General features: G+C 49.5%; 44 protein-coding genes and 4 tRNA genes (2 of these 48 only partly in view). 27 read left to right on the forward strand and 21 right to left on the reverse strand.

What is annotated here, in order from left to right; translation table 11 throughout:
- The 12 genes from glmS to gldE all read left to right on the forward strand — a co-directional run.
- Nucleotides 1–1,544, forward strand: the 3' portion of a protein-coding gene (gene glmS / locus BLR73_RS01300; protein WP_033150870.1) for a glutamine--fructose-6-phosphate transaminase (isomerizing). The gene continues 301 nt to the left of window position 1, outside the view; 1,544 of the gene's 1,845 nt are visible here — the last part of the coding sequence; its start codon lies off the left edge, out of view; the stop codon is at nt 1,542–1,544.
- A gap of 72 nt (nt 1,545–1,616) precedes the next feature.
- Entirely contained in the window at nt 1,617–2,690 is a 1,074-nt protein-coding gene (carA, locus tag BLR73_RS01305) for a glutamine-hydrolyzing carbamoyl-phosphate synthase small subunit (RefSeq protein WP_033150869.1), read from the forward strand.
- Nucleotides 2,687–5,914, forward strand: coding sequence for a carbamoyl-phosphate synthase (glutamine-hydrolyzing) large subunit (gene carB / locus BLR73_RS01310; RefSeq protein ID WP_091858138.1), 3,228 nt, complete (start codon nt 2,687–2,689; stop codon nt 5,912–5,914). The genes carA and carB overlap by 4 nt, the downstream gene beginning before the upstream one ends.
- A gap of 123 nt (nt 5,915–6,037) precedes the next feature.
- The gene (locus BLR73_RS01315; RefSeq protein ID WP_013063382.1) at nt 6,038–7,180 is read left to right on the forward strand and encodes a hybrid sensor histidine kinase/response regulator; all 1,143 of its coding nucleotides are present in this window, start codon (nt 6,038–6,040) and stop codon (nt 7,178–7,180) included.
- Nucleotides 7,180–8,301, forward strand: coding sequence for a carboxynorspermidine decarboxylase (gene nspC / locus BLR73_RS01320; protein ID WP_013065596.1), 1,122 nt, complete (start codon nt 7,180–7,182; stop codon nt 8,299–8,301). The genes BLR73_RS01315 and nspC overlap by 1 nt, the downstream gene beginning before the upstream one ends.
- 133 nt (nt 8,302–8,434) lie before the next feature.
- A tRNA-Gly gene (locus tag BLR73_RS01325) sits at nt 8,435–8,507 on the forward strand.
- A gap of 50 nt (nt 8,508–8,557) precedes the next feature.
- Nucleotides 8,558–8,639: transfer RNA gene (locus BLR73_RS01330), tRNA-Leu, on the forward strand.
- 23 nt (nt 8,640–8,662) lie between these two features.
- Nucleotides 8,663–8,749: transfer RNA gene (locus BLR73_RS01335), tRNA-Leu, on the forward strand.
- A 19-nt stretch (nt 8,750–8,768) separates the two neighbouring features.
- Nucleotides 8,769–8,841, forward strand: a tRNA-Gly gene (locus BLR73_RS01340).
- A gap of 38 nt (nt 8,842–8,879) precedes the next feature.
- Nucleotides 8,880–9,422: a hypothetical protein gene (locus BLR73_RS01345; protein WP_013064992.1), complete on the forward strand. Its 543-nt coding sequence runs from the start codon at nt 8,880–8,882 to the stop codon at nt 9,420–9,422.
- A 24-nt stretch (nt 9,423–9,446) separates the two neighbouring features.
- A complete protein-coding gene (locus tag BLR73_RS01350; RefSeq protein WP_013063962.1) occupies nt 9,447–9,809 on the forward strand; it encodes a single-stranded DNA-binding protein in 363 nt (120 codons plus the stop codon).
- Entirely contained in the window at nt 9,781–11,097 is a 1,317-nt protein-coding gene (gene gldE / locus BLR73_RS01355) for a gliding motility-associated protein GldE (RefSeq protein ID WP_091858140.1), read from the forward strand. The genes BLR73_RS01350 and gldE overlap by 29 nt, the downstream gene beginning before the upstream one ends.
- Nucleotides 11,098–11,175: 78 nt before the next feature.
- Here gldE and BLR73_RS01360 read toward each other — a convergent pair whose 3' ends face one another.
- Nucleotides 11,176–12,441, reverse strand: coding sequence for a clostripain-related cysteine peptidase (locus BLR73_RS01360; protein WP_176763585.1), 1,266 nt, complete (start codon nt 12,439–12,441; stop codon nt 11,176–11,178).
- A 97-nt stretch (nt 12,442–12,538) separates the two neighbouring features.
- Between BLR73_RS01360 and BLR73_RS01365 the strand changes: the two genes are divergently transcribed.
- On the forward strand, nt 12,539–13,435 hold the full coding sequence (locus BLR73_RS01365; RefSeq protein WP_369793393.1) for a glycoside hydrolase family 25 protein: 897 nt from the start codon (nt 12,539–12,541) through the stop codon (nt 13,433–13,435).
- Here the strand turns inward: BLR73_RS01365 and BLR73_RS01370 are convergent.
- Genes BLR73_RS01370 through BLR73_RS01385 form a run of 4 tightly spaced genes read right to left on the reverse strand, consistent with a single transcriptional unit; the run spans nt 13,400 to nt 18,064 of the window.
- Nucleotides 13,400–14,209 (reverse strand): hypothetical protein, encoded by an 810-nt coding sequence (locus tag BLR73_RS01370; RefSeq protein ID WP_013064227.1) that lies wholly within the window; start codon nt 14,207–14,209, stop codon nt 13,400–13,402. The genes BLR73_RS01365 and BLR73_RS01370 overlap by 36 nt on opposite strands.
- Nucleotides 14,206–15,480, reverse strand: a complete 1,275-nt coding sequence (locus tag BLR73_RS01375; RefSeq protein WP_013063488.1) for a Na+/H+ antiporter NhaC family protein — start codon at nt 15,478–15,480, stop codon at nt 14,206–14,208. Before BLR73_RS01375 ends, BLR73_RS01370 begins: the two co-directional genes overlap by 4 nt.
- On the reverse strand, nt 15,477–16,970 hold the full coding sequence (locus BLR73_RS01380; protein WP_033150864.1) for a UxaA family hydrolase: 1,494 nt from the start codon (nt 16,968–16,970) through the stop codon (nt 15,477–15,479). The genes BLR73_RS01375 and BLR73_RS01380 overlap by 4 nt, the downstream gene beginning before the upstream one ends.
- A gap of 26 nt (nt 16,971–16,996) precedes the next feature.
- Nucleotides 16,997–18,064: a LacI family DNA-binding transcriptional regulator gene (locus BLR73_RS01385; RefSeq protein ID WP_033150863.1), complete on the reverse strand. Its 1,068-nt coding sequence runs from the start codon at nt 18,062–18,064 to the stop codon at nt 16,997–16,999.
- A gap of 200 nt (nt 18,065–18,264) precedes the next feature.
- On the opposite strand from BLR73_RS01385, the gene BLR73_RS01390 reads away from it, so the two are divergent.
- Genes BLR73_RS01390 through BLR73_RS01410 form a run of 5 tightly spaced genes read left to right on the forward strand, consistent with a single transcriptional unit; the run spans nt 18,265 to nt 24,504 of the window.
- The gene (locus BLR73_RS01390) at nt 18,265–19,287 is read left to right on the forward strand and encodes a sugar kinase (protein WP_013065722.1); all 1,023 of its coding nucleotides are present in this window, start codon (nt 18,265–18,267) and stop codon (nt 19,285–19,287) included.
- Nucleotides 19,288–19,317: 30 nt separating this feature from the next.
- Nucleotides 19,318–19,986, forward strand: coding sequence for a bifunctional 4-hydroxy-2-oxoglutarate aldolase/2-dehydro-3-deoxy-phosphogluconate aldolase (locus tag BLR73_RS01395; protein WP_033150862.1), 669 nt, complete (start codon nt 19,318–19,320; stop codon nt 19,984–19,986).
- 60 nt (nt 19,987–20,046) lie between these two features.
- Complete coding sequence (locus BLR73_RS01400) at nt 20,047–23,226, forward strand: ATP-binding protein (protein ID WP_091858146.1); 3,180 nt, start codon at nt 20,047–20,049, stop codon at nt 23,224–23,226.
- Nucleotides 23,208–23,927, forward strand: a complete 720-nt coding sequence (locus tag BLR73_RS01405) for a DUF5932 domain-containing protein (RefSeq protein ID WP_091858149.1) — start codon at nt 23,208–23,210, stop codon at nt 23,925–23,927. Before BLR73_RS01400 ends, BLR73_RS01405 begins: the two co-directional genes overlap by 19 nt.
- Complete coding sequence (locus tag BLR73_RS01410) at nt 23,917–24,504, forward strand: AbgT family transporter (RefSeq protein ID WP_073042441.1); 588 nt, start codon at nt 23,917–23,919, stop codon at nt 24,502–24,504. Before BLR73_RS01405 ends, BLR73_RS01410 begins: the two co-directional genes overlap by 11 nt.
- Before the next feature lie 6 nt (nt 24,505–24,510).
- Here the strand turns inward: BLR73_RS01410 and BLR73_RS01415 are convergent, their stop codons facing one another.
- The 6 genes from BLR73_RS01415 to BLR73_RS01440 all read right to left on the reverse strand — a co-directional run bounded on the left by BLR73_RS01415 (nt 24,511) and on the right by BLR73_RS01440 (nt 34,707).
- Nucleotides 24,511–25,578, reverse strand: coding sequence for a glycoside hydrolase family 43 protein (locus tag BLR73_RS01415; protein ID WP_176763586.1), 1,068 nt, complete (start codon nt 25,576–25,578; stop codon nt 24,511–24,513).
- Between the two features lie 68 nt (nt 25,579–25,646).
- On the reverse strand, nt 25,647–28,073 hold the full coding sequence (feoB, locus tag BLR73_RS01420) for a ferrous iron transport protein B (protein WP_091858156.1): 2,427 nt from the start codon (nt 28,071–28,073) through the stop codon (nt 25,647–25,649).
- 96 nt (nt 28,074–28,169) lie between these two features.
- Nucleotides 28,170–28,871, reverse strand: a complete 702-nt coding sequence (locus BLR73_RS01425; protein ID WP_013064916.1) for an ABC transporter ATP-binding protein — start codon at nt 28,869–28,871, stop codon at nt 28,170–28,172.
- Nucleotides 28,872–28,878: 7 nt separating this feature from the next.
- Nucleotides 28,879–32,271, reverse strand: coding sequence for a preprotein translocase subunit SecA (gene secA, locus BLR73_RS01430; protein ID WP_091858158.1), 3,393 nt, complete (start codon nt 32,269–32,271; stop codon nt 28,879–28,881).
- A 94-nt stretch (nt 32,272–32,365) separates the two neighbouring features.
- Nucleotides 32,366–33,529, reverse strand: coding sequence for an alkaline phosphatase family protein (locus tag BLR73_RS01435; protein ID WP_143010856.1), 1,164 nt, complete (start codon nt 33,527–33,529; stop codon nt 32,366–32,368).
- The gene (locus BLR73_RS01440) at nt 33,526–34,707 is read right to left on the reverse strand and encodes an Lnb N-terminal periplasmic domain-containing protein (RefSeq protein WP_233456435.1); all 1,182 of its coding nucleotides are present in this window, start codon (nt 34,705–34,707) and stop codon (nt 33,526–33,528) included. Before BLR73_RS01440 ends, BLR73_RS01435 begins: the two co-directional genes overlap by 4 nt.
- A 118-nt stretch (nt 34,708–34,825) precedes the next feature.
- Between BLR73_RS01440 and BLR73_RS01445 the strand changes: the two genes are divergently transcribed.
- The 4 genes from BLR73_RS01445 to BLR73_RS01460 all read left to right on the forward strand — a co-directional run bounded on the left by BLR73_RS01445 (nt 34,826) and on the right by BLR73_RS01460 (nt 40,260).
- Nucleotides 34,826–36,112: a hypothetical protein gene (locus BLR73_RS01445; RefSeq protein ID WP_091858163.1), complete on the forward strand. Its 1,287-nt coding sequence runs from the start codon at nt 34,826–34,828 to the stop codon at nt 36,110–36,112.
- Nucleotides 36,113–36,135: 23 nt separating this feature from the next.
- Entirely contained in the window at nt 36,136–36,753 is a 618-nt protein-coding gene (gene lptC / locus BLR73_RS01450; RefSeq protein ID WP_013065676.1) for an LPS export ABC transporter periplasmic protein LptC, read from the forward strand.
- Between the two features lies 1 nt (nt 36,754).
- Nucleotides 36,755–38,032, forward strand: a complete 1,278-nt coding sequence (locus tag BLR73_RS01455; protein ID WP_033150855.1) for a hemolysin family protein — start codon at nt 36,755–36,757, stop codon at nt 38,030–38,032.
- A gap of 92 nt (nt 38,033–38,124) precedes the next feature.
- Nucleotides 38,125–40,260, forward strand: coding sequence for a peptidylprolyl isomerase (locus tag BLR73_RS01460; RefSeq protein WP_033150854.1), 2,136 nt, complete (start codon nt 38,125–38,127; stop codon nt 40,258–40,260).
- Nucleotides 40,261–40,318: 58 nt separating this feature from the next.
- Here the strand turns inward: BLR73_RS01460 and BLR73_RS01465 are convergent, their stop codons facing one another.
- Complete coding sequence (locus BLR73_RS01465; protein ID WP_013063318.1) at nt 40,319–40,957, reverse strand: HU family DNA-binding protein; 639 nt, start codon at nt 40,955–40,957, stop codon at nt 40,319–40,321.
- 169 nt (nt 40,958–41,126) lie between these two features.
- Between BLR73_RS01465 and BLR73_RS01470 the strand changes: the two genes are divergently transcribed.
- Nucleotides 41,127–42,707 carry an Ig-like domain-containing protein gene (locus tag BLR73_RS01470; protein ID WP_091858166.1) on the forward strand — a complete coding sequence of 527 codons (1,581 nt, stop codon included), beginning with the start codon at nt 41,127–41,129 and terminating at the stop codon, nt 42,705–42,707.
- A 255-nt stretch (nt 42,708–42,962) separates the two neighbouring features.
- On the opposite strand, the gene BLR73_RS01475 is transcribed toward BLR73_RS01470, so the two are convergent.
- The 3 genes from BLR73_RS01475 to BLR73_RS01485 form a co-directional block, all read right to left on the reverse strand.
- Complete coding sequence (locus tag BLR73_RS01475) at nt 42,963–44,513, reverse strand: VapE domain-containing protein (protein ID WP_073042432.1); 1,551 nt, start codon at nt 44,511–44,513, stop codon at nt 42,963–42,965.
- 6 nt (nt 44,514–44,519) lie between these two features.
- Nucleotides 44,520–45,122, reverse strand: a complete 603-nt coding sequence (locus tag BLR73_RS01480; protein WP_091858169.1) for a BT4734/BF3469 family protein — start codon at nt 45,120–45,122, stop codon at nt 44,520–44,522.
- A gap of 100 nt (nt 45,123–45,222) precedes the next feature.
- Complete coding sequence (locus BLR73_RS01485) at nt 45,223–45,705, reverse strand: hypothetical protein (RefSeq protein ID WP_091858172.1); 483 nt, start codon at nt 45,703–45,705, stop codon at nt 45,223–45,225.
- Nucleotides 45,706–45,937: 232 nt separating this feature from the next.
- Here BLR73_RS01485 and BLR73_RS01490 point away from each other — a divergent pair, with 232 nt between their 5' ends.
- From BLR73_RS01490 to BLR73_RS01505, 4 genes are all read left to right on the forward strand, one after another.
- Nucleotides 45,938–46,147 carry a hypothetical protein gene (locus BLR73_RS01490; RefSeq protein WP_033150849.1) on the forward strand — a complete coding sequence of 70 codons (210 nt, stop codon included), beginning with the start codon at nt 45,938–45,940 and terminating at the stop codon, nt 46,145–46,147.
- A complete protein-coding gene (locus BLR73_RS01495; RefSeq protein ID WP_091858174.1) occupies nt 46,144–46,569 on the forward strand; it encodes a hypothetical protein in 426 nt (141 codons plus the stop codon). Before BLR73_RS01490 ends, BLR73_RS01495 begins: the two co-directional genes overlap by 4 nt.
- Before the next feature lie 69 nt (nt 46,570–46,638).
- Nucleotides 46,639–47,745 carry a sensor histidine kinase gene (locus tag BLR73_RS01500; protein WP_091858177.1) on the forward strand — a complete coding sequence of 369 codons (1,107 nt, stop codon included), beginning with the start codon at nt 46,639–46,641 and terminating at the stop codon, nt 47,743–47,745.
- A complete protein-coding gene (locus BLR73_RS01505; protein ID WP_091858180.1) occupies nt 47,742–49,019 on the forward strand; it encodes an NCS2 family permease in 1,278 nt (425 codons plus the stop codon). Before BLR73_RS01500 ends, BLR73_RS01505 begins: the two co-directional genes overlap by 4 nt.
- A gap of 646 nt (nt 49,020–49,665) precedes the next feature.
- Here the strand turns inward: BLR73_RS01505 and BLR73_RS01510 are convergent.
- The 6 genes from BLR73_RS01510 to BLR73_RS01535 all read right to left on the reverse strand — a co-directional run.
- Complete coding sequence (locus tag BLR73_RS01510; RefSeq protein WP_091858183.1) at nt 49,666–51,714, reverse strand: SpoIIE family protein phosphatase; 2,049 nt, start codon at nt 51,712–51,714, stop codon at nt 49,666–49,668.
- The gene (locus BLR73_RS01515; protein WP_033150846.1) at nt 51,711–52,655 is read right to left on the reverse strand and encodes an ABC transporter substrate-binding protein; all 945 of its coding nucleotides are present in this window, start codon (nt 52,653–52,655) and stop codon (nt 51,711–51,713) included. The genes BLR73_RS01510 and BLR73_RS01515 overlap by 4 nt, the downstream gene beginning before the upstream one ends.
- A gap of 830 nt (nt 52,656–53,485) precedes the next feature.
- Complete coding sequence (gene galE / locus BLR73_RS01520; RefSeq protein ID WP_013063716.1) at nt 53,486–54,526, reverse strand: UDP-glucose 4-epimerase GalE; 1,041 nt, start codon at nt 54,524–54,526, stop codon at nt 53,486–53,488.
- Between the two features lie 11 nt (nt 54,527–54,537).
- Nucleotides 54,538–55,371 (reverse strand): 4-(cytidine 5'-diphospho)-2-C-methyl-D-erythritol kinase, encoded by an 834-nt coding sequence (ispE, locus tag BLR73_RS01525; RefSeq protein WP_091858185.1) that lies wholly within the window; start codon nt 55,369–55,371, stop codon nt 54,538–54,540.
- A gap of 20 nt (nt 55,372–55,391) precedes the next feature.
- Nucleotides 55,392–56,747 (reverse strand): DEAD/DEAH box helicase, encoded by a 1,356-nt coding sequence (locus tag BLR73_RS01530; RefSeq protein ID WP_091858188.1) that lies wholly within the window; start codon nt 56,745–56,747, stop codon nt 55,392–55,394.
- Nucleotides 56,747–57,671, reverse strand: the 3' portion of a protein-coding gene (locus BLR73_RS01535; protein ID WP_091858191.1) for an LptF/LptG family permease. Its footprint extends 257 nt past the window's final position; the window shows 925 of its 1,182 coding nt (coding positions 258–1,182); its start codon lies off the right edge, out of view; it ends in the stop codon at nt 56,747–56,749. Before BLR73_RS01535 ends, BLR73_RS01530 begins: the two co-directional genes overlap by 1 nt.

A 57,671-nucleotide genomic window follows, 5' to 3' on the forward strand; every position in this document is an offset into this window, starting at 1 on the left:
ACGGTATTATCGAGAACTACGCCGAGCTGAAGGAGAAACTGCAGCAGAAGGGTGTACACTTTGTATCGGATACCGACACCGAGGTACTGGTTCAGCTCATAGAATATATTAAGGAACATAAGAATCTCGACCTGCTCACAGCAGTACAGGTAGCCCTATACCAGGTGATTGGTGCTTATGCCATCGCCGTACTTGACAAGCGTGATGCCGACCAGATTATCTGCGCCCGCAAGCAGAGTCCGCTGGTTGTAGGTATCGGCGAAGACGAATTCTTCCTTGGTTCAGATGCCAGTCCTATCGTAGAATATACCGATAAGGTGGTTTATCTGGAGGATGGTAACATCGCCGTTATCCGTCGCGGTCAGGATCTGCACGTGGTAAATATCCAGGGTGAAGATCAGGAGCTGGCCGTTAAGACCGTAGACATCGACCTGGGCCAGATTGAGAAGGGTGGTTACCCACACTTCATGCTGAAGGAGATTTTTGAGCAGCCTGAGTGCCTGACCAACTGCATGCGCGGACGTGTAAATGTAGAGGCCGACCATGTAACTCTTTCGGCACTGATCGACTACCGCCGCCAGCTGCTCGACGCCAAGCGCGTAGTAATCGTTGCTTGCGGTACTTCATGGCACGCCGGTTTGATTGGTAAGCAGATTATCGAGAGTCTGTGCCGTATTCCAGTAGAAGTGGAGTACGCCTCTGAGTTCCGCTATCGCAACCCAGTAGTAGGCAAAGGCGACGTAGTAATCGCCATCAGTCAGAGCGGTGAGACCGCCGATACACTGGCAGCCGTACAGTTAGCAAAAGAAAAAGGCGCATTTATATATGGTGTATGTAACGCCATCGGTTCGTCAATCCCCCGTGCTACCGATACAGGTACTTACATCCACGTAGGTCCTGAGATTGGCGTGGCATCAACCAAGGCATTTACCGGACAGGTAACCGTGCTCACGATGATAGCCCTGGCACTCTCGGAGGCAAAGGGAACCGTTAAGCGCGATGAATATCTGAAGATAGTAAAAGGTCTGAGCGAGATACCTATGAAGATTCGCGAGGTGCTACAGACAAACGATAAGGTAGCCGACCTGGCCCGCACGTTTACCTATGCACACAACTTCCTGTATCTGGGTCGCGGATTCTCGTATCCGGTAGCACTCGAAGGCGCCTTGAAACTGAAAGAAATTTCATACATCCACGCTGAGGGTTATCCCGCAGCCGAGATGAAACACGGACCTATCGCCCTGATCGACTCCGACATGCCTGTAGTGGTTATCGCCACCCATAACGCGATGTACGAGAAGGTGCTGTCGAACATTCAGGAGATAAAAGCCCGTCAGGGTAGGGTGATTGCGCTCGTATCGAAGGGCGACGACACCATTGCGAAAATTGCCGACGAGGTGATTGAACTTCCCGACGTGCTTGAGTGTTTGGAACCGCTGGTTGCAACGATTCCTCTGCAGTTGTTGGCTTATCACGTTGCCGTTTGCAAAGGTAAGAACGTTGACCAGCCAAGAAACTTAGCAAAATCGGTGACAGTTGAATGATATTTGAGGCGATTCGTTTTTAAACGTTTCGCCTTTTTTATAAAGAATATATTTAGATTATAAGGAAAGAATATGAGAGATGTAACACTGGTCCTTTCGGACGGAACTAAATTTCACGGCAAGAGTTTCGGTAGCGAGAAACCCGTAGCTGGTGAGGTGGTATTTAATACGGCTATGATGGGTTATCCCGAGAGCCTTACCGACCCCAGCTATGCCGGACAGTTGATGACACTTACCTATCCGCTGGTAGGTAACTACGGAGTGCCGCCATTCAGCATTGAAAATAACGGACTGGCAACCTTTATGGAGAGCGACAAGATTTATGCTTCGGCCATCATCGTGAGCGACTACAGCGAGCAGTACTCACACTGGAATGCCACCGAGAGCTTGGCCGACTGGCTGAAGCGCGAGGGTGTACCCGGCATTACAGGCATCGACACACGCGAACTTACCAAAGTACTGCGCGAGCACGGTGTGATGATGGGACAGATTATTTTTGACGACGAGCCCGACAACATCCCTACAGCCGAGTACGAGGGCATCAACTGGGTAGACAAAGTAAGCTGCAAAGACATTATCCGCTACAACGAAGGCGCTGGCCGCAAGGTAGTGCTGGTTGACTGCGGTGTAAAGAACAATATTATCCGCTGCCTGGTTAACCGCGGCGTTGAGGTAATCCGCGTGCCCTGGAACTACGACTACACCAACATGGAGTTCGACGGACTGTTCCTGGCTAACGGTCCTGGCGATCCCGACATGTGCGTGGACGCTGTAGAGATTCTGAAAAAACAGATGTCGGCATCGCGCAAGCCTATCTGCGGTATCTGTATGGGTAACCAGTTGCTGGCTAAGGCCGGCGGCGCAACCATCTACAAGCTGAAGTACGGACACCGTTCGCACAACCAGCCTGTTCGCGAGGTAGGCACCAACCGCTGCTACGTTACATCACAGAACCACGGCTACGCTGTAGATGCTGCCACACTGGGTAACGACTGGCGCGAGCTGTTTGTAAACATGAACGACGGTTCGAACGAGGGTATCCGTCATCTCTCATTGCCCTGGTTCTCGAGCCAGTTCCACCCCGAGGCTTGCTCAGGCCCCGTTGACACAGAATTTATGTTTGACCGTTTTATTGAGACATTATGAAAGATAATAGTATAAAGAAAGTGCTGTTGCTGGGTAGCGGCGCATTGAAGATAGGCGAGGCCGGAGAGTTTGACTATAGTGGTTCGCAGGCTCTGAAAGCACTGCGCGAAGAGGGTGTAAAAACAGTTTTGATTAACCCTAACATCGCCACCGTGCAGACATCAGAGGGTGTAGCCGACGAGATTTACTTCCTGCCTGTTCAGCCTTATTTCGTAGAGCGAGTAATCGATAAGGAGCGCCCCGATGGCATCCTGCTGGCATTCGGTGGTCAGACTGCTCTGAACTGCGGTGTTGAGCTTTACCAGAGCGGCGTACTGGAGAAGTATGGCGTAAAGGTACTGGGTACACCTGTACAGGCTATCATGGATACCGAGGACCGCGAGCTGTTTGTAAAGAAGCTCGACGAGATTGGCGTAAAGACCATCAAGAGCGAGGCTTGCTCTGATATCGAGAGCGCACGTAAGGCAGCTAAGGCACTGGGCTATCCAGTTATCCTGCGTGCAGCATACGCACTCGGCGGTCTGGGTTCTGGTTTCTGCGACAACGAAGAGGAGCTCAACAAGCTGGCCGAGAAAGCCTTTGCCTTCTCACCACAGGTGCTGGTTGAGAAATCGCTGAAGGGATGGAAGGAAATTGAGTACGAAGTAGTACGCGATAAATACGATAACTGTATCACCGTATGTAACATGGAGAACTTCGACCCCCTGGGAATCCACACAGGTGAGTCGATCGTTATCGCTCCTTCACAGACTCTGACCAACTCAGAATATCATAAGCTGCGTGCACTGGCCATCAAGATTATCCGTCACATCGGTATCGTAGGTGAGTGTAACGTACAATATGCTTTCGACCCACAGTCGGAAGACTATCGTGTAATTGAGGTAAATGCCCGCTTGAGCCGCTCATCAGCACTGGCATCAAAGGCCACTGGTTATCCCTTGGCTTTCGTAGCTGCCAAATTAGGTATGGGCTACGGACTGTTCGAGCTGAAGAACTCGGTTACCAAGACAACAAGTGCTTTCTTCGAGCCTGCTCTCGACTACGTGGTTTGTAAGATTCCACGTTGGGACCTCTCAAAGTTCCATGGTGTAGATAAGGAGCTCGGTTCATCGATGAAGTCGGTAGGCGAGGTAATGGCCATCGGTCGCAACTTTGAGGAGGCTATCCAGAAGGGCTTGCGTATGATTGGTCAGGGCATGCACGGATTTGTAGAGAACAAGGAACTGAAGATTAACGATATCGATGCTGCCCTGCGCGAGCCAACCGATAAGCGTATCTTCGTCATCTCAAAGGCCATGCACGACAAGCAGTACGATATCGATCGTATTCACGAGCTGACCAAGATTGACAAGTGGTTCCTGCAGAAACTGAAGCACATTATCGACATCGACGAGCAGCTGAAGAAACAGAATATCAACACCATCGAGAAGGACCTGCTGCGCCAGGCTAAGGTTTACGGATTTACCGATTTCCAGATTGCCCGCGCTATTGGTCTGGAGGGCGAGAGCCGCAACATGCACGATGCCTCGTTGCTGGTTCGCAACCGTCGTAAGCAGTTCGGTATCCTGCCTGTAGTAAAGCAGATCGACACTTTGGCTGCCGAATACCCCGCGCAAACTAACTATCTGTATGTAACCTACAGCGGTGTAGCCAGCGACATACAGTTTGAGAACGACAAAAATAGTATCATCGTACTTGGTTCTGGTGCTTATCGCATCGGTTCGTCGGTAGAGTTCGACTGGTGCGGTGTTCAGGCTCTGAACACTATCCGCAAGGAAGGCTGGCGCAGCGTGATGATTAACTACAACCCCGAGACGGTATCTACCGACTACGACATGTGTGATCGTCTGTACTTCGACGAGCTTACATTCGAGCGTGTATTGGATATCATCGATATGGAACAGCCTCACGGTGTGATTGTATCTACCGGTGGTCAGATTCCTAACAACCTGGCAGTATATCTGGATGAGCAGCACGTGAACATTCTCGGTACACAGGCCGTTGATATCGATGGCGCCGAGGACCGCGCCAAGTTCTCGCAGATGCTGAACGAGATTGGTGTAAACCAGCCAGAGTGGAGCGCACTCACATCGATGGAGGATATCGACAACTTTGTTGACCGTGTAGGATTCCCTGTACTGGTTCGTCCATCATACGTACTCTCGGGTGCTGCCATGAACGTTTGTTCAAACAAGGAGGAGCTTGAGAAGTTCCTGCAGCTGGCAGCCAACGTATCAGAGGATCACCCTGTAGTGGTTTCGAAATTCATCGAGAACGCCAAGGAAATCGAGATGGATGCCGTGGCTAAGGACGGTGAGATTATGGCCTACGCCATCAGCGAACATATCGAGTTTGCCGGTGTACACTCAGGCGACGCTACCATCCAGTTCCCACCACAGAAACTGTATGTTGAGACCGTTCGCCGTATCAAGCGTATCTCACGCCAGATTGCCAAGGCCCTGCACATCAATGGTCCGTTCAACATCCAGTATATGGCTCGCGAGAACGACATCCTGGTTATTGAGTGTAACCTGCGCGCATCGCGTAGTTTCCCATTCGTAAGCAAGGTGCTCAAGCTGAACCTCATCGATCTGGCCACCAAGGTTATGCTCGGTCTGCCTGTAGAGAAGCCCAAGAAAAACCTGTTCGACCTCGACTATGTAGGTATCAAGGCTTCGCAGTTCAGCTTTAACCGTCTGCAGAAGGCCGACCCCGTACTGGGTGTAGATATGGCATCTACCGGTGAGGTAGGCTGTATCGGTGATAACACCAACACTGCACTGCTCAAGGCTATGCTCAGCGTTGGTCATCGCATTCCAAAGAAGACAGTTCTGCTCTCAACAGGTTCGGCCAAGCAGAAGGCAGAGATGCTGGATGCCGCCCGACAGCTGGTTGAAAACGGCTACGAGCTGTATGCTACAGGCGGTACCTCAAAGTACCTTACCGACAACGGCATTGCCAACACACTGGTACACTGGCCATCTGACAACGCCCAGCCACAGGCACTCGATCTGCTGCATGAGCACAAGATCGACATGGTAGTGAACATTCCTAAGAATCTTACTACCCATGAGCTTACCAACGGCTACAAGATTCGTCGTGCAGCCATCGATCTGAACGTACCACTGATTACCAACAGTCGACTGGCAAGTGCATTTATCCATGCATTCTGTAGCATTAAACTGAACGAAATTGGTATCAAATCTTGGTCAGAATATAGGTAGAATAGGGGTCTAAAAGGCCTATATTCGCCCTAAAACGCAAAAAAATGGTGTAATAATTTGGTTATTTCAAATTATTGCACTATTTTTGCAAAGTTAATATCAACAATTACTGACCCTACAGGCATGGACGTAGCAGATACACTTGAATCCAAAATAAACCGCAGTGAGTACAAAGTACTTATTGTAGACGACGTTGTTAGTAATGTCTTACTTTTGAAGATATTGCTGACAAACGAGAAATTTCAGGTATGTACCGCCAATAACGGCACCACATGTATTGAGCAGGCCAAGAAGGAACATCCCGACCTGATTCTGCTTGATGTAATGATGCCCGATATCAGCGGTTTTGATACAGCAGTAATCCTGAAGAAAGACGAAGAGACAAAGGATATTCCCATTATCTTCCTCACGGCATTGAATACACCTCAGGATCTGGTACATGGATTCCAGGTAGGTGCTAACGACTTCCTGACCAAGCCTTTTAATAAGGAAGAACTGGTTATGCGTGTGATGCAGCAGATTTCGCTGGTAGCCGCCAAGCGTATCATCGAACAGCAGAACCGCGACCTGCGTGCCACACTTTCGAACCGCGATAAGATGTACTCGGTAATTGCCCACGATCTTCGTTCGCCAATGGCCAGCATCCGAATGGTATTGAATCTGGTAGTTGCATCAACTTCGCCCGAAACCGTAGGCGCCGAACTTTACGAACTGCTTGATAAAGCCAATCGTGAATCAGAAGATGTTCACGACCTGCTGGACAATCTGCTGAAATGGACCAAGAGTCAGACTGGTCGTTTGAGCGTGGTAGTTCAGGATCTGGATTTGAACGATATCATTCCTGGTGTGGTTGAGATATTCGAGATGATTGCACAAACCAAGCACATCAAGTTAGTTCTTCAGCCATCAGCAAGCAATCTGATTGTAACTGCTGATAACGATATGCTTAAAACGGTGATGCGTAACTTCCTGTCGAATGCCATAAAGTTCTCGCCAGAGAATTCTACCATCGAGATCAGTATGGTTGCCGAAGGTGATTTCGCAAAGATCAGCGTAACCGACCATGGTGTGGGTATCGCAGCCGATCGTATCGGCTCTATTTTCCGCAAGGGCGACACCACCTACGGAACCGGCGGCGAAGAAGGTTCGGGACTTGGACTCCAACTCTGTCAGGACTTTGCCCGTAAGAATGGCGGTGATTGTTATGTAGAATCTATCGAAGGTCAAGGTAGTACTTTCAGTTTTACTGTTCCACTAAAGAAATAATGAATACACCTATTTATATTATAGAAGAAACAAAGCTTCGCCGTAACCTCAGTTTGATTGCTGAAGTTGCGGCGAAAGCCGATATTGAGGTTATACTTGCTTTCAAGGCTTTTGCCCTTTGGAAGACATTCCCCATTTTCCGTGAGTACATTAACAGCACCACAGCAAGTTCGCTGTCGGAGGCCCGTTTGGCATTCGAGGAGTTTAAGGCACCTGCCCATACTTACTCGCCAGCCTATACCGAAGAGGAGTTCCCCGAGATTGTGAAATGTTCATCGCATATCACATTCAACTCGCTTTCGCAATATGAGCGATTCCACGAGCAAGCCAAATCGGCATCATTAGGTTTGCGTGTTAATCCCGAATACTCCGAGGTTAGTACCTTATTATATAATCCATGCGCACCTGGTACCCGTTTTGGTATTACTGCCGACAAATTACCCGAGCAGTTGCCTGCCGACATCGAAGGCTTCCACTGTCACACACTCTGCGAAAGCGGACCAGATGTATTCCAGCGCACACTGGTACACATCGAGGAGAAATTTGCCAAGTGGTTTCCACAACTCAAATGGATTAATTTTGGTGGCGGTCATCTGATGACTCGCAAAGATTACGATGTAGAACTGCTTATTAAAATCATACACGACTTTAAGAAACGCTATCCATGGTTGAAGATTATTCTGGAACCAGGTAGTGCTTTTGCATGGCAAACCGGACCTTTGGTATCGCACGTAGTAGATATCGTAGAAGACAAAGGTATTAAAACTGCCATTCTTGATGTAAGCTTTACCTGCCACATGCCCGACTGTTTGGAGATGCCATACATGCCCGAAGTACGAGGTGCCGAGATAGTAGAGATGGAAAAAGCTACCGAACCTATGACTTACCGTTTGGGAGGTAACAGTTGTTTGAGTGGCGATTTTATGGGTTCATGGCTTTTTGATCACGAATTAAAAGTTGGCGAAGAAATTATTTTCGAGGATATGATTCACTACACAACCGTAAAAACTTGCACTTTTAACGGAATTTCACATCCAGCTATAGGTATGTTGCATGCAAATGGCAAATTAGAGATTTTACGCAGTTTTGGGTACGAAGACTACCGAAATCGCATGGATTAGTGCTGTTTTTGTAAACAAATCGATAAAATGGCACTTTTTTCGAAAAAAAATCGCTGAAAAGTTTGTCAGTTCAAAAAAAAGCATTACCTTTGCACCCGCAATCAAGAGAGATGCCTCTGATAAAGAGAACAACGCGGAAATAGCTCAGTTGGTAGAGCACAACCTTGCCAAGGTTGGGGTCGCGGGTCCGAGTCCCGTTTTCCGCTCACTTGTTGAACAAAAAAGAGACGTTAAGGAATGGCCTTAATGACAAAATGCCCAGGTGGCGGAATTGGTAGACGCGCACGTTTCAGGTGCGTGTGCCGCAAGGCGTGCAGGTTCGAGTCCTGTTCTGGGCACTCTTTTTTATTCAGCGTATGTTGGAGAGGTGGCGGAATTGGTAGACGCGCTACTTTGAGGGGGTAGTGTCAATTGCGACGTGGGAGTTCGAGTCTCCTCCTCTTCACCATTTTTAAATTGACATTCTTGCGGAAATAGCTCAGTTGGTAGAGCACAACCTTGCCAAGGTTGGGGTCGCGGGTCCGAGTCCCGTTTTCCGCTCTTCTTTATAGGAAAACAACATCTTTTTCAAAACAAACATGAATTTATACTTAAGATATTTTGATCGAGAAACTCTCGTACCAACCGTAGACGAGGCTATAGAATTTTTAAGTTCGATAGATGAGATTGAGATGAATCCGCTTCTTGAAGCAGATATTCGTGAGTATGCATCAAGCGACGTTTTCTATCCCAAAAGATATAAAGTTCATCCTCGTGTTTATTTTATCATTATAAAGACCGAAGCTGCTACCATGCAGGACTTCAAAGATAAGAAAGCTGTTCATTCGGCAGAGTCGAACGAACAACCTTCGAAGGTAACACCTACCTTGATGCGACTGAATGAGATTAACGAAGGATGGTACGAAGGATATTTAGACTTTAAGCGCGTTCTTTTAGTACCTGGTACTGGTAAGTTCCAGTATCGCGACACCCAGTTTGCTGCTCGTGTAAAGGCATTCTCGGGTATGGAGTGCTATGAGCGCATGATCGACTATCTGCGCGACCGTGTTGACTCGCGTAGTCAGTTCCCATCACCTAAGGGTAAGAACTTTAAGTTCCGTTTTCTCGGCAAAGCTAAGTAATCAATCTATATAAACGCTCCTATTATGAATAAGGTAATGCTTATTGGCAATGTTGGCCAAGACCCCGAAGTAAGATATGTTGACCAAGGTGTAGCAGTTGCTCGTATCAGATTAGCAACAACCGAACGTGGTTATACGCTGCAGAATGGCACACAGGTGCCCGATCATACTGATTGGCATAATGTAATTCTTTGGCGTCGACTGGCTGAGATTGTAGAGAAATACGTACATAAGGGAGATAAGCTTTATATAGAGGGCCGCATCCGCTATACTACGTACGATGACAAACAAGGTCAGCGTCGCTATGCCACCGAGATATGGGCGGATAATATGGAAATGCTTTCACCAAAATCAGACAATGGACTATCTTCAACAAATCCTGAGTGAAGTAACTGTCACAGCACCAACCATGGGTGCTGTGATAGCTATTATAATAGCAGGTTTACTTCTTTTGTTTTCCGGTTTTGCCTCTGGCTCTGAAATTGCATTCTTCTCACTGTCGCCTAACGATTTGAATGAGCTGAACGACGAGAAGAACGATTCGGATAAAAATATTCTTCAATTACGCGAGGATTCGGAGCGTACACTGGCTACGATACTGATTACTAACAATCTGGTAAACGTAACCATTATCATGCTCTGCAACTATTTCTTTGCACATGTAGTGGATTTCGGCGGTGCCTATTGGCTGCAGTTTGTAGTCATTACTGTATTGCTCACATTCCTGCTGTTGCTGTTTGGCGAAATTATGCCAAAGGTTTATGCAGGTCAGCGTGCCTTATCTTTCTGCCGTAGGGTAGCAGGTAGCATCATGGTGCTGCGCAAGTTGTTCTATCCATTATCATCGGTACTCATCCGCTCGGGTATCATCGCCGAGAAGGTGGTACAGAAGGAGAATCGTGCACTGAGCGTAGACGACCTGGAGCAGGCTCTGGAACTTACCGATAAAGAGGAGTTGAAGGACGAAAAGAATATGCTTGAGGGTATTGTGCGCTTTGGCGATGAAACTGCCAAAGAGGTAATGACCAGTCGTCAGGATGTGGTTGACCTCGACTTTAGTCTGCCTTTCCCCGAAGTATTGAAATGTATTATCGAGAATAATTATTCGCGTATTCCTGTTTATCAGGATACCATTGATAATATCCGCGGTATCCTTTATATCAAGGATTTGCTGCCACACCTGTCAAAGCCTGCCACTTTCCGTTGGCAGTCATTGATACGTCCACCATACTTTGTACCAGAGACAAAGAAAATCGACGATTTGCTGCGCGATTTCCAGGAGAACAAGGTACACATTGCTATTGTGGTAGATGAGTTTGGCGGTACTAGCGGTATTATTACGCTCGAGGATATCCTGGAGGAGATTGTAGGCGAAATTAATGACGAGTACGACGAGGAAGAGAAGTCGTACACACGTATTAATGCCAACACCTATATATTCGAGGGAAAGACCTTGCTAAGCGATTTCTACAAGATTCTGGATATCGATGATGAGACATTCGAAGATGTTGAGGGTGATGCCGATTCGCTGGCAGGACTGCTGCTTGAGATTAAGGGTGATTTCCCTGAGCTGCACGAGCGTTTGGACTACAAGAACTACACCTTCGAGGTTACGGAGTTAGATGGTCATCGTATTTCGAAGATTAAAGTTGTAATCCATGAGAATATTTCCTAAGTACTTTTCATATGCAAAGTACCTAAAGCGCAAAAATTCTTCAGGTACTTTGCAAAAACATCTATTTTAGCAATCTTTCTACCAGCCGTATTTGCTCCAGTTCACGCTATAATACCATTGGTAGTTTTTTATGCGTGTATTGAATTTGTAGTTAAAATTATCGTATCCCTGCTGAGGGAAATACATGCTCAGGCCTCCCCACATAGCGTTGTTATCAGGAAAACTATCAAAGCTATTATAAAGAGTATTATAAACTGTTTGCCATTTGGTTGATACGAGAGAGTAGGGCACAGCCTTATTATATGTCGTCAACCATTGGGTATAATCACTTACTGAAGCATATTTGTAGAATACCGACGACATATCGTACATCACCTTCATATCGGTGTAAGTAGTACTTGCAAAGTAGAATGGCAACTTAGAGAGGTCTAATACCGCAGGACTGGTTATTTCCGAAGAAATGGTAGCCAGGATCTGATTTGTGGCCTGAGCCAATGATTCCATCTCTGAGAGTTTTACTGCCGACATAGGTACACTGTATCCATCTAAGTTCAAGTAATCATAAGTACTTGAATTATAAGCATCAAGATAGAAATCGTAATATATATCGCAGATATTCTGATAGAAAGAATTTGAGTTAGAGAAAAGCGACGACATGATCCTATCATATGGTGCACCAGCGCCAGGAATCTCGGCAGGCGAACCAATCAGATAATCAGCTGCATTACGGAGTTCGTAGGCACTCTCTACACACATAAAGCAACAGCAGTCGGCAAAGATATACTTAAACTTTGGCATATCCTCGAGCGCTTTAGCCATCTGCGTAATATTCAAGGCCTTTCTACCGATATACGATTCATATCCGTAATCGTAACCATAGGCTCTGGTTCGCTGAACATTGGCAACAGAATCGGCATCTACTGCCCATCCTGTAGCATGGCCCCAGAGTACTAGGCCATAATCCTTCGACGGATAGTTATCTATCGTCCATTGTATTACTTCACGGAATTTACTGGGATCGCTGGCAGCAAATTCGCTGTTATATTGATACAGCACCTTTCTTTTACCTTTTGCAATCTCAATAATATGTGGCGGATTGGTTGTTCCTACCGAATCGATAAATACAATCAGATGCTGGTTATCGTTCAACTGATACGAGCCCTCGTCCATCTCCAGCAAATCATCAGCCATAAAGCCGCTTGTTGTCAGGTCGTTCTCGCCTGACATATATACAAGTACAGTTCGGTCGTAAACCGTTGGTTCAGGTGTAGGTTCCGGATCGTCTTTTTTATTACACGAGCATAGTAACGCTATCCCTAAAAGTCCTATAATAATCTTATGCATAAAATCAAATTTTGCGGCAAAGTTACAAAGAAATATGTAATATCCTACATTTTTATTTGTTTTTTTAGTATCTTTGCATCGCAAAACAAGGATTATAATGAAGAAACTATATATATTGCTGACATTATGCATGTTAATGCTCGGCGCCAACGACGGATTTGCTCAACGTTCAAGATACAACAAACACCACTCTAAGCACAGAACACAGAGAGTGGTGAGCAAGCATAAAAAAGGTAAGAAAACAAAGAAACGTGCGGTAGCCCAATACCGTCCTGATCCACGTTTGCTTACCGATCCTAATTACGATCCATTCTTACAATGCGAGGATACGTGCAGCCATGTGCATGGTATCGACCTGTCGCATTACCAGGGCGAAGTATTCTGGGAGACAGTAGGCGAGAACACCAAGATGGCTTATGTGTATCTGAAAGCTACCGAGGGAGGCGACCGCATAGATGCCCAATACGAGCGCAATATCGACTTAGCCCACCGCCACGGACTGAAAGTTGGTTCCTATCACTTCTTCCGTCCTAAAACGCCTGTATTGACTCAGCTTGAGAACTTTATGACTCAATGCCGACCAGGCGAACAGGACCTGATACCGATGATTGATGTTGAGACCACAGGCGGACTATCATCTGAGGAATTCTGCGATTCGCTGTATGCTTTTCTGGATTTAATCGAAGAAGCCTATCATCAGCAACCACTGATATATACGTTCCGTAACTTCTACAATAAGCATCTTGTAGGCAAGATTAATGATTACAAGCTGATGATTGCGATGTACACCGAAGAAGAGCCCGTATTGGCCGACGGACGCGATATCACCATGTGGCAATACACCAGTCATGGACGCATTGTAGGTATCCGTGGAAGCGTGGATAAAAGCCGATTCATGGGCAATCATGGATTGCGCGAAATCAGGTTCAATCACATACGCCATGTAGGGAAGAATGTATCATTCTTCGATATGCGTAAGCGAATGGGCAAATGATGCAAAGAAATTGGTAAATGCCTCTGAAGGTATGAAACGCATATATCGGGCAGAGCGCTTGATATGATTAATCAAGGCACCGCCGTTGCTGGTGTGTACAAAAATACTATCCGAGCCTTGTGAGAAATAAAAGTCCTGACGGATATTAGTATATTCGGCCAGTTCCTTTGCTACAACAATTGTTTTGCGGTCGGCATCACTTTCGGCAAAAGGAATATCCTTTGCTTCCAAACCAAACAAATCCATCAGCAGTGTAGCCTCAAGCTGTGCCATCTGCTCAAAATGCAATTTCTTCAGCCAGCTACCCAACACCTCGTAATCCGCTTTGCTATTGTTTGCACGAAGCGTCAAACCTAATTCAATCAGCAGTTTCAAAGGCAGACCCTCGTTCAAGATTCTTCGTGCTATACTGATAATACGGATTAACATTCTACGCGTATTAATATCCGACTGTTCATCGTCGAGAATATTCTGCAGCTGTCGGTTCAGCAAAGGATTAGTCAACTTATCGGGGCGCAACAGTTCATCTTCGTCGTTATCCTCATCGTTCTCTTTAGCCGTAAGCCATTGTTTCCACTGCGCATCGGTTAAATGAAGAGCGAACTGATCCTGACAGCTCTTAAGACCTTGATATACATACGACTGAACACTATGCACAGTGGCAAGCTGATACAGTTTGTTCCATTTATGTACCGACATCGGCTCCAGCACCTCAGTTGTCTGGAAAGCACCACATCGAAGTAGTCTGAAAAAGTTTCGCTGAATAATATTCATGAGTATCTTTTGGGATAACGCAGTAAGATAGATAGAATGGCTACAATACCCAGTGCAAATGGGTAGTAAAGATAGGGTAGGATGGCAACAGGATTAACCGATGCCAAACCAGCTGCAATCAGCAACTGAGCACCATAAGGTATCAACCCCTGAACCGTACATGAGAATGTGTCTAATATCGAGGCACACTTCTTATTATCTACACCATAGCGATCGCCAATTTGTTTGGCGATATCGCCTACAGTCAAGATGGCAACCGTGTTATTAGCAGTACAAACATCTACCAGCGATACCAGTGTGGCAATACTCAGTTCAGCACCGCGCTTACTGCTAACACGACGTGTAAGCATATTAATGATAAAGTCGATACCGCCTTGCTGTTTAATCAGCTCAAGCATACCGCCTGCCATCATCGTTACAATAATCAGCTCGCCCATCGACATGATACCGTCGCCCATGGCGCCAAACCATCCATAGATATCGAAAGAACCTGTAAACATGCCAATGATACCACACAGCACGATACCTATAGTTAATACAGCCATCACGTTCATGCCGCATACAGCCGTTACAAGCACCGTTAAGTAAGGTATTACCTTTACCCATTCAACAGCCGGAATCTGCTGTGGAGCAATGGTATCCTGACCAAGGAAATAATAAACAACCAGTATCACCAATGCAGCAGGCATCACAATAAATGCATTAACCCTGAACTTATCGCTTAACCGGCATCCTTGCGTTTGGGTAGCCATAATGGTGGTATCGGAGATAAACGACAAATTATCGCCAAAGAACGAACCACCCACAATAATAGCGGTCATCATAGCCAAGTCGGCCCCTGTTTCCTGGGCCAGACCTACGGCAATGGGCGTCAGGGCTGCAATAGTACCCACGCTTGTTCCGATAGAAAGCGAGATAAAGCAGGCTGCCAGAAACATACCCGCAAATATCATCTGTGGTGGTAGCAGACTTAATGCCAGATTAACGGTAGCATCGATACTACCCATCTGCTTGGCAGAATGCGCAAAGGCACCTGCTAACACAAATATCCAAATCATCAGCATCATCTGTTCGGTGGCGGCTCCACGGCTATAGCTGTTGATTCGGTGCATCAGTGGCCTACCGGTAAATACAGTAATGGCGTAGATGCTCGAAACCATAAAGGCTACAGTAATGGGAATCTTGTAAAAGTCACCAGCAATGATGCTGGTGACTAAGTAGAATAAGATAAACACCACGATGGGTGATAATGCGATGATTCCTTTCTTCACAGTGTTACACCGTTTTTAAAGATTGATATTTCACGATAATCGTTCTCTTCGTTCTTGGCTTTCTCGCCACTTGCCACAGCCAATACCTTGTCGATAAACTCAGGAACCAGCTCCTGCATGGTACGACCCTCGATGAGCTGACCTGCCGAGAAGTCAATCCAGTTCTTCTTACGCGAAGCCAGATCAGGATTGGTGGCAATCTTCATGGTTGGTACAAATGTGCCGAATGGCGTACCGCGACCAGTAGTAAACAATACCAGATGACAACCACAAGAGGCGAGAGCAGTAGCTGCTACCAAATCATTACCAGGAGCCGAAAGCAGGTTCAAGCCTGGGTTCTGCAGTCTGTCGCCATATTCCATCACACCGCTCACAGGGGCTTTACCACACTTCTGTGTGCATCCCAGCGCCTTATCCTCGAGGGTTGAGATACCACCAGCCTTGTTACCAGGACTTGGGTTCTCACCAACAGGTTCACCATGCGACAGGAAATAGTTCTTGAAGTTATTAATCATCGAAACTGTCTGGTTAAACAGTTCTTCGGTTGTACAACGATTCATCAGGATAGTCTCGGCACCAAACATCTCGGGCACCTCGGTCAATACCGATGTACCACCCTGAGCTACCAGCCAGTCAGAGAATTCGCCAACCAGTGGATTAGCGGTGATACCAGAGAATCCGTCGGAACCACCACACTTCAAACCTACACGCAGTTTGCTAACAGGCACTTCGGTACGCACATCCTTGCTGGCCAGCTGATACAGTTCGCGCAGCATTTCCATACCAGCCTCCATCTCATCGTCGACACGCTGGGTTACCAGCAGCTTGATACGATCCTTATCATAATCGCCCAGCATCTTCATGAAGTCCTCGGGCTGATTGTTCTCACAACCTAAGCTCAGCACCAATACGGCACCAGCATTGGGGTGCAAGCAGATATCACGCAGCACCTTACGAGTGTTCTCATGATCCTCCGACAACTGCGAACAACCATAGTTATGATGCCAGGCATAGATAGCATCCACACCCTGCTCGTTGGTTTCTTTCTTCAACTCCTTAACCAGACGTTCGGCAATACCATTCACACAACCAACGGTGGGCACAATCCAAATCTCATTACGGATACCCACGTCGCCATTCTTACGTACATAGCCCTTAAAGCTACGGTTGTCATTTTTGATATTAAGCTGCTCGTTTACAGGATTATATGTATACTCGAGAGTACCAGCCAGATTGGTCTTCAGATTATTCTCGTTCACCCAGTCGCCAGCCTTCAGATCCTGCATAGCGTGACCGATGGGATAGCCATATTTGATAATGTCGGCACCAGCTGCCACGTCCTTTATCAGTACCTTATGGCCTGCTGGTGTATCCTGATTCACGGTAATCTGCTTACCATCTACTTCAATAATCTCTCCTTTCTTTTTGGGCTGTAAACAAACCACTACCGAATCGGCAGGGTTAATCTTTAAAAATGTAGCTTGTTCCATTCTTTTATTTACTGTTTTGTTTTAGTTTATATTGCTGTTCTACGATAGAAATCTACGTTTTCCTTGGTCAGGATCTCGATAGGCATGTAATTCACGGGATTCACGGCACGCTTCATCACGATAGCGTTAAACAGTGCATCAACACTAGCATATCCCTGCTGGTAAGCATGCTGGGCTATCAGGAACGAAATGCTGCCTTTACGTACACACTCCTCGTTCTTAGCCACCATATCGTATCCCATAATCTGCACATTACGACGATTACTCTTCTGCAGGAACTCACCAACGATGTGAGCCTTCGAGTTAAAGGTGATACAATGATGTACGTGAGGGTGGGTAGAGAAGAACTTCTCCAGAATACCATCGTAATCCTTGTGATCCTCATCCAGAGGCAGATCCACTTCGGTAATCTTAATCTTAGGGAAGTGATCGACCATATAATGGCGGAACCCTGTCTCACGGTTAGCCTGCTGCTTAGAACCCACGATACCATCGCGTGTCTGCTTCATCAGGGCAATCTCCTTTTCCTTATTGGCAATCAGCATCAGCATCTTAGCTGCGAAATAGCCACTGGCAAACGAATCCTGACCGAAGAACGACAGTGGTTTCAAATCAGGCATATACGAGTCGAGCAGCACATAGGGGATATTTCTTTCGATTAGTTTTTCGGTAAAACGGGCAGTCTGCTCCAATGTGGCTGGTACGATAATCACGCCATCAATCTTGGCGGTAAATAATTCGCGAACCATCTTGGTGAATGCAGGTGGATTGAATCGCTCATAATAAATGAACTTGAGCTTGATACCAAAGTCGCGACGGAATTCGGTACAAGCCATTGCACCTTCCTCAATCTCATCCCAGTAAGCTTCCTGCTCGTGCTTGGGTAAAACACAATAGAAGGTATATTCCTTATTATATGCCAAAGCCGAGGCATACATATTTGGACGGTAGTCCATTTCCTCCAGAGCTTTGTTTACCTTTTCCAATGCTGCTTTAGACACATTAGGACGATTGTGAAGCACACGGTCAACGGTACCCGTCGACACTCCTGCGCGTGCAGCAATATCCTTAATCGTAATATTCTCCTTTGCCATAATCTCAGATTTTTGTGCAAAGGTACAAATAATTTCTGATTTTCCAAATTTCTTAGTCATTTATTTGCTTCGAAATCGTTTCCGTAAGTTTTTTAGCACAAAACCTGCTAAAAATTTGCGTGGCTCAAAAAAACTTCCTATCTTTGCCTCACAAACGAACAAAATAAGTTGAAAATATATCAAAAAAATCAAACAAAGCAATGGCAAAAATTGTAACTTTGGGCGAAATTATGCTTCGCCTCTCGCCTCAGGGCAACGACCGTTTCATTCAGAGTGAGTCATTCCGCATCATCCCTGGTGGTGGTGAGGCTAACGTAGCAATTTCGGTGGCCAACTACGGTCACGAGGCTTACTTCGTATCTAAGTTGCCTAAGCACGAAATCGGACAGATTGCAGTTAACGCACTTCGTCGTTATGGTGTAAACACCCAGTTCGTTGCTCGTGGTGGCGACCGTGTAGGTTTGTACTATGCTGAGACAGGTGCTTCAATGCGTCCATCAAAGGTTATTTACGACCGTGCTCATTCTTCAATCGCCGAGGCCGATCCTTCAGATTTCGATTTCGACGCTATCATGGAGGGTGCTGCCTGGTTCCACTGGAGTGGTATCACCCCAGCTATCAGCGATAAGGCTGCCGAGCTCACCAAGCTGGCTTGTGAGGCTGCAAAGCGCCATGGTGTAACAGTATCAGTTGACCTGAACTTCCGTAAGAAGCTGTGGACCAGCGAGAAGGCCATTTCAATCATGCGCCCATTGATGAAATATGTTGATGTTTGTATTGGTAACGAAGAGGATGCTGAGCTTTGTCTCGGATTCAAGCCCGATGCTGATGTAGAGGGTGGTCAGACCGATGCAGCCGGTTACGAGGGCATCTTCAAGCAGATGATGCAGGAGTTTGGTTTCAAGTATGTTGTTTCTACACTCCGCGAGAGCTACAGCGCAACCTTCAATGGTTGGAAGGCTCTTATCTATAATGGTAAGGAGTTCTACCAGAGCAAGCGCTACGAGATTAATCCAATCATCGACCGTGTTGGTGGTGGCGACTCTTTCTCAGGTGGTTTGATTCATGGTCTGCTCACCAAGGCTACTCAGGGCGAGGCTCTCGAGTTTGCTGTTGCTGCTTCGGCTCTGAAGCACACTATCAATGGCGACTTCAATCTGGTATCAGTTGACGAGGTTGAGAGTTTGGCTGGTGGTAATGCCAATGGACGTGTACAGCGTTAATTGTAAATTGAAAATTGAAGATTGACAATTATGGCAAAGTTTGATAAATTGCAGGTGATGGCAAAGATTGCCGCAGCACCTATGGTTCCTGTTTTCTATAACAAGGACGTCGAAGTTTGTAAGAATGTAGTAAAGGCTTGCTACGAGGGTGGTGTTCGTGCTTTCGAGTTCACTAACCGTGGCGACTTTGCTCAGGAGGTATTTGGCGAGCTGGTAAAGTGGGCCGATAAGGAGTGCCCTGAGCTGGCTCTGGGTATCGGTTCAGTTGTTGATGCCCCCACAGCAGCTATGTACCTGCAGCTGGGTGCCTGCTTCGTTGTAGGTCCTCTGTTCAACCCCGAGATTGCGCCTGTATGTAATCGTCGTCTGGTTCCATACTGCCCAGGCTGTATGACCGTTAGCGAGATTGGTAAGGCTCAGGAGTTGGGTTGCGACCTCACCAAGGTATTCCCTGGCGATGTAGTAGGTCCTAACATGGTTAAGGGTCTGAAGGCTCCAATGCCTTGGTCGAAGATCATGGTTACTGGTGGTGTTGCTCCTGAGGAGGAGAACCTCACTAAGTGGTTCAAGGCAGGTGTTTACTGCGTTGGTATGGGCTCAAAGCTCTTCCCAAGCGATAAGGTTAAGGCCGGCGATTGGCAGTATGTTACCGATAAGTGCAAAGAGGCACTCGGTTACATCGCTAAGGCCCGTGCTTAATACAATATCATCCCTCTCGCTCCGAAAAAGTGAGCGAGGGGGATTCGTTTTTTAACTAACATGAAATTCTGGCTATTCATATTATCAACCATCTTGATCTCAGCTTGTGCACGCCCTGATAGGCAAGCGGTCGACAAGCTGAATTCTCAATCCTATGCCTATCACTATCGTAATCTCGACTCTACCGAAGCCATTGCACGCCGTTCGTACGAACTGGCAGCCAACTATCCAGCTGGTCGTGCAGAGGCTCTCAACAATATGGCTTTCGTCAACATTGTACGTATGCGTTACAATGATGCCGAACAGCAATTAAACGATGTTATCGAAACAACCGATAACCAGCTGCAGCACCTGATAGCTTACGTTCAGCAGATGCGCCTTTGTCAGCGCCGCTCTAATAACCGTGCTTTCCACGAGTTCCGTGAGATGGCCGACCGTACCATGCAGCGTATCAACGAAGAGCGCAACCAGCTTACCGAGCGCGATGAACGTTTGCTGCTGTATGCCGAAACCGAATATGCCATCGTAAACTCTACCTACTATTATTATGTAGGACTCGAACAGCAGTCGATTGATGCGCTTAATGCCATCAATCCCGAAGAAGTACAGCGCGATACAGCACAGTACCTCAACTATCTGTATAACATCGGTGCCGGTGGTATTATCACACAGGGAACCCAACAGGAGATTAACCAAGAGGAGTTCGATAAGCTGATGCGCTGCTTCCTCACGGCACGTAAAGGCGATTACCCATATTTTGCCGCCAATGCCCTCGAGGCCCTTTCAGAGCATCTGATGGATCCCACATATCGTCGTCAACTGATCGACGATAACCTGCCTGCTTTCAAGTTTATCAATCCCTTAGGGGTAGAAGAGGAGGTTCTGCCAGGTTTCCTGGCCGAGAATGCCTTGAATATCTTTGAGCGCTATGGCGATGTGTACCAGATAGCCGGTGCCTACCGTACGCTGGCATCGTGCTTCCGACAGATAGGCGACTACCGTTCGGCACTTTTTAATCTGGAGCAGGCTCTGTCGGATTCCATCATCAATCAGGCTCCTGATCTGGTGGCATCTATCCGCGAACAGCTCAGTGTGGCTTACGCTGCCATTGATGATAAGCAGCAGAGCGACGAGAACCGCAATTTGTACCTCGACCTGCAGGAGACTACCCGTCAGGACCGTCAGCTCGAGGCCCGTGCCTACCAGTACGAACGACAGCTTACACAGCTTAACCTGATGCTCTTACTCGTTGTAGCGGCCATTATCCTGCTGTTATTCTCGTTGTGGCTGTTTAACTACCTGAACAAGAAGAAATCGCAGCCTGATGAGCCCGATAACCTGTTTGAGCAAAAGAACGAGCAACTGGCTGCCCAGCTGTTGCAGGTTGAGAACAACGAGCGTCGCAACCTGGAGCAGCGTGCCAAGGTGTCGTTGGTATGCAATACCACACCATTCATCGATCGCATCATCCACGAGGTTTCTAGGCTGGAAACTGATAGTTCTAACCGCGAGGAACGATTAACTTATATCCGTGAGCTCATCAATCAGATTAACTCTTACAACGATGTGCTGACGTACTGGATACAGCTACGCCAGGGCGAACTCAGTCTGCACATCGAGAGTTTCCCGTTACAGCCTTTGTTTGATGTGCTGCTTAAGGGACGCACCTCGTTCCAGATGAAGGGCGTAGAACTGAACGTAGAGCCCACAGAGGCCGTTGTAAAGGCCGACCGCGTGCTGACACTGTTTATGCTGAACACCCTGGCCGATAACGCCCGTAAGTTTACCGACCGTGAGGGTAGGGTGAATGTATCAGCCACACAGACTAATGATTATGTTGAGATAGCTGTTGAGGATACTGGTATGGGTATGACTCAGGAGCAGCTTGATCATCTCTTCGATCATAAAATAGTCGAAGGTCATGGCTTTGGATTGCTTAACTGTAAGGGTATCATCGAGAAGTATCGTAAGATCAGTCAGATATTCTCTGTGTGCAAAATTGGTGCTACCAGCAGTTTGGGCAAGGGCTCACGACTGTTCTTCAGACTGCCACGCGGCATAGCCCGACTGATTATTGTGCTGCTGTCGATGCTACCCATGCAGATGCTGGCCCAGCAACCTGAGATTGACGCCTTAGGTATGGCCAGTATCTATTCCGATTCGGCTTACTTCAGCAATATCAACGGCAATTACGAGCGTACACTGCGCTTTGCCGATACCTGTAGATACTACCTGAACCTGCATTACCGTCAGCAAGTACCACGCGGTAGATACCTGATGCGACGGATGGGTAATCCATCGCTGATGCCCCCCGAAATCAAGTGGTTCCATGATAGTGTGAAAACCAACTATCATATTATTCTCGACATCCGTAACGAGAGTGCTGTGGCAGCCCTGGCACTGCACGAGTGGCAGCTTTACAGCTACAACAACCGCATCTACACACAGCTGTTTAAGGAGATGTCGGCCGATAATACATTGGGCGATTACTGTAGAAACATGCAGCAGTCGCAAACCAACAAAACGATAGCTATCATCCTGCTGATACTGCTGATGATATCCATCGTGCCCGCTTATTACCTGCTGTATTACCGTCACCGCCTGTATGACAGGTTCTTACGCGAACAGCAGCGTATTACCGATCTGGAACTGCTCGACGATGAGTTGCGCCGTGCCGAGCTTGACGATAGCAACCTGCATGTATCGAATGCCGTACTCGACAACTGCTTGTCGGCTCTTAAGCACGAAACCATGTACTATCCCTCGCGCATCCAGCAGTTGCTTGATACGGGCGACATGGAATCGTTAGGCGAGGTAACCACCTATTACCGTGAGCTTTACGGTGTTCTGTCGCAGCAGGCCTTACGCCAAACTGAGCGCACCCGCTTGCATCTCAAGCCGTTGCATCATAGTATCCTGGGCGACGAAACCTTGGTGCGCTATCTCTTTGATATCCTGCGCAAACAGGCCGGTGCCAAGCTGCAGCCCGAATATACGCCACGCGATGGCGGTTATATCGAGGTGCGTGTGCCCATGCCTCAACTCAAGCTTACCGAGAGTCAGGCTGCCGATCTGTTCACGCCCTCGAAGGATCATCTGCCTTACCTGCTGTGCCGCCAGATAGTACGCGACCTTGGTGAGGCCACCAACCGCCGTGGCTGCGGTATCTATGCCACTATACAAGACAATACAACAAATATGATTATAACATTACCAAGCGTATGGAAAACTTCAAAGTAATAATAGTAGAAGATGTGCCCCTGGAGCTTAAGGGCACCCTTGGCATCGTGAAGAGTGATATTCCCGAGGCCGAAGTGATTGGAACAGCCGAGAACGAGCAGGCCTACTGGCGCCTCATCAAGCAGCAGAAGCCCGACCTGGTGCTGCTCGATTTGGGTCTGGGTGGTTCTACTACCGTAGGTGTAGAAATCTGCCGCCACACCAAGGAGGTATATCCCGATGTAAAGGTGCTGATTTTTACTGGTGAGATACTGAACGAGAAGCTGTGGGTTGATGTGCTCGATGCTGGTGCCGATGGTATCATCCTGAAGACAGGCGAGCTGCTCACACGTCGCGATGTATCGGCCGTGATGGATGGCAAACAGCTGGTGTTCAACGAGCCTATCCTCGAAAAGATTGTAGAGCGCTTTAAGCGTGCCGTTAGTGGCGAACTGGTTAAGCAGGAGGCCCTGGTAAACTACGAGATAGACGAGTACGACGAGCGATTCCTGCGCCATCTAGCCTTAGGTTTTACCAAGGAGCAGATTACCAACCTGCGCGGCATGCCTTTTGGCGTGAAGAGCCTGGAAAAGCGTCAGAACGAGTTGATTCAGAAGCTGTTCCCCGAGGGTGCCAGCGGTATCAACGCCACCCGTTTGGTGGTACGTGCTTTAGAGCTGCGTATTCTGGATATCGATAATCTCGAAGCCGATGAAGAGTAGTCGTGTATGCATGGGGTTGTTGGTGGCCGAGTGTGTGCTGGTCATCGTGTCGTGGTTGCTCTCCGCAGCCCGTATCGAGGGTGTACGCTCTATGCTCTCATCCGAGGGCATACGCTGGTTCTTTGGCGGGTTCTCCAACATCATTGCCAATCCACTGCTGGCTTGGCTACTGTTAGCACTCATTGCTGGCGGTAGCTTAAAGCAGAGTGGGGTGTTGCGGCATTTCACCGCCAGGGGCGAGGCATCGTTCCGTAACCGTCTGGCACTGCGTGTAGCCATCGTTTTTGTGGTGCTCTACGCCTTGGTTATCTCCATGCTTACCCTGATGCCCCATGCCATACTTCTGTCGTTCAGCGGCCATCTGTTCCCATCGGCATTCAGTCGTGGTCTGGTGCCTATCATCTGCTTTGGCATTACGCTGTTCTCGGTGGTGTATGGTATTATATCGGGCAACAAACAAAAAGGAGAAGATGTGCTCGACATCCTCTCCTATGGTTTACGTCAGGGCTCTTCCCTGATTATCATCTATATCTTTGCTATCCAGCTGTACGCCTCGTTGCGTTTTGTATTCGGATAACAACGATTACTTCAACAGTTTCTCCAGTCGTTTGTACTCCTTCTTAGTCAGGCGCATAAACGATCCGTGCTGTGGCGCTTTCACACCCTCGATATTACGGGGTGAGTGAAAGTTGCGCATGTGCTCGTCGGCCAGGCACAGACGGTAGTTACGTGGGTTCGACGAGTACTCGATGTAGGCAATCACCCAGGTTTTCTGTCCAGGCAACTGGAAGGCGCTAACACCCTCACAAGCCTTGTTGCCCTCAAAGTTCACGTAATCGTCCTCTACCGGCTCGCTCCATGGTCCAGTCAGCTTTGGTGCTGTAGCGGTAAACAAACCGGCCTTACCACCTTCTTTCTTAATCATCATGTGCCACTTCTGGTCGGCCTCAACCCAGTTGATATCGGCATCGATGGTGGCATAGCCCCAATCGAACAGCAGCTTAGGCTGGGTAAGGGTAGTAAAGGTCTCGTCGGCATACGAGTAGTACATGCGGTCGTAATGGTCCTCGCCACGGTTACGCATCGAGTAGTAAACCATATAGCCGCCCTTCTTACCGTTAGGCCATACATAATCCTCGTCCCATACTATCTGTGGTGCCCATACGCGGTTGATGGTACTCCAGTCCTTATATACGCTGGGAGCGTCAGGGTTGGAGAATATCTGTGTACCCTTACGATAGTCGAACGTTACCGACTTCCAGTGAATCAGGTCGTCGCTACGCAGCAGGTCGATACCGTAGTTATCCCAGGTTTCAACCTTACCCAGACGTTTACGGGCACCTACGTTCATATCGGTGCATACCATCAGATAACCTTTGCCATCGTGCTTACGACAGATGTAAGCATCGCGTGTGGCGCCTTCGATACGGGCATGCTCAGCATCGCTGAAGATAGAGTCGCCGTTCAGCAGGTCGTTATAATGAAAACCATCGCGACTCAAAGCATAGGCTGTCCATGCGCGCCCATGATCGTTCATGTGACAATACAGGAATCCATAGTCACCTTTCTGCAGATTTCCTTTCTGGGCATAGCCGATGCTTGGCGTGCCCAGCAAGAGTGCTGCCAATAACCATTGTAATCTTTTCTTCATCGTTAGTAAAATTGTTTTAACGGCGACAAAGATACAAAGAAATATCGAAAGTACCAAATTTATTCTACTTATATCAGCAAACTGCCAATCTGGAACACCAGCATACTGGCTATCCAGGCCACTACAGTGGTGTAAACGGCTGCAAAGCTGGCCCAGCGCCACGAGCCTGTTTCGTGCTTGATGGCGGCAATGGTAGCTATACAGGGGAAGTACAGCAGAATAAATATCAGGTAGGCATAGCCTGCCAGTGGGGTGATACCCTCGTTCAGCATCATCTGGCGCAGACGGGTGTATTTCTCGGTGTCGTCGCTAAAGCTGTCGTCGTCGCCAAAGCTGTCGTCGCCGCCAAAGCTGTCGTCGCCACTATACAGTACGCCGATGGTAGAAGCCACAATCTCCTTGGCACCTACACCAGCCAACAGCGATACGTCCAGTTTCCAGTTAAAGCCCTGTGGGGTGAAGATGGGCTCGATGGTTTTACCCATGCGTCCGATATAGCTCTGCTCCTGCTGCTGTTCGCGTGGCAGGTCCTCGTTATGTGGGAAGTAGCCCAATGCCCATACAATGATACTGGCCACCAGGATAATGCCTCCCATCTTCTTCAGGTATTCCTTACCTTTCTCCCAGGTATGGCGCCAGATGGCCTTTGGTGTTGGCCAGCGATAAGGTGGCAGCTCCATCACAAATGGTGTGTCCTCGCCCTTGATAACAAGCGATGAGAAGATTTTGCTGACAACTACCGACACTACGATACCGATGGCATAGAGCGACAGCAATACCCACGAGCGGTACTGCAACGAGAAGAACGTTCCGGCTATCATGATATAGATAGGCAGACGGGCCGAACAGCTCATAAACGGCAGAATCATCATGGTGATGATACGCGAGCGGCGACTCTCGATGGTACGTGTAGCCATCACGGCAGGTACGTTACAGCCAAAGCCCATAATAAGGGGGATAAACGATTTGCCGTGCAGTCCCATCTTGTGCATCAGCTTATCCATGATAAAGGCAGCACGCGCCATATAGCCCGAATCCTCCATCAACGAGATGAAGAAGTAGAGTATCAGAATCTGTGGCAGGAACACGATAACCGAACCCACACCACCGATAACACCATCTACCAGCATGGCCTTCAGTGGTCCGTCGGTCATGCCTTCGCTAATCTTTTCGCCTAACCACTGTACGCCTTCCTCAATCCAGTCCATGGGGTACTGACCGAGTGTAAAGGTAGTCTGGAACATGATATAAAGCAGGAAGAAGAAGATGGGGAATCCCAGATACTTATGCGACAGCAGCCCATCAATCCTATGTGTAGCTTTATAGGTATCTTTCTTATGTCCGGTCTTATAGTCGGCCTCTTTCAGTGCACCGTTAATAAAACCGTACTTGGCGTCCATAATCGCTGTCTCGCTATCGCTGCCTGTCTCTTCCTTTACACGGGCCGATGCCTTATCGCGCTCGGTTGTGAGATGGCGGAAATCCTCTATACGCTGCTCACCAGCCATGTGGTTGCCCAGATACTCCAACACCTGACTATCGTGCTCCAGGAGCTTCAGTGAGAGGTATCGGGTAGAGTAGTGCTGGGTGATATGCTCGTCGGCCTTCAGGTACTTCTGGATATGCGAGATACCGTCCTCGATCTCATGACCGTAGTTGATGTGCAGGTGTCGCGAGAACTTACTGGTACCCTCGTACACCTGGATGACGGCACGGAACAGATCTTTTACGCCCTGTCCGCTCTTAAACGATGTAGGAATCATTGGCATACCAAACAGCGTACTCAGCGTGTCGAGGTTAATCTGGTCGCCACGGCGTTCAAACTCGTCGTACATATTCAGCGCGCACACCATGCGTATGTTCATGTCCACCAGCTGGGTGGTAAGATACAGGTTACGCTCCAGGTTCGACGAGTCGATGACGTTGATGACCACATCAGGCATTTTCTCTGTCAGATGCTGACGAACATACAGTTCCTCGGGCGAATAGCACGAGAGCGAGTAAGTGCCAGGCAGGTCGGTGAGGTTAAACTCGTAACCGAACATCGATGCATGTGCCTCGGTGGCATCCACCGTTACACCGCTGTAGTTACCCACATGACCGTGGGCACCTGATGCATAGTTGAACAGCGAGGTCTTACCACAGTTAGGATTACCCACCAGCGCTACGTTGATGGTACGGCGCTCCTTCATAGCCTCATGACGGATATAATCATCCTCATGGCGATTACTGTCGGTAGCCAGATTAAAGGTAGTAGCCTCGAATGGGGTATCGGCCGACACCACCTCGATGTTATCAGCCTCCTGGTGACGCAGACTCACCTCGTAACCCATCAGCTTGTACTTCACGGGATCCTGTAGCGGAGCGTTAAGCAATACCTCAACCTCCTGACCACGAATAAAACCCATTTCGATGATGCGCTTACGGAATCCGCCGTGTCCCAGCACCTTAACTATTATACCTTTTTCGCCTGTTTTCAGTTCCGACAGTTTCATAACTTATTTATTTTGAGTGCAAAGGTACGAAAAAAAACTTGCAACCCGATTGCAAAGGTCGCAAGTTTTTATAAAATACCTAAAAATGATGATAGGTTATTCTGTCTCAAAGTAATTTTCGAGTTCGGCACGTGCACTTCCGTCGGCATTGGCCAGATCGCGAACGATGTGCCCTTTCTCCAGCAGCGCAATGCGTGTAGAGATGTCGATGGTGTGTGCCAGGTTATGACTCGAAACCAGAATAGTAGCGCCAGTACGCCTGTTGTACTCGGTAAGCACATGCTTGAGCGTGTTCTGGCTCGAAGGATCGAGGAAGTTGAATGGCTCGTCGAGAATCACCAACTTGGGGTTGTTAAACAGGGCAGAGATGATACCTACCTTCTGTTTGTTACCAGCCGAGAGATTACGAATCAGTTTTTTCTGTCCGAAAATCTCACCGGCAGCGAACTTCTCGAAGTCCTTCAGTCGCTCGTCAACCTCTTCCTGCGTTTTATCAGTAATCTTACCGATAAATGCGAAGTACTCCTCGGGTGTGAGGAAATCGATCAGGAAACCCTCGTCGATGTACGAGCCTGTAGCGGCCTTCCATTCCTCGCTCTGGGCGGGGTTAATGCCATCGAGTGCTACATCACCCTCATCGGGTTTCAGCAGGTCTAACAGCATGCGGAAGAGCGTGGTCTTACCTGCACCATTGTTACCTACGAGGCCGAGAATCTCGCCATCGTTGATTTTGAACTGTTCAATGTCGCAGGCAACGGTGTTGCCAAACGCCTTCTTCAAATGGTTGATTGTAATCATAATCGTATTATACTATTCCTTTACCGTGACAATTCTTGAATTTCTTACCTGAACCACAGGGACATGGATCGTTGCGTCCGGGCAGCTTATCCTTTACGATGGGCTCATGGCTCTGCTGGGCACGTGTGTCGTGCTGTGCAGCGGCCTGCTGGTTGCGGTCAACCAACTGCTCCTCGCTGATATTCTGCTTGCTCTCCACGTACTGCTGGCGCTGTGTGGGCTGCTCAGGAGCTGCCTCCTGTACCTGCTGCTGCATCTCGGGGATACCGCTGCGTGTAAGGATCGAGCAGATACGGTTGTACATATCGTTAATCATCTCGTCCCAAACCTTGGCACTCTCAAGCTTGAAGATCAGCAGTGGATCCTTCTGCTCGTAGCTGGCATTCTGTACAGAGTGCTTCAGCTCATCCAGCTGGCGCAGGTTCTCCTTCCAGCTATCGTCGATGATATGCAGCAGGATGCTCTTCTCAAACTCCTTCACAATGCTCTTGCAATCGCTCTCGTAAGCCTCCTTCAGGTTGCAAGGGATGTTGTACATCTTACGACCGTCGGTGATGGGCACCATGATACGCTCGTAGATCTGTCCCTGAGCCTCGTACACCTGCTTGATGATAGGCTGGGCAACAGTCTGGATACGCTCGGTTTTGCGGTTGAAGTTACCGATGGCAGCCTGGAAGGCATTCTCGGTAAGTACCTCGCGTGGCTGGTTCAGATACTCGTCGCTGCTGAAGGGCACCTCCATCGAGAGGATGTGCAGGAATTCCTCCTTACAGCTCTGGTAATCGGTAGAGTTCTCGATGATATTTACTACGCGGTCCCAGATGATGTTGGCGATATCCATACCGATACGCTCACCCATCAGGGCGTGGCGACGCTTCTCGTAGATCACGGTACGCTGCTTGTTCATCACATCATCGTACTCGATCAGACGCTTACGGATACCGAAGTTGTTCTCCTCAACCTTCTTCTGGGCGCGCTCGATGCTCTTAGAGATCATCGGACTCTCGATCATCTCGCCATCCTTGAATCCCAGACGGTCCATGACCGATGCGATACGCTCAGAGGCGAACAGTCGCATCAGCTTATCCTCGAGTGATACATAGAATACAGATGAACCTGGGTCGCCCTGACGTCCGGCACGACCACGCAGCTGACGGTCAACACGACGGCTCTCGTGGCGCTCGGTACCGATGATAGCCAGACCACCGGCTGCCTTTACCTCAGGCGAAAGCTTAATATCGGTACCACGACCGGCCATGTTGGTGGCAATGGTAACGGCACCCTTACCGTTAGTGCTCTGTCCGGCCAATGCTACGATGTCGGCCTCCTTCTGGTGCAGCTTAGCATTCAGCACCTGGTGGGGGATACCCTCGCGCTTACCGGTCTCAGGGTTCACATACATATCAAGCATACGGCTCAGCAACTCTGAAATCTCCACCGATGTGGTACCAATCAGTGTTGGACGGCCCTGATTTCTCATCTTTACTACTTCCTCGATTACAGCCTTGTACTTCTCGCGAGCGGTCTTGTAAACGCGGTCGTCCTGGTCGTTACGGATTACTGGGCGGTTGGTAGGAATCTCAACCACATCCAGCTTGTAGATATCCCAGAACTCACCAGCCTCGGTAGAAGCGGTACCGGTCATACCTGAGAGCTTGTGATACATACGGAAGTAGTTCTGCAGGGTAATGGTAGCGAATGTCTGTGTGGCAGCCTCTACCTTTACGTGCTCCTTGGCCTCAACAGCCTGGTGCAGTCCGTCGCTCCAGCGACGACCCTCCATGATACGACCAGTCTGCTCGTCAACGATCTTCACCTCGCCGTCGATAACCACATACTCGTCGTCCTTATTAAACATGCAGTAAGCCTTCAGCAGCTGCTGCAGGGTGTGCACACGCTCACTCTGTACAGCGTAGTGGCTCATCAGCTCATCTTTCTTATCCAGACGCTCCTGATCGGTGAGTCCGGTCTCAGCCTCGAGAGCCGACAGCTCGGTAGTGATATCGGGCAGCACAAACAGCTCGTTATCGTTTACCTGCTTAGCCAGCCAGGCAGTACCCTTATCGGTCAGGTCGCAGCTATTCATCTTCTCATCTACTACGAAGTACAGAGGCTCAACACACTCAGGCATGCGGCGGTTATTGTTCTCCATGTAGATATTCTCGGTATTCTGCATACCAGCCTTGATACCTTCCTCCGAGAGGAACTTAATCAGTGGCTTGTTCTTAGGCATGGCCTTGTGCGAACGGTAGAGCGACAGGAAACCGGCATCCAGCTTCTCCTGTGCCTCTTTCTTGTTGCCAGCCTCCATCAGCTTGTTACCCTCGGTAATCAGGGTCTTGGCGTCGGCCAGATACTGGGTGGCCAACTGGCGCTGAACACCTACCAGCTTCTCAACCAGTGGCTGATACTCCTCGAACATCTGATCGTCGCCCTTGGGGATAGGACCAGAGATAATCAGAGGTGTACGGGCATCGTCGATCAATACTGAGTCGACCTCATCGACGATGGCGTAGTTATGTGCGCGCTGTACCAGATCGGCAGGCGATACGGCCATGTTATCACGCAGATAGTCGAAACCGAACTCGTTGTTGGTACCGAAGGTGATATCAGCCTGATAAGCCTTACGACGGGCCTCAGAGTTAGGCTGATGCTTATCGATACAATCCACGCTCAAGCCATGGAACATATAGAGAGGACCCATCCACTCTGAGTCACGCTTAGCCAGATAGTCGTTCACGGTTACTACGTGTACGCCGTTACCGGTCAATGCGTTCAGGAATACAGGCAGGGTAGCCACCAGGGTCTTACCCTCACCAGTAGCCATCTCGGCAATCTTTCCCTGATGCAGTACAACACCACCAAACAACTGTACGTCGTAGTGTACCATTTCCCACTTCAGGTCGTTACCACCAGCAGTCCAGTGGTTGTGGTAGATAGCCTTGTCGCCATCGATGGTAATAAAGTCCTTCTTAGGATCGCCAGCCAGCTCGCGGTCGAAATCGGTAGCTGTAACAACCACCTCCTCGTTCTCGGCAAAGCGGCGTGCGGTTTCCTTTACGATAGCGAATACCTCGGGCATTACCTCGTTCAGGGCCTGCTCGTAAATCTCCAATACTTCCTTCTCGATCTTATCGATCTGAGCGAAGATATCGGCACGCTCATCGATAGGGGTGTTTTCGATTGTAGCCTTCAGTTCTTCGATACGGGCTTTCTGCTCCTGGGCAGAGTTCTGTACTTGCAGCTGCAGTGTCTTAGTGCGCTGGCGCAGTGCGTCGTTATCCAACTTCTGTACCTCGGGGTAAACAGCCTTTACCTGCTCAACGAGTGGCTGGATAAGCTTCATGTCGCGGCTGGATTTGTCACCAAACAGCGACTTCAATAACTTGTTGAAATTCATATTTAATTTTTATTTTTTTACTTATTGTTGATGTATGTCGTTATAAAACGGCGGCAAAATTACAAAAAAAATTTTTAACCACCAAGCCTTTTTATTAAAAAAGAGGTGTAGCCATACATGCATTGGGGGCACGAATGCGGATTGCCTTCGAAATTGTGGGGGCAATACGCTCTATGCTAACGGGTGCCTGCACCTTCTGTGCGGGTATATCGGCACCATAGAATATAATGGGGAAGCAGGCCAGTGGCTGCTTGGTTTTAAGTTGCTCGTGAGTGTCGTCGTTCTGCATCTGCCAGCCAGGTGCCAACTCTACCTGCAGATCGCCCATGTGGGCCTCGTACAGATGGATGTTTACACGCTTTACGCCTGCCATCTGCAGCAGGAACTCCTTAGCCTTCTGTGTGGCGTCGGACAGGGCGATGCGCTTCTGTTCCAACAGCTGATGATTCAGGTACAGCTGGTTACGGTAGCTGCCCTCAACGTACTTGCCTTGGCCCCACAGGGCACCCAGGTACATGTTCAGCAGGTTGGCAGTGCGGTTGGTATAATATACACCCGTGGGGATGTGATATTTGGCGTATTCATCGGTATTCAGATCGCGATAGCCGGTAGAGGTGAGCACAAACAGGGCGTGCTGCTTGCCCACCATGCGCTGTATCTCAACCACCAGCTTTTGCAGGGCCGATTGGTAATCTTCTTTCTCGTACTGCAGGAATAGCAGATCGGGGACAGAATCTTGCCCAAGTCTTTCTTCAACAACCAGTTGTAAAGCCTTAACCGTCAGGCTGGTAGCATCCTTATTTCTACGATTGTCATCGTTCCATGCCAGGCGGTCCACGTTATGCCCTGCAAGCAGCGCTGCTGTCTCTTTTTTTGCAGCCACGGCGCATACCTTACCGGCACCCTTGGTAGCTATCTTCAGCTCATCGGCCAGGGTAGAAACGGCGATTTCATCGGGGGTAGCCGCTACGGTTTGCAACGACTGACGGTCGAGCCATTTATCGGCCGTAATGGTGTGGTAGAATGGCGATGTGCCTGTTACGACTGACGAAATGGCAGACGACAGGTCAACTTGACTGTAGGGATAGAAACCTTGCTCATAGATTAATCCATCGTCGAACAGAGCGGGATAGTCGGTAAGCAGCTGGTCGATGGTAATATTTACCACCAGCCGGGGGCTTACTCCCTTCTGTTGCTGCGCTTGCGAGCTGAGTGCCAGCATCGTAAGCAGCGTGACGTATAGATATCTATTCTTCATTTCTTACAACGTATCAGCAAACATAGTGCCACAATCCACATACCCTCCGAATAGCTCTGCAGTATGCCACCCAGTCCGTACAGTATCAGCATTACCAGCAGCAGTTTGGTCCACAGGTTGCGCTTGCCTTTGATAACGGCGGGTATAAACACCAGCGCCAGAGGATTGAACAGCAGCAGGTTAAGATTAAGCGATGTAGTGGGGTGCTGCGAGAATATCATCACCGTAAGCACCACGCCTGCCAGGCCCTGGATAGTCATCAGCAGTACGTCCCACCATTTTACTATGCGCTTGCTCTTCCATTCGTACAAACCGATACATACCGATATAATCAGCAGCAGCACGGCCATCTGGGTAGGCGTAAGACCGAAATCGGGCTCAATCACCTGCACACCTGGTGGCACCAGCAGGCGCTGCTCCTTTACCAAGGGGCGGTATTCGCCATCCTTATATATCTGCGCATGCGCAAAGTCGGTCATCAGATTCATAGGCAGGAATTCCTGCTCCTCGCGGGTGGTAGCCAGGTCGGCTTTTACACCCAGCAGCATATCGTTTCCAAACTTCGACCACAGGTGGTTGCGATTGCACTCGCGCACCATCTCGCGGAAGGTTGGCTGATAGTCACTTCGCTCTTCGTAAACTACCTGTCCTTCAATACTTTTCTCGATTACATCTCTAGGTTTGGTTGAACAGTTGTTGTAGAAGAAATTATAGCGATACACGCGGTTCTCTTCCTGCAGGTTTTCGCCCAGCAGGCGCTGCAGGGTACGCTTCTCGTCGTTGGTCAGGTTCAGCACCTGCTCGGTAATGCTGCTGCCCCATTGCTGGTAGTAGGGCCAGAAACGCTCAAAGGGGTAGGCGGCCAGCTCGTAATCGGTTAGTCCGAACACAAAGCGCAGGGCAAAGTATGGCTTACTGAAACTGAACATACCCCAGTTAAACACCAGATCGGTGTCGCCCTGATGCCAACGGATGGCTGCATGACCATACAAACTGTAAATCTCTTCGTGGGGCGAACAGGTCAGTAAACTCACTTCAACCGAGTCCATCGGGTCGATATTCGACTCAACGGCCTCAAAAGCGCCATTTTCGGCATTTGGTGCCGATTGCGCATAAATTGGCGTTATGTAGCTGACACTCAGCAGGATAGCTGCGGTTAGCAGGCTCTTAATTTTCATTTTTAAATGTTTCACGATGCAAAAATAACTTATATTTTCGAAGAAAAAGCCATTTCTTCGTTTTTTTTTGATAATTTTGCACGCTGAAAAGATTTTCAACTGAATTAAAAGATTAAATATGAATAAAATTCTCGCCAGTTTCGTCTTAGCAACCATGACGACATCGGCTTTTGCCCAGAGCAACACTAATTCTCCCTATAGCCAGTTCGGCTTAGGTGATCTGACTGATCAGAGTGTAGGTTTTAATAAAGGTATGAACGGCGTGGGCCTGGCCATGCGTCGCGGTAACGAGGTTAACACCATGAACCCCGCTTCGTATTCGGCTGTCGACTCACTTACCATGCTGTTCGATGCCGGATTGTCGGGTCAGATTACCAACTATAAGGAAAACGGCAAGAAAATGAATGGTAAGAGTGGCGGTTTCGACTACGTGGTAGGTCAGTTCCGTGCCTTTAAGGGCGTGGGTGTTACCTTCGGCGTACTGCCTTACTCTAACATCGGCTATAACTACTCACAGAGCGAATATCTGAACGATGCCAGCATCACCAAGATGACTACCACCAACAAGGGTGATGGCGGTATGCACCAGCTGTTTATCGGTACCGGTATCCGCCTGTTCAAGCCCCTGAGCATCGGTGCCAACCTGTCGTACCTTTGGGGCGACTACAACCGCAGCATTACCAGCAGTAGCAGTGCCAGCAACGTAAGCGCCCTGCAGATGCTGTACACATCAGATATCAGCAGCTATAAGCTCGACTTTGGTATGCAGCTGGAACTGCCTCTGAGCAAGCAGGATAACATCACCCTGGGTGCTACCTGGACACCAGGCCACTCACTGAAGGCCGATGCCAAGTGCTCGGTCATCAACAGCAACTCTACTATCAGCAAGGCCGATACCACTGCCTATAAGCTTGCCGATGCACTGAGCATTCCTACCAGCTTTGGTTTTGGTTTGGCTTACAACCACGGACAGCAGTTCCGTATGGGTGCCGACTTTACCATGCAGAAGTGGGGTAGCGTAGATTATCCTTCGTTCGACTCACAGGCAAAGACTTACACCCTGAAGTCGGGATTGCTCAAGGATAGTTACCGCTTTAACCTGGGTGCCGAGTGGACACCACGCCCCATGGGTCGTAAGTTCCTGCAGCGCGTGCGCTATCGTGCGGGTGTAGGTATGGCCACACCTTATTATTATATTAACGGTAAAGAGGGCCCCAAAGAGCTCTCGGCCAGCATTGGTTTCGGTATCCCCATCATGAACGGCTACAACGGTCGTTCGTATCTGAATATCAGCGGACAGGTTGTAAACCGTTCGGCTGATAATATGATTAAGGAAACGATGTTCCGCCTGAACATCGGTCTGACATTCAACGAGAGATGGTTTGCAAAGTGGAAGGTAGAATAATAGCCGTAGCCGCGTTTGCAGCAATGATATTAGGCGGTTGTACCGAGGTGCACGAGCACACGGCAGCTGCTATACACGACCGCGATTCGGTGTCGGTGATGACGTCGTATGGCGTTAATACGCTGATTAGCGACAGCGGCGTGATCAAATACAAGATTGTAACCGAGCGCTGGGATGTGAACGTGGTTAAGAATCCCTCGTACTGGCTGTTCGAAAAGGGTGTTTTCTTCGAGCAGTTCGACGAGAAATTCCACGTAGAAGCCTATATCCAGGCCGACTCAGCCAAGTATTACGATCAGAAGAAGCTGTGGCATCTGCGCGGTCGCGTACGCATACGTAACATTAACGGCCTGCTGTTCGAGAGCGAGGAGCTGTTTTGGGACGGTATGCGCCACGAACTGTACTCGAACGTATATTCGAAGGTTACCACCCCCGAACGCAGCATGGAGGGCACCTATTTCCTGTCGGACGAGCATATGACGCACTATACCGTCAGCAACTCGAAGGGATCGTTCCAGCGCGAGGATATGACCGGCGAGCAGAACGATACCACCACGCAGAAACCAGGCGCCCAGCCCGATACCGCACAGGTACAGCCATCGCTGCGCCCACAGCTGCAGAAACATAGAAAAAACGGATGATATGACTACAACGATTATCTGGCTACTGGTTTCGATGCTGTTCTCGGCCTTCTTTTCGGGTATGGAGATAGCCTTTATTTCGTCCAACCGCCTGCGTGCCGAGATGGATCGCGAAAAGAACCGTTTTTCGCAGCGCATCATCCATGTGTTCTACCAGCATCCAAACAACTTTGTGTCAACCATGCTGGTGGGCAACAACATCGCACTGGTAATCTACGGTATCCTGTTTGCCCAGCTGTTCGACGCCACACTGTTTGCGCCACTAAGCGACGGGGTGAGGGTTACGGCCGATACGCTGCTATCTACACTGGTAGTGCTGTTTACAGGCGAGTTCCTGCCCAAATCTATCTTTAAGAACAATCCTAACACATTGCTCACGGTGTTTGCCGTGCCTGCGTGGATATGCTATGTGGTGCTTTACCCCATATCGCGCTTTGCCACGCTGCTGTCGAAGGGACTGTTGCGCCTGATAGGCATCCGCATGAAGAGTGCCGGCGAGGAAAAGGAGTTTACGAAAGTAGACCTCGACTACCTGGTTCAGACCAGTATCGACAATGCCGATAACGACGATGAAATCGAGGAAGAAGTAAAGATTTTCCAGAATGCGCTCGACTTCTCGGAGACCAAGATTCGCGACTGTATGGTGCCCCGTACCGAGATTGATGCGGTAGAGGATACCGACACCATCGAACAGCTGCGACAGGTGTTTATCGAGAGCGGCCACTCAAAGATTCTGGTGTATCACGAGGATATCGACCATATCATCGGTTATGTACACTCCAGCGACATGTTCCGACTGGACAAAAACAAATATCAATCGTCCATTGTAAATTGCCAATTGGTACGTGAGATTTCTTTCGTACCCGAGACCATGCTGGCATCGAAGCTGATGACCCAGCTGATGCAGCAGAAACGCTCGCTGGCCGTGGTGGTAGATGAGTTTGGCGGCACCAGCGGACTGGTATCGCTCGAGGATATCATGGAGGAGATTACAGGCGAGATTGAAGACGAGCACGACAATACTAACCACGTGGCCAAACAACTGAGCGACCACGAATACATGCTATCAGCCCGACTGGAGATAGCCAAGATTAACGAGATGTTTGATCTCGACCTGCCCGAAAGCGATGAATACATGACCCTTGGAGGCCTGATTCTGCACGAGTATCAGTCGTTCCCAAAACTGAACGAGGTAGTAAAAATGGGCCGCTACGAGTTTAAAATCATCAAGAATACGGCAACAAAAATCGAATTGGTGCGATTAAACATTACCGAATAGCCAAAATTTATACGAAAAAATTAGGTCGTTTCGAACAAATTTATTAATTTTGCACCCGTTTTATGAATAATAATTAAAAATTTAAATACATTATGGCAGCATTAGGAAAAATCCGTAAAAGAGGCGTAGCCCTCGTTTGCATTATCGGCTTAGGCCTTTTCGCCTTCATTGCTGAGGAAGCTTTCCGTTCTTGCGAAGCAACCAAGAACCAGCAGCGACAGCAGATTGGCGAAGTGTTAGGAAACAAAATCAATGTTCAGGACTTCCAGGCCCTGGTTGATGAGTATCAGGACGTTCTGAAGATTACTCAGAACCGCGAGAACTTCTCTGAGGAGGAGCTGAACCAGATTAAGGATCAGGTTTGGAGTCAGTACGTTAACGAGCAGATCATTGCCAACGAGGCAGAGAAGCTTGGTTTGACAGTTACCGACGAGGAACTGCAGAACATCATGAAGGAGGGAACAAACCCCATGTTGATGCAGAGCCCATTCGTAAACCAGCAGACTGGTCGTTTCGACGTTACCATGCTCACCAAGTTCCTGGACGATTACAAGAAGGCTGGCTCAAATCCTCAGCTGGCTGAGAGCTACCAGACCATCTACAAGTACTGGCAGTTCATCGAGAAGCAGCTGCGCACCAACACCCTGGCTCAGAAGTACCAGGCTCTGCTCAGCAACTGCTTGCTCTCTAACCCCATCTCAGCTAAGATGGCTTTCGAGGGTCAGAACACCGAGAGCGATATCCAGCTGGCTTCTATCGCTTACTCTTCAATCAACGACAACGATGTAAAGGTTGACGACAAGGATCTGAAGGCTAAGTACGACGAGGAGAAGGAGATGTTTAAGCAGGACGTTGAGAGCCGCGATATTAAGTATGTTGATTTCCAGGTAGTAGCTTCAGCAGCCGACCGCAAGGAGCTGATGAAGACTATGACCGACGCAGCCCAGAAGCTGCAGAGCGGTGCTAACGCTGCCGAGGTGGCTCGCAAGGCCCAGTCGCAGTTTGCCTACACTGGCATGGCTGCTACCAAGCGCGCTTATCCTTCAGACATCGCTGCTAAGCTCGATTCAATGGCTGTAGGTCAGACTTCAGCTGTATTCGAGACCGCTTTCGATAACACTCTCAACGTTGTTAAGCTGATTGCCAAGACTCAGGCTCCTGACTCTATCGAGTATCGCCAGATTCAGGTTGGCGGTGCTACCGTAGAGGCCGCTAAGAAGACTGCCGACAGCATCTACACAGCTCTGAAGGCTGGTGCTGATTTCGAGCAGCTGGCTCAGAAGTACGGTCAGCCAGGCACCAAGCAGTGGCTCACATCAGCTATGTACGAGAACAGCAGCTCAATCGACGAGGAGTCGAAGACCTACCTCGCAGCTATCAACAACCTGGCTGTAAACGATGTTAAGAACCTCGAGTTTACTCAGGGCAACATCATCCTGCAGGTTACCGCTCGCAAGGCTATGGTTGATAAGTACGATGCAGCTGTTATCAAGCACACTATCGATTTCTCTAAGCAGACATACTCTGAGGCTTACAACAAGTTCAGCCAGTTTGTAAGCGAGAACAAGACTATCGAGGATATGGAGAAGAACGCTGCTAAGTTCGGCTTCAAGGTTACTCCACGTCAGGATCTGTTCAACTACGAGCACAACGTAGCCAACCTGCGTTCTACCCGTGAGACTATGAAGTGGATCTTCGACGCTAAGCCAGGCGAGGTTAGCCCACTGTACGAGTGCGGTAACAACGATCACCTGCTGGTTGTAGCCCTCACTAAGATCAACCCTGTAGGCTACCGCGACATGAGCAGCCTGAAGGAGGTTCTTAAGGCCGAGGTTATCCGCGATAAGAAGTTCGAGCAGATCAAGGCTAAGCTGGCCGGTGTTAACGACCTGGCTGCTGCTAAGGCTAAGGGTGCTCGCATCGACTCAGTTAACCAGATTACATTCTCGGCTCCTGTATTCGTACAGGCCACAGGTGCTTCAGAGCCCGCTCTGGCTGGTGCCGTTGCAGCTGCTAAGGCTGGCGAGTTCAGCAAGCACGTGGTTAAGGGTAACGGTGGTGCTTACCTGTTCAAGGTAGTTAAGAAGAGCAACCGCGCCGGCGCTAAGTTCGACGCTGCTCAGACCGAGGCTCAGCTCCAGATGCAGGCCACTCAGGCTGCTCGCATCTTCATGCAGGAATTGTATCAGAAGGCTGGTGTGGTAGACAACCGCTACCTGTTCTTCTAATTGTTTAAGTATTTATTTCCGAAGGCCGAGAGCTATTAAGCTCCCGGCCTTCTTTTTTTTAATCACCGATAGGCTCATGGCTGCTGCCGCCACCGGTATTGCCGCCGGTGTTACCGCCGCCGGTTGATGGCTGACTACCACCGCCGGTTGATGGCGCGCTGGCCTCGTGCCCCGACTTATACTCGGCTATGGCCGTGGCGATAGGCTTCAGCGTGGTAACCTTCTTCTCCTTGCCATCCACGGTAACCTTAACCGTATCCACAATGTTGCGGAACTCGAGCGAGCAGAACTCCTGCTTAAAACGGCGCGAGGTGATGTTGTCGTCTTCCACGCCGTAGGGCAGGAATCGGATGTGTACGCCCTTTACCACCTCGTTAGGATCGGCATTCTCCATAGCGGCGATGTTCAGGATGGGCTTCTCTACATCGCAGGTGGGCAGGAATGTGCCCAGGGGCTCCATGCGTACTGGCACGCCCTGACTGATGAGTTCGGGCAGGCACTGGGTGATTTTCTTCAACACGCCCTCGATGATGTCGAGCGAATAGATTGAACCATGATCACTCATGTGCTTGGCAAAGCCTCGCAGCGAGAGAGTGGTCTGCGTGTCGATTTCGGGATAGTACTTACCGTACCCCGAGTTGCGGGCATTCTTGTTCTGGCGCAAGTTGATGCCCAACTTAATTTCGTTTGTTGCCATAATTTTGTGTGTTTTTAAATGTGTTTTGTGGTATTATTACCATTGCAAAGATACAAAAAAATTGCCAAACTACCAAACTTTTTCCCGATTTTATTTGGCTGATTATCAACTATTTCGTAAATTTGCAGGCAAAATTAATTAACTTATTAAGATATTACTAAATTTCAACATGAAACGTATTATCCGACAGATTTTGGGGTGGGGCATGATGCTCACTTTACCCCTTGTGATGACCAGTTGCGGCGAGCTGTTCGACATGCTCGACAATCCCATTACCCCTGCCTTGCAGGTATTAAGAGCCCAGTTAACGCTGAAAGTAGGTGAGAGCAAGCCCATACAGGCTTCTACACAGGCTCATGTAGTGCTGCTCTACTCATCCGATAACCCCGCCGTGGCCACCGTCGAGGCCACCGGCCTCATCACCGCCGTCAGCCCCGGCACCGCCCGTATCACCATCAAGGCCCAAGGCGAGGACGACTACTACCGCACCGAAATCTTCAGCGAAAACACCACCACGGTGGAGGTAACAGTTAGCAAGAAGGATGGTAGCATCAGCTTTGCTACTGCCGATTTTACCAAACACGTAGGTGATGCAGCCTTTACCAATCCAGTCACCATCGTAGGTGATGGAACGGTTAGCTATTCATCTGATAATGAAGAAGTGGCTAAAGTTAACCCAACCACAGGCGAAGTAACTATCGTTGGTAAGGGCTTAGCAACAATCAAAGCCACCATCAGCGATACTGATAAATACGCATACGAAACAAAAACCGCCCAATACTCACTGAAAGTTACCCGACTTGTAAACCTTGCTACACTTACATCCGATTTCACAGCTGAGAATTATGATGTACTCACAGGAACCCTCGCTGGCAATTACAAGATTAGCATTGCCGATGGCGCCAACATAGAGTTAAAAGATGTCACAATCAATGGCGGTAACAACTCCAGCACCAATTGGGCAGGCCTTACCTGTGATGGCAATGCCACCATCACCATCACAGGCACCAACACTGTTAAGGGATTCTACAATGAATATCCCGCCATCCAGGCGGGTCCCATAGGCAAAACGCTTACCATTGATGGCACAGGCACTCTCACTGCCACCGGCGGTGATTATGCAGCTGGCATCGGCAGCGGTTGGAATGCTACCTGTGGCGCTATCACCATCAGTGGCGGCACGGTTAATGCCAGTTCTGGTCAATTTGGCGCTGGCATCGGCAGCGGTTACAGTAACTCCTCATGCGGCGATATCACCATCAGTGGCGGCACGGTTAATGCCAGTTCTAGTAGGGATGGTGCCGGCATCGGCAGCGGTTACAAAAATTCCTCATGCAAAAACATCACCATCAGTAGCGGCACGGTTAATGCCAGTTCTGGTGATGCAGGCGCCGGCATCGGCAGCGGATTTGATAGCTCCTCATGCGGCGATATCACCATCAGCGGCGGCACGGTTATGGCCAGTTCTGGTCGCTATGGTGCCGGCATCGGCAGCGGATATTATAGCACCTTCAGCACTATCACCATCACATCAGGCATTACCCAAGTTCAAGCTACCAGAAACTACGCTACTGCCTGGCCGATAGGAAAAGGAGATTCTGACCAAGGCAGCACTGGCGCTGTGACCATTAACGGCGTAACCGTAACCAGCAATGATTGGGATGGCACGGGATTGACCGGCCTGAATTTCGCCACCTCAAGCACTGGTGGCACCAACCTTACCTGGACGCTTACCCCCAAGGTGCCCTAATCACCCAGCCATCGCCCCCAGGCGATGACTCCCCGCCCAATCACACTAACCCCGCTTTACTATCATGGTAGAGCGGGGTTAGTGTTGGGGTAGAGGATGGGTGGTGCAGGTGCAGCAGGTGGGGTAAATTATATGGAGTAATAAAAATAAATCCATAAATCGGCACTTTTAAGATTGGCCTATTTATGGATTTATTTTTCGCGGTCGTATAGAAAAGCTCCACCTGCATCCCCCCAATCCCCCCAAAAAGCAGTTTTAAAAGGGTTCTACGTCATCTACATCATTCTTACGTTCGCTCTGTTGGCGACCAGTATCGGCTATCACTACGATATACTTGTTGAGACCATGGCGCTTTACGGATTCGAAGCCCATACCCTTCATGGCCTTGCCGATGGCTTGGGCTGTGTACTTAGGACCACGGAAGCCTTTGGTGTAGAGCACATTGAGCAGATCGCCAGCAGTGTAGGCCTCGGGATTGTCGGTATCTGATGGCATGCGTACAAAGGTGCGCAGGGCCTCGTCTACATCGTCGGGAATCAGGTAAGGCAGGTTGTGCTCACTTATCAGCTCACTCTCCTGCTGGGTGGGCTTGGCCTTGAAACCATGATCGAGCAGCCACAAAGCCTGGGCATAAGCACCGGCATAAGGCAGTGGGTGCTCGTTAAGATTTACGGTGCCGGTAAGGTTTACAGCCAGATAACGACGATCGCCCTCGGCCTCGCGGATAAACGTATCGTGGTTTGTGGCTGCTATGAGCGAGGCCTTACGGGTGCGCATCTCACGGAAATGGTCGTAACTGTCGCGCAGATACGACTTACTGGCTGTGATGGCATATTTGTAGGCCTCCGACTTCTGCAGGTTGCTTACACTGAACTCGTCGAGAAACATGAGCGGCGTTTCGCTCATAGCAATCTCGAAGTCCTTATCCACACGCGTTGAGGGGTTGACGGGGAACATGTACGATGCCAGCTGCGGTGGCAGTATATGGCGTACATAGAAGGTTTTGCCGATGTGCTGATGCCCATGGAGCACGGGCATGATAGGGTTTTCTTCTGCCTTTCCAAGCCACAGGTCGACCATTCCCAAGAACCACTTATGGAACATGGTATCGTAGAGCTCGGTATTTTCGGGATCGCCGAATACCATGTGCCCCACAAAGAATTCGTGGATATAGTCAGGATCGCCCTCATGCCACTCGGGTAGCGAGTGCAGGTACTCCACAAACGGGTCGTGATCGATGGCAAAGTCGCGACTGTTGATGATGTGCTCCAAGTCGTTAGCACTTACATTTACACCCGCCGCTTTCAACCTGCAGTAGTAGGTGGACAGGTCGCGGTTTACCGCCGGTCGCCATTCCTTTTTAGGTTCCTTAATCTCGGCACGGTTCAGCCAGATGTTGAATCGCCAATCGGCCAGCGAGCGCAGTATGCTGTAGGCATCGTTCATCTTGCTTTCGGCTTGCTGCTGCTTTTGGCTGGCGGTTTGGGGGCGGCGGCCGCGGGGCTTACTGATGTCGATACCGGCATCGGCGGCCAGTTTCATCAGGGTGCCAAGGGTAACCATGCCCTTGCCTTTTTCAAGGCAGTTGGTAAACTTCTGGTCGCACTCGTCGCGTTTGTAGCCAGGGTACTGACTGCAAATCAGGTGATAACACTCGCGTGCCCCCTCGCCAAGCGAGGCACAGGCAAAGGTAATGGCCATCCACGATTGGTAATCGCTGGTAAGGTCGGCACCGCTGTCGGCAATGCGGCGGGCCACGAGCTCAAGGTGCTCAAGGTCGGTAAATGAGTTTTGATTGGTGTTCATGATACTTTATTTTAAATGTTTGGGATTGATATAGCACTTGGGATCGTAAGGCAGAAAGCAGGCACGGCACACATCGGAGCCCGACGCATCTACAGCCACGCCATAGTGAAACACAACATGCATGCGGGCGGCCTCGTACTGCTGCTTAAAGGGTAGGGGCTGCCACCACTCGGGTAGCGAGATAATCCACTTTACACCACGACCTTTGGGACTAACAAAGCACAGTTCGGTTTCGACATAGGGGTCGGCGATAAACCGCTGCATCAGCTGTCGGGCTTCGGTCTCGGATGCCAGGTCATCAACATCGATAACCAGATAAGGCGTGTGGTTGATAAGGCCATCGGCTTTACGATAACTGAATGTACCCGAGAAGGTTGCAATCTTAAAGCTAAGCTTTTTGTAGTCGCTAAGTTCATCGCGAGTGGCGCCCTGCTCCGCCATTTCGCGAAGTGTGCGGGTGGCGTGCCTGGCGCTCTCGGATGTGATGTACTGGTAGATGTTACTTACTGTGGCGGTGCCCTCGGGCTTTACAGCCAGCACTGCCTTTCCATCGCGATTCCGGTACCCGTATCCGAATACCGAAAAATGATTGACTAATTGCGTCTTCATTTTTTCTATTTTTTCATAGGTTTATTATTTTCCAGCAAATTTACAACAATTAGCCGGTATAGCAAAGGCTTAAAAACGTGATTTCCGATAATCCTTACGACTATCCCCGAACTTTTCCGATATTCTTTACGAAAACGCTTAAGAACCTATTAACGATGTTCACCCTGCGTAGTCGTTCGCGGGAATCCTCCGTATCCGAAAATGTCCATTCTGGAAATCTACCGAATTGATAATTACCGTATTCCGACATCAACGATACAGAACCTATACCGCTGATTTGCAGTTCTTTAACCAGATAATCCCTAAAACTCTGTACAGAATAAAAGAACAGCGGAAACTTTTTCTCCTCATGCTTCTCATTGAAGTATTTCATCAGCCAAACATAGTCGAATCGATTCAGTTTCAACTTCTTCTCCTTTGCCTCACTCTGCATCTGCAAAATAGCGTTTTTCACCGCAGAATCCACGACAGGTAGCTGCGGTGTACCGTTGTACATCGGAAAAGTGGCTCCAGCAATAATCTTCAATGCTTCGGCCAGTATTCTGTTACCCTCATTATCAGGCAGTTCCATGATAAACGACATCGTGTAAGTCTAGTTTTTTAAGTCTGGTATTTGCAAAGGTAATAAAAACCTGCCAAAAACGGAAAAATTTCTTAATATTTTTACCCGAATATTTTGGCCGTTTCAATTATTTTTCGTACCTTTGTAACGTAAACAGATACTCATTAAACACACAAAATTATGAACAAAACAGTAAAAGTAATCGTCAGGGTTGTAATCTATGTCATTGCAGCACTTACTAAATCTAAGTACCATGGAAAACACAAGTTTTAAAACCTCTCAGTATGCCAGTGCCGTGCTGCTCATTGTGAGCAGCATCGGGCTGGTGACGTATCAGGTGGTGAGCATCAACGATGTGGCCACCGGACTGCTATTCTACGTGGCACAGGCATTCCTGTTTGCCGCCTCTATCTTCGGGCTTAACCACTATGTAAACATCATCAGCAAACGACTACCATCATGAGCACACCACGAGGACTACGTAATTGCAACCCACTTAACATCCGACTTAGCGGCGATAAGTGGAAGGGCATGAAGGCACAGCAACAGGATGGCGACTTCTGCCAGTTTGAAAGTATGGAGTGGGGGTGGCGCGCCGCCTTCAGACTGCTTACGCGCACGTACTATCATAAATACCGGTTGTACAACATCCGCGACATCATCCATAAATGGGCACCGGTGGCCGAAAACAACACCCGCGCGTATATCGATCATGTGGCACAGCTATCGGGTATCGGAGCCCTGGAGTGCCTGGGCAACCCATCAGAGCAACCACTGCGCTGGATAGCCGTAGGCGCAGCCATGGCCATCCACGAAAACGGCACTACCGACATCAACCCCATCCCCATGTTACAAGGCTGGAATCTAAGCCAAAATAACGCTTAAAAAAGTGGCACGGATATTTGTTCGTGCCATCTTTTTTTTGTACCTTTGCACTCGAAAAGAGTCAGACCAATGGTACTATTACTTAAGAAATTACTAACGGCTACAAAGGCTACTATAGCTATGCTGTTGATAATCATCGCTTTATCGGCATGTAAGTTTGAACATCAAGCACCGAATGTTCAACCTCAGACTTATAGTGTGCCCCAAAAGGCACCTGCCAACAACATACAACAAGCGCCTATAAAGGAGCAGATTTCGCACGAAGAGATGGAGGCGATGCGCCGACAGAACCAACAGCTGCAGCAGCGATCACGATTCACATCGGGTGGCGTGGTGATGATTCTGGGCATTATCGGTTTCCTGCTGTTCCTGTCGGCCAACAACCGTTGGCGCCACACCCTGGAGATAAAAAACCGACAGCTGGAGCGCGAACGTAACGTGGTGGTGGCACAAAACAAGCAGCTCTCTATCGAGCGCGACCGTGCCGAGGCTGCATCGAAAGCCAAAACGGCATTCCTGCAGAGCATGACACACGAGATACGCACGCCACTTAACGCCATCAGCGGTTTTACGCAGATACTTACCATGCCCGGCATGGATCTGCCCGAACAGGACCGACAGGATTACAGCACGCGCATACAGGAGAACACCCGACTGCTGACAAACATTCTTGACGACCTGATACTGATATCGCACATGGAAGGCGACCCCGAGCTGCCACCAGCCGAGGAGTGCATGCCACTGATGACGATGGCAGGTGCCGTAGATGCTATCGCAACGGTTGTAGAGAAGGGCGTAAAGGTAGACAGCCAATGTAACATCCCCGCCGAGGAGAAGGTGATGTGCCACCCACGATTGGTAGGCATCATCCTGGCCAAACTGTTAGACAATGCCGCCAAGTTTACCAAGCAGGGCAGCATCACACTGAGTCTGGACCACGAGGCCGACAAGATGCATTTTGCCGTTACCGATACCGGCTGCGGTATTCCAGCCGACAAGAGCGAGCTGATATTTGAGCGTTTCACCAAGCTGGATAGCTTTAGTCAGGGTGCCGGTCTCGGTCTGTCGATAGCCCGCATGGTGGCCCAGCACATGGGCGGCACGCTCACACTCGATACCACATATACCCAGGGCGCTAAGTTCGACCTGATTATCCCCTACATACCCAAAGCATGAAAGAAAAATTCTTCACCCTCTTAGGATTCTCTCAGCAGAGAGATAGTTTGAAGACCGAAATCATATCGGGCATCACCACGTTTGTCACCATGGTTTACATCCTGGCACTGATGCCGGTGATTTTTGCCCCCCTGAGCGAACAGGGATTCCCCATACAGTCGCTGTTTACCGCCACAGCCCTCTCGGCCATCGTAGGCACGCTGTTCATGGCGTTTATCGCCAAGCGCCCCTTCGGACTGGCTCCTGGACTGACACTGAACACCTTTTTTGTTGAGACGGTATGCCTGACCATGGGCTACTCGTGGCAGTTTGCCCTGACGGCGGTACTGGTAGAGGGACTGCTGTTTGTGCTGATATGCGTAAGCAACCTGCGACAGATTATCTTCGAGATGGTGCCCACCACGCTGAAATATGCCTTTGCCACCGGTATAGGCTTCTTTGTAGCGATGATTGGTTTTAAGAACAGCGGCATCCTGGCCGAGGGTACCATCTTTAACCATATGGAGACGCTGACCACACCCACATCGCTGCTGTTCCTGCTGGGACTGCTGCTGACGGGACTGTTTACCGTGATGCACATCAAAGGCGGACTGCTGTTGAGCATCCTGATTGTAACCGTGGTAGGACTGCCCGCTGGCGTTACCGTGATACCCGACGAGCTGATTTCGATGCCTGCATCGCCACTACCACTGTTATGTCAGTTCGACTTTGAGTATCTGATGTGGCCCGACTTCTGGGTATGTGTAACAACGATGCTGTTTTTCGATGTGTTCGACACCTTGGGCACCGTGGTAGGTGTGATGGCCAGTGCGGGTATCATCCGTAAGAACGGACGAATTCCCCATATGCGTAGCATTATGCTGAGCGATGCCCTGGCCACCGTATCAGGTGCCTGCTTAGGTTGCAGTCCGGTAACCACGTTTGTTGAGAGCTCAACGGGTTTTGCCGAGGGCGGTCGCACTGGTGTATCGGCACTGGTAACAGCCCTGTGCTTTGCCGTCAGTCTGGTATTCTCGCCCATCTTCCTGGCCATCCCCACATCGGCCACAGCACCAGCCATGGTAGTAGCGGGATTCTTTATGTTTGCCGTGGTACGACACATCAAGGTAACGTTCTACCTCGAGTCGATGCCGGCGTTCCTCACCATCCTGCTCATGTCGATTACGGGCAGTATCTGTGACGGAATCCTGACAGGATTGATATCGTATATCATTCTGTCGTACACCTACGGGTACATGGCGAAGTTCAAGAAAGCAAAAAGAAATAGTCAATAATTCTTTATCAAATCCACCCTTACCCTCCTTAGTCTTAAGGAGGGCTTTTTATTTCACAACCACCCAATTCTTCTTTTAATAACCACCATCTTTTTTCACAACCACCCAACCCTCCTTATCCTAAGGAGGGCTTCAAACCACTCCTAAATCCTCGCCAATCTTTGGCAAGGACTTAGTTGACTACGAGGGAAAACCCTCTCCGTCAAAGTTTTGGTATGGCTCTCGAGCCTTTGCCCAAAATTGGGTTGACTACGTCACCCTTACAGGTTGACTTCGTCGACCCAATTCTGGGTTCGCCATATATTGCTTTGTTCGCTTCGCTCACGCTACCGCCGTAATCGTACGGGGTCTTAGGGGCAGAGCCCCTATTAAAAAACAATCACGCCAGGGCTTTGATGCCCTGAGCGTACCTTAATGAAAGAGCGACAGGAGGAGCGGTTAAGCCCCTTGCCAAAGATTGGCGAGGGGTTTGGGGAGTGGTTTGAGATCCTCCTTAAGATAAGGAGGACTAAGGAGGTTGGGACGAGTGCAGGGTGAACCCTGCACTGGGGTACGGGGGTGTTCCCCGGCTGGGGAACCCAGCAAAAATAGGCGCACCGCATTACCGGGATGCAAAAAAAGAAATGGATTTAAAAAAGGAAGAACGTTAGATGTTCTTCCTTTTTATTGCTAGCATGGTGAGATCATCACTTTGCTCGGCATCGCCAACAAACTGATGCACCGCCCGCGCCATGCGCTCAACAACCGATTGAGCCGAAACGGGTTCGCCATCAGCCGATGCCGTTCCGTCGGTCAGCAGCTGCTGGGCCACTTCGAAGATGCGGGCCTCGGTAAACAGCTGATGCTGGATGTTCTCGGCCTCGGTAAGTCCGTCGGTATAAAGGAATATCAGCGTGTCGGTATCGATATCCGTTTCCTGCGACTCGAAGTCGAAACCAGGCATTACACCTACAGGCAGGTTCGACTTACAATCCAACAGCTGGTGCGTGTGCTCCTTCAGGTTCACCAGCAACGGGGCATCGTGACCACCGTTACAGTATTGCAAATGACCGTTTCTCAAATCGAGCGAACCGATGAACAGGGTGACGAACATGTTCGAGTCGTTCTGGTCGGACAGCGCCTCGTTCATCTGATGCATGATCCCACTAGGCTCTTCGAGGTGCGACGACACGATGCGGAACAGCGTGCGCGATACCGCCATTACCAGTGATGCCGGCACACCCTTACCCGACACGTCGCCGATGACAAAGAACAGCTTCTCGTCGCGGATATAGAAATCGAACAGGTCGCCGCCCACGGCCTTGGCGGGAGTCAGACTACCAAAGATATCGATATCCTGGCGGTCGGGATAAGGCGGATAGATCTTAGGCAGCATCGACATCTGGATGTCGCTCGCCACCTTCAGCTCGCCTTCGATACGTCCCTTCTGGGCATTCACCGTCTTCAACTCCTCGATCTGCTGTTTCAGCGACGTCTGCATCATGGCAAACGAGTCGTGCAGCTGCTTCATCTCGTCGTGCGTGCGTATCACCGGCAGCGAGGCGTTCAGGTTACCCTTGGCGATATTGTCGGCCGAGTGTGCAAACAAGGCCAGCGGACGGGTAGCACGCTTGAGGATGCTGCGACAGATGATGAACAGCACCAGTAAACCAAGCAGCATGACGCCCACGATGATGGTGGCATACTTGATGGAACGGTTGGTAATCAGGTTGTTGGGGATGACCGTAGCCATCGACCAGCCTGTACGTTCTATCGGACTATAGCTGACGATGAATTCGGTGCCGTCGCGATTGATGGTGCGCATGCCGCTCTTACCGTCGATCATCTCGTAGCCTATCAGGTTGTCGATACTGTCGTTGTATTTCATCGAGTGGTTGAAATACGTATCGTTCAGAATGCGTTCGCGCATGGGGTGGGCGATATAGGTGCCACCCTTGCCGATGATATACGAGTAGGCGTAGTGATAGAAGAAATCGCTGTCGTTCTCCAATTCGGCCTGCAGTTCAGCATCGCTATTGATATTCAGCTCCAGGGCTTTATTGTTGAAATCGATATCGCTCTTACGGAGCAGGTCGGAAACCCACTCAAGCGATATGTCGGCCGTGATGATGGCATACAGGTTGCCCTTCTTGTCGTAGAGCGGATGCGAGAAGGTGGTCATCATCTGCTCGCCGCCACCGCGATCGTAGTAAGGCTCGCTCCAGTAGTTCTTCTTCAGCAGTTTGGGTATCTGATACCAGTCCATATAGTGGTACTCGTAGTCGGACGTACCCAGCTGTTTGGTTTGGATATTGTTGTCGACGCTCCTGTAGGCATAAGGCGAGAACTGCTCGCCCTTCTCCTTGTAGTAGTAGGGTTCGAACGCCACTGTTGAGCCCACGATATAAGGATTGATTTCGAGCAATCGGCGCACGATGCGATACATATCGTCGGGTTTGTTCAGCGATAGCTCCACCTCGGGGATGGTGTTGTAAACGGCCACTTCTACAGCATGCATCACGGTGTTGATGCGCTGGTTAGTGATCTCCATGCGGCTCTTGGCATTCTCAGTTGAGCCTAACAGCACACCCTTGGCACCAAAGTAGGTAACCAGATAGGTGATGATGACGAACACCACCAGCACCGTTAACATGATCCACATGGTGATGCGGGCGTTGAGGGTCCGGAAAGGTTTGATATAACTGTTGTACTTCATGGTTCGGTGATTTGCTTGTAAGTGATAGGTTTAGTTATCTCGCCGCCTTGCAGCAGAATGCTGTTGGCCTGGTTCAGACCTTCGGGCTCAAGCTTATAGGTGCGTTTGCCGGTTCTGGGACTTACCAGCAGGCGCAGGCACTCTTTCAGCATCCACTTCTGTGCGTCCTCATTGCCCGAAATGCCTGCCTGTCGCATGTACAGCATCACGATATCCAGCGTTTCCTTGGGATGACTGATGGCATACTCCCAACCGCGTTTCGAGGCCTTCACAAACTTATCTATTTCGCCCTTGTGCTTGGTGAAGTACTCCCTGGTAACATAGACGCCGTCCTCGGGCACGTTGCAACCGATGTCGCGCATGTATATAATCTGATTCCTATTCAGGCGCTGTCCGGCCATAATCAGCTGGTAATACTCGTTGTAGTTCATGGCCAGCGTAGCATCGATGGCCCCCGAGACATACAGGTTGGTGTGAGAGATAAACGGTATCCACTCGATGTTAACCTTCTCGCGGCGTGCCAGGGCAATGGGCAGCTTGGAGATGCCCGACTTAAAGCAGCCCACACGCTTGCGATCGAGACTCTTCAGACCTCGCAGGGGCTTGTGTGATACTATCATCTCGCCGCTCTGCTGAAAGCACTGCATCACGTTAATCAGCTCGTCGCCTTTATCAATCATATCGAGTGCCGACACCAGATGCAGGGCCACATAATGACTCTCGCCGCTCTTCAGACGGTTAAGACTGGTGTTCGAAGCCGACGGATGCTTGATAATCACATCCAGTCCCTCGTCCCTGAAGAATCCAAGGGCATCAGCCACGTAGAACCCGGCAAACTGTGCCTGGGCTGTCCACGTAGGTGTGAACACCAACTGTTTTTGTGCTTGTATGCTGCAAGTGCCAATAAGGCTTAGCAGTAAGGTATAGATAAATCGTTTCATTGGTAATACTTATATATTTTGCTGCAAATATACAAATTATTTTAAATATAATGAAAATTTATGGTGTTTTTTTAAATAACCTTGTCGTTTTCATTTTCAATTCCTCCAATACCATCTACCTTTCTTCACAACCCTCCCAGTCACGAGTCTGTCCTTTTCTTTGGCGCAAAGAAAAGAACTAAAAGAAACATCCACCTTCCCCAAGTTCGGCTTTTCATTTCTTTCATCACTGAAAGAAACGAAACAAAGAAAGGTGCGAAAACGTCCTGAGCTCGGAGGCCGGAACACAAATTCTTCAAATCACTCAATGAACTCGCTCCGCTCAAACAGCATTTCGTATTTCGTTGCTCAGATTGCGTACCGCAATCCGAGACTCAATATCGATTCAAAGAATTTGCATTCCTCTAAAGACCTCCTCGTGCGGAATGTTTTCGAGTGAATTATCACGAGTAAACATGAAGCACGAAGTGCGGTTACGAGCTCTGCTCGCTTCGCTTGTCGAAGAATGTTTTCGAGTGATTTATCACGAGAAAGCATGAAGCACGAAGTGTGGGGGTATGGGGGCGAGCCCCCATTAAGCAATATATGGCGAATCCGAAGCGTAGCTGAGGACAAAGGCTCGAGAGCCATACCAAAACTTTGACGGAGAGGGTTTTCCCTCGTAGTCAACTAAGTCCTTGCCAAAGATTGGCGAGGATTTAGGAGTGGTTTGAGGCCCTCCTTAGGATAAGGAGGGTTGGGTGGTTGTGAAGAAGGTGATGGTTGAAGGAAAATTTGGAAAAGGATTTAAAAAAGGAAGAACACTGATGTTCTTCCTTTGGATCTTGACGTTACTGGATGCCGCGCTCGCGGAGCTGCTGCTGCCAGCGCCATGCGGTGCGCAGGATTTCCTCGGTAGGCGTCTCGGCCTTCCAGCCAAGTACCTTGTTGGCCTTGTCGACATTACCCCAAACCTGCTCGATATCGCCCTCGCGACGTGGAGCGTAGGTCCAGTTAACCTTTACGCCAGTGGCCTTCTCGAAGCCCTCTACAACCTCGAGGGTAGAAAGACCCTTACCGGTACCGATGTTGAATACCTCGACAGCCTCGCACTCTGGCTTATCAAGCACGCGCTCCATAGCCTTTACGTGAGCCTTAGCCAGGTCAACTACATAGATATAGTCGCGGATACAGGTCTTATCAGGTGTGTTATAGTCGTTACCGAAGATCTTCAGCTGCTCGCGGATACCCATGGCAGTCTGTGTAACGAAAGGAATGAGGTTCATGGGCACACCGTTAGGCAGCTCGCCGATGAGTGCTGATGGGTGGGCACCAATGGGGTTGAAGTAACGCAGGATAATGCTCTTGATAGGTGCACCAGAGTGGATGTAATCCTGTATAATCTCTTCGTTTACCTGCTTGGTGTTGCCGTAAGGACTCATAGCCTTCTGGATAGGAGCGTTCTCGGTAACAGGCAGGTTCTCGGGTGAAGGCTGACCGTAAACGGTGCAGCTTGATGAGAAGATGATACCCTTGACATCGTACTTAGGCATGAGCTCCAGCAGGTTGATGAGCGATGTGAGGTTATTGCGATAGTACATCAGTGGCTTCTCAACGCTCTCACCCACAGCCTTCGAGGCTGCAAAGTGGATGATACCCTCGATCTTGGGGTACTTCTTAAACACGCCCTCGAGGGCCTCCATGTCGCAGCAGTCAACCTTCTCAAAAGCAGGACGAATGCCGGTAATCTTCTCGATACCATCCACTACATTTGCGTTTGAGTTCGACAGGTTGTCGATGATAACAACTTCGTAGCCTGCTTCCTGCAGCTCTACAGTGGTGTGACTGCCGATAAAACCGGTTCCACCAGTAACAAGGATTGTTTGTTTCATAATGTTTTAAATTATATTGATATAGTTGTAATAAATGTTCCCTCCTGAGCGAACTCATCGAGATGAAGCGGCTGCTTTGACAGGGCAAACAGGGTAGAGCCCGAACCCGACATGGCAGCATAGGTGGCACCCAGCTGATACAGGCGATCCTTAACGGCACCTAACTCGGGATGCACAGCAAACACGCTGTCCTCGAAATCGTTAGTTAGTTTGCCACGCCACTCTTCAACGGGTAACTGTACTACCTCCTTACAGTTAAACTCGGGGTAGTGGGGTTTTATGAGCGCAAAGGCCTCGCGGGTAGAAACCGGAATGTCTGGTCGAACCAACGAGAGATACCAGCCTGATAATGAGAGCTGTATGGGCTGCAGCTTTTCGCCGATACCCTCGGCATAGCAAGGCTTGTTGAGGATAAAGAAGGCGCAGTCGGCCCCCAGACGGGCGGCATACTGTATCATCTGCTCATCGCTCAGCCCCAGGTTAAACATCTTGTTAAGCAGCGTAATCATAAAGCCGCAATCGCTCGATCCGCCACCCATACCAGCCTGCGTGGGGATACCTTTATACAGGTGCGCGTGCACGCGAGGCATATCAGGAAAATCCTGCTTCAACAGGTTGTAGGCACGAACCACCAGGTTGCGCTGCTCGTCGCCATCGATATGGATGTTCGACACCTTCAGGTCGCAATCATACTGCGAGGGAAACTCGGCGCCCATCTCCTGCACATCGAGTGCATCGAGCAGGGGCACGGGGAAGAACACCGTCTGCAGGTTGTGATAACCATCAGCACGCTTCTCGACAACGTTCAGACCGAGATTGATCTTTGCTATAGGAAATGTTATCATTAAAGATTAAACATTAAAGATTAAACATTATTTTTAGGGGCTTTGGGCTTACCTTGTGGTTTGCCTTGGCCTTGGGGCTTTCCTTGGCCCTGCTTGCCTTGGCCCTGCTTGCCTTGGCCCTTGCCTTTGCCAGTGCCGTGGCCTTTGCCACCACCACCATGGCCACCATGACCCTTAGAGTGCCAGCGACCGTTGCGGCGACTGGTGGGTTTCTTTTCGCGTTTCTTGTATTCGGGAGCCTCGCCCAAGCCTTCGGGCAGGGGCAGCTTCTCTACTTCCTTACCTAAGAAGTGCTCGATACTCTGGAAGCGGTACATGTCATCATCGCTCACAAAAGTGATGGCCTCGCCATCGCGATCGGCACGGGCGGTACGACCGATACGGTGTACGTAATCCTCGCTATCAGAAGGCACATCGTAGTTGATAACCAGTCGGATATCGTCGATATCGATACCACGGGCCACAATATCGGTAGCCACCAGCACATCGGTCTGTCCGGCCTTAAAACGATACATAGCCTCATCGCGCTCGGCCTGCGAGAGGTCGGAGTGCATCTGGTCGCAGTTAATGTGCATCGACTTCAGCTTGCGGGTAACCTCCTTTACACGCTCTTTCTTACCTGAGAAGATGATGACGCGCTGCAGGTCGCCTTTCTTAAAGATGTCCTGAATAATCTTAAGCTTCTGTGGCTCATAGCACACGTAAGCCATCTGGTGAATCTTCTCAGCGGGCTTTGATACGGCAATCTGTATCTCAACGGGGTTGTGCAGCAGCTGTACGGCCAGCTCACGGATCTTCTTTGGCATGGTGGCCGAGAACATGATGCGCTGACAGCTGGCAGGCAACTCCTTTACAATCTTCATGATATCCTCGATAAAGCCCATATCCAGCATGCGGTCGGCCTCATCGAGCACAAAGAACGAGCAACGAGAGAGGTCGAGATTACCCACCTTGAGGTGACTGAGCAGTCGGCCTGGTGTGGCAATCAGCACATCGGCACCCATACGCATCGAGCGCAGCTCCTGATCGTAGCGGTTACCATCGTTACCACCGTAAACAGCCACGCTGCTCACATCATCCAGATAGTAGCCAAAGCCCTGCATGGCCTGGTCGATCTGCTGTGCCAGCTCGCGGGTTGGCGACATGATGACGGCGTTGATGGCATCCTTAGGATAGTCGCCATCGTCGAGTTCTGAAAGGATTGGCAGCAGGTAGGCTGCAGTTTTTCCGGTACCAGTCTGGGCCACACCCAGTACATCGTATCCATCCAGAATCTCAGGTATACACTGCTCCTGGATGGGTGTCATATCTTCGAAGTGCATGTCGTACAGCGCATCGAGAATATTATCGTTCAAATATGTTTCTTCAAATTTCATTAATTCGGGGCTTGTCTGTAGCAGAAGTATGCTATGATTACATATAATAAGTTAGGTATCCATGCAGCCAACAGCGCAGGCGTGTCGGCATTGATGGCAAAGGTGGCACTGATAGTCTGCAGCAGGATGTAACCGAACGACAGGGCCAGACCTATACCCAGGTACATACCCATGCCGCCCTTACGCTTGCGACTTGACAGCGACACACCAATCATGGTGAGGATAAACGATGCAAACGAGGTGGCTATGCGCTTGTGGTACTCAACCTCGTACTGCACCACGTTAACCGATCCGCGCTCAACCTGCTTCGAGATATAATCGCTCAGTTCGGTAGAGGTAAGGGTTTCCTGCTGACCTTTCGAGAACACCAGGTCCATAGGCTCCATCTGTATCAGGGTATCGATAACGGCACCCGATTCGATCTCCTCGCGCAGGCCCTTCAGCGTACGTATCTTATAGCTCTGAGCCTTCCAGTGGTAACGGCTGTCGCTGATAGAATCGTAGCGGATAACCGAAGCCGTCATGTGGCTCACCAGCTTCTTGTTCTCGAACTTATCGAGCGAGAAACCGTAACCCGTCTTGGTCACATCGTCGTACTGCTGCAGATAGGCAATCACACCCGGCTGCACCATCAGCTGCACGTTGCTGGCCGAAAGGTTACGCTCCTTGTTCTTGTACTTGGCCTCGAAATCCATCTTAACCTGGTTGCCCTTAGGAATCACATAGCCACCCAGATAAAAGTTAACGGCAGCAATCAATGCCGCCGATACCATATAAGGGCGCAACAGGCGCTTAAAGCTTACACCGGCTGCCAGCATGGCTATAATCTCGCTATTGCCCGCCAGCTTACTGGTAAAGAAGATGACGGCAATAAACACAAACAACGGTGAGAACAGGTTAGCGAAGTAGGGCACAAAGTTGGCG

Origin of the sequence: Prevotella sp. khp1 (assembly GCF_900102205.1) — a bacterium.
Classification (GTDB): Bacteria; Bacteroidota; Bacteroidia; order Bacteroidales; family Bacteroidaceae; genus Prevotella; species Prevotella ruminicola.

Bases quoted from the DNA above. Each gene is read 5' to 3' on its own strand.
- secA (WP_091858158.1), bottom strand. From the start codon at position 32,271: ATGAATTTCAACAAGTTATTGAAGTCGCTGTTTGGTGACAAATCCAGC.
- BLR73_RS01500 (WP_091858177.1), top strand. From the start codon at position 46,639: ATGGTACTATTACTTAAGAAATTACTAACGGCTACAAAGGCTACTATA.
- BLR73_RS01425 (WP_013064916.1), bottom strand. From the start codon at position 28,871: ATGATTACAATCAACCATTTGAAGAAGGCGTTTGGCAACACCGTTGCC.
- galE (WP_013063716.1), bottom strand. From the start codon at position 54,526: ATGAAACAAACAATCCTTGTTACTGGTGGAACCGGTTTTATCGGCAGT.
- carB (WP_091858138.1), top strand. From the start codon at position 2,687: ATGAAAGATAATAGTATAAAGAAAGTGCTGTTGCTGGGTAGCGGCGCA.
- BLR73_RS01380 (WP_033150864.1), bottom strand. From the start codon at position 16,970: ATGGAACAAGCTACATTTTTAAAGATTAACCCTGCCGATTCGGTAGTG.
- nspC (WP_013065596.1), top strand. From the start codon at position 7,180: ATGAATACACCTATTTATATTATAGAAGAAACAAAGCTTCGCCGTAAC.
- BLR73_RS01365 (WP_369793393.1), top strand. From the start codon at position 12,539: ATGAAGAAACTATATATATTGCTGACATTATGCATGTTAATGCTCGGC.
- BLR73_RS01460 (WP_033150854.1), top strand. From the start codon at position 38,125: ATGGCAGCATTAGGAAAAATCCGTAAAAGAGGCGTAGCCCTCGTTTGC.
- BLR73_RS01530 (WP_091858188.1), bottom strand. From the start codon at position 56,747: ATGAAATTTGAAGAAACATATTTGAACGATAATATTCTCGATGCGCTG.
- BLR73_RS01395 (WP_033150862.1), top strand. From the start codon at position 19,318: ATGGCAAAGTTTGATAAATTGCAGGTGATGGCAAAGATTGCCGCAGCA.
- BLR73_RS01485 (WP_091858172.1), bottom strand. From the start codon at position 45,705: ATGTCGTTTATCATGGAACTGCCTGATAATGAGGGTAACAGAATACTG.
- BLR73_RS01440 (WP_233456435.1), bottom strand. From the start codon at position 34,707: ATGAAAATTAAGAGCCTGCTAACCGCAGCTATCCTGCTGAGTGTCAGC.
- BLR73_RS01410 (WP_073042441.1), top strand. From the start codon at position 23,917: ATGAAGAGTAGTCGTGTATGCATGGGGTTGTTGGTGGCCGAGTGTGTG.
- BLR73_RS01480 (WP_091858169.1), bottom strand. From the start codon at position 45,122: ATGAAGACGCAATTAGTCAATCATTTTTCGGTATTCGGATACGGGTAC.
- BLR73_RS01515 (WP_033150846.1), bottom strand. From the start codon at position 52,655: ATGAAACGATTTATCTATACCTTACTGCTAAGCCTTATTGGCACTTGC.
- BLR73_RS01510 (WP_091858183.1), bottom strand. From the start codon at position 51,714: ATGAAGTACAACAGTTATATCAAACCTTTCCGGACCCTCAACGCCCGC.
- BLR73_RS01400 (WP_091858146.1), top strand. From the start codon at position 20,047: ATGAAATTCTGGCTATTCATATTATCAACCATCTTGATCTCAGCTTGT.
- BLR73_RS01370 (WP_013064227.1), bottom strand. From the start codon at position 14,209: ATGAATATTATTCAGCGAAACTTTTTCAGACTACTTCGATGTGGTGCT.
- BLR73_RS01405 (WP_091858149.1), top strand. From the start codon at position 23,208: ATGGAAAACTTCAAAGTAATAATAGTAGAAGATGTGCCCCTGGAGCTT.
- BLR73_RS01390 (WP_013065722.1), top strand. From the start codon at position 18,265: ATGGCAAAAATTGTAACTTTGGGCGAAATTATGCTTCGCCTCTCGCCT.
- gldE (WP_091858140.1), top strand. From the start codon at position 9,781: ATGGACTATCTTCAACAAATCCTGAGTGAAGTAACTGTCACAGCACCA.
- BLR73_RS01415 (WP_176763586.1), bottom strand. From the start codon at position 25,578: ATGAAGAAAAGATTACAATGGTTATTGGCAGCACTCTTGCTGGGCACG.
- BLR73_RS01490 (WP_033150849.1), top strand. From the start codon at position 45,938: ATGGAAAACACAAGTTTTAAAACCTCTCAGTATGCCAGTGCCGTGCTG.
- BLR73_RS01455 (WP_033150855.1), top strand. From the start codon at position 36,755: ATGACTACAACGATTATCTGGCTACTGGTTTCGATGCTGTTCTCGGCC.
- BLR73_RS01445 (WP_091858163.1), top strand. From the start codon at position 34,826: ATGAATAAAATTCTCGCCAGTTTCGTCTTAGCAACCATGACGACATCG.
- BLR73_RS01475 (WP_073042432.1), bottom strand. From the start codon at position 44,513: ATGAACACCAATCAAAACTCATTTACCGACCTTGAGCACCTTGAGCTC.
- BLR73_RS01360 (WP_176763585.1), bottom strand. From the start codon at position 12,441: ATGCATAAGATTATTATAGGACTTTTAGGGATAGCGTTACTATGCTCG.
- BLR73_RS01470 (WP_091858166.1), top strand. From the start codon at position 41,127: ATGAAACGTATTATCCGACAGATTTTGGGGTGGGGCATGATGCTCACT.
- BLR73_RS01350 (WP_013063962.1), top strand. From the start codon at position 9,447: ATGAATAAGGTAATGCTTATTGGCAATGTTGGCCAAGACCCCGAAGTA.
- feoB (WP_091858156.1), bottom strand. From the start codon at position 28,073: ATGAAACTGTCGGAACTGAAAACAGGCGAAAAAGGTATAATAGTTAAG.
- BLR73_RS01465 (WP_013063318.1), bottom strand. From the start codon at position 40,957: ATGGCAACAAACGAAATTAAGTTGGGCATCAACTTGCGCCAGAACAAG.
- BLR73_RS01385 (WP_033150863.1), bottom strand. From the start codon at position 18,064: ATGGCAAAGGAGAATATTACGATTAAGGATATTGCTGCACGCGCAGGA.
- ispE (WP_091858185.1), bottom strand. From the start codon at position 55,371: ATGATAACATTTCCTATAGCAAAGATCAATCTCGGTCTGAACGTTGTC.
- BLR73_RS01505 (WP_091858180.1), top strand. From the start codon at position 47,742: ATGAAAGAAAAATTCTTCACCCTCTTAGGATTCTCTCAGCAGAGAGAT.
- BLR73_RS01435 (WP_143010856.1), bottom strand. From the start codon at position 33,529: ATGAAGAATAGATATCTATACGTCACGCTGCTTACGATGCTGGCACTC.
- carA (WP_033150869.1), top strand. From the start codon at position 1,617: ATGAGAGATGTAACACTGGTCCTTTCGGACGGAACTAAATTTCACGGC.
- BLR73_RS01495 (WP_091858174.1), top strand. From the start codon at position 46,144: ATGAGCACACCACGAGGACTACGTAATTGCAACCCACTTAACATCCGA.
- lptC (WP_013065676.1), top strand. From the start codon at position 36,136: ATGATATTAGGCGGTTGTACCGAGGTGCACGAGCACACGGCAGCTGCT.
- BLR73_RS01345 (WP_013064992.1), top strand. From the start codon at position 8,880: ATGAATTTATACTTAAGATATTTTGATCGAGAAACTCTCGTACCAACC.
- BLR73_RS01315 (WP_013063382.1), top strand. From the start codon at position 6,038: ATGGACGTAGCAGATACACTTGAATCCAAAATAAACCGCAGTGAGTAC.